The 56,679-nt window shown below is 70.3% G+C and carries 48 protein-coding genes (2 of these 48 only partly in view); 32 read left to right on the forward strand and 16 right to left on the reverse strand.

From position 1 onward, the window contains the following. The 8 genes from CHC02_RS14930 to CHC02_RS14965 form a co-directional block, all read left to right on the forward strand. Positions 1-384, forward strand: the 3' end of a protein-coding gene (locus tag CHC02_RS14930) for an acyl-CoA dehydrogenase family protein (protein ID WP_244160935.1). It extends 831 nt beyond the left edge of the window; 384 of the gene's 1,215 nt are visible here — the last part of the coding sequence; the start codon falls outside the window, past its left edge; it ends in the stop codon at positions 382-384. A 14-nt stretch (positions 385-398) separates the two neighbouring features. Then, positions 399-905, forward strand: coding sequence for a flavin reductase family protein (locus tag CHC02_RS14935; protein ID WP_089392244.1), 507 nt, complete (start codon positions 399-401; stop codon positions 903-905). A gap of 99 nt (positions 906-1,004) precedes the next feature. Next, positions 1,005-3,656, forward strand: a complete 2,652-nt coding sequence (gene mdeB, locus CHC02_RS14940; protein WP_089392245.1) for an alpha-ketoglutarate dehydrogenase — start codon at positions 1,005-1,007, stop codon at positions 3,654-3,656. A 12-nt stretch (positions 3,657-3,668) separates the two neighbouring features. After that, complete coding sequence (aceF, locus tag CHC02_RS14945; RefSeq protein WP_089392246.1) at positions 3,669-4,949, forward strand: dihydrolipoyllysine-residue acetyltransferase; 1,281 nt, start codon at positions 3,669-3,671, stop codon at positions 4,947-4,949. Between the two features lie 23 nt (positions 4,950-4,972). Further along, a complete protein-coding gene (locus CHC02_RS14950; protein WP_089392247.1) occupies positions 4,973-5,566 on the forward strand; it encodes a VOC family protein in 594 nt (197 codons plus the stop codon). Between the two features lie 10 nt (positions 5,567-5,576). Next, positions 5,577-6,461, forward strand: a complete 885-nt coding sequence (locus tag CHC02_RS14955; RefSeq protein WP_089392248.1) for a fumarylacetoacetate hydrolase family protein — start codon at positions 5,577-5,579, stop codon at positions 6,459-6,461. Further along, positions 6,451-6,828: a nuclear transport factor 2 family protein gene (locus tag CHC02_RS14960; RefSeq protein WP_089392249.1), complete on the forward strand. Its 378-nt coding sequence runs from the start codon at positions 6,451-6,453 to the stop codon at positions 6,826-6,828. The genes CHC02_RS14955 and CHC02_RS14960 overlap by 11 nt, the downstream gene beginning before the upstream one ends. Before the next feature lie 93 nt (positions 6,829-6,921). Next, entirely contained in the window at positions 6,922-8,283 is a 1,362-nt protein-coding gene (locus CHC02_RS14965; protein WP_089392250.1) for an outer membrane beta-barrel protein, read from the forward strand. Between the two features lie 59 nt (positions 8,284-8,342). Here the strand turns inward: CHC02_RS14965 and CHC02_RS14970 are convergent, their stop codons facing one another. Both CHC02_RS14970 and CHC02_RS14975 read right to left on the reverse strand, forming a co-directional pair. Further along, positions 8,343-9,221, reverse strand: coding sequence for an alpha/beta hydrolase (locus CHC02_RS14970; RefSeq protein ID WP_089392251.1), 879 nt, complete (start codon positions 9,219-9,221; stop codon positions 8,343-8,345). A gap of 59 nt (positions 9,222-9,280) precedes the next feature. Continuing rightward, a complete protein-coding gene (locus CHC02_RS14975; protein ID WP_089392252.1) occupies positions 9,281-9,856 on the reverse strand; it encodes a nuclear transport factor 2 family protein in 576 nt (191 codons plus the stop codon). Between the two features lie 108 nt (positions 9,857-9,964). Between CHC02_RS14975 and CHC02_RS14980 the strand changes: the two genes are divergently transcribed. Beyond that, complete coding sequence (locus tag CHC02_RS14980) at positions 9,965-10,855, forward strand: LysR substrate-binding domain-containing protein (protein WP_089392253.1); 891 nt, start codon at positions 9,965-9,967, stop codon at positions 10,853-10,855. 12 nt (positions 10,856-10,867) lie between these two features. Here the strand turns inward: CHC02_RS14980 and CHC02_RS14985 are convergent, their stop codons facing one another. Next, the gene (locus CHC02_RS14985) at positions 10,868-11,572 is read right to left on the reverse strand and encodes a GntR family transcriptional regulator (RefSeq protein ID WP_244160934.1); all 705 of its coding nucleotides are present in this window, start codon (positions 11,570-11,572) and stop codon (positions 10,868-10,870) included. Between the two features lie 172 nt (positions 11,573-11,744). On the opposite strand from CHC02_RS14985, the gene CHC02_RS14990 reads away from it, so the two are divergent. The 7 genes from CHC02_RS14990 to CHC02_RS15020 all read left to right on the forward strand — a co-directional run bounded on the left by CHC02_RS14990 (position 11,745) and on the right by CHC02_RS15020 (position 20,258). Further along, positions 11,745-12,578: a fumarylacetoacetate hydrolase family protein gene (locus CHC02_RS14990; protein ID WP_089392254.1), complete on the forward strand. Its 834-nt coding sequence runs from the start codon at positions 11,745-11,747 to the stop codon at positions 12,576-12,578. Positions 12,579-12,654: 76 nt separating this feature from the next. Further along, the gene (locus tag CHC02_RS14995; RefSeq protein ID WP_089392255.1) at positions 12,655-13,575 is read left to right on the forward strand and encodes a VOC family protein; all 921 of its coding nucleotides are present in this window, start codon (positions 12,655-12,657) and stop codon (positions 13,573-13,575) included. 105 nt (positions 13,576-13,680) lie between these two features. Beyond that, a complete protein-coding gene (gene mhpA / locus CHC02_RS15000) occupies positions 13,681-15,312 on the forward strand; it encodes a bifunctional 3-(3-hydroxy-phenyl)propionate/3-hydroxycinnamic acid hydroxylase MhpA (protein ID WP_089392256.1) in 1,632 nt (543 codons plus the stop codon). Positions 15,313-15,377: 65 nt separating this feature from the next. Next, the gene (locus tag CHC02_RS15005) at positions 15,378-16,730 is read left to right on the forward strand and encodes an outer membrane beta-barrel protein (RefSeq protein WP_089392257.1); all 1,353 of its coding nucleotides are present in this window, start codon (positions 15,378-15,380) and stop codon (positions 16,728-16,730) included. A gap of 30 nt (positions 16,731-16,760) precedes the next feature. Further along, entirely contained in the window at positions 16,761-18,011 is a 1,251-nt protein-coding gene (locus CHC02_RS15010; RefSeq protein ID WP_089392258.1) for an MFS transporter, read from the forward strand. Positions 18,012-18,259: 248 nt separating this feature from the next. Then, positions 18,260-19,219 (forward strand): quinone oxidoreductase family protein, encoded by a 960-nt coding sequence (locus CHC02_RS15015; protein WP_089392259.1) that lies wholly within the window; start codon positions 18,260-18,262, stop codon positions 19,217-19,219. A 178-nt stretch (positions 19,220-19,397) separates the two neighbouring features. Next, entirely contained in the window at positions 19,398-20,258 is an 861-nt protein-coding gene (locus CHC02_RS15020) for an SDR family NAD(P)-dependent oxidoreductase (RefSeq protein ID WP_089392260.1), read from the forward strand. A gap of 37 nt (positions 20,259-20,295) precedes the next feature. Here the strand turns inward: CHC02_RS15020 and CHC02_RS15025 are convergent, their stop codons facing one another. Beyond that, positions 20,296-20,892, reverse strand: coding sequence for a TetR/AcrR family transcriptional regulator (locus CHC02_RS15025; protein ID WP_089392261.1), 597 nt, complete (start codon positions 20,890-20,892; stop codon positions 20,296-20,298). A gap of 169 nt (positions 20,893-21,061) precedes the next feature. Here CHC02_RS15025 and CHC02_RS15030 point away from each other — a divergent pair, with 169 nt between their 5' ends. From CHC02_RS15030 to CHC02_RS15050, 5 genes are all read left to right on the forward strand, one after another. Then, a complete protein-coding gene (locus CHC02_RS15030; protein ID WP_089392262.1) occupies positions 21,062-22,546 on the forward strand; it encodes a flavin-containing monooxygenase in 1,485 nt (494 codons plus the stop codon). A gap of 82 nt (positions 22,547-22,628) precedes the next feature. Then, positions 22,629-24,074 (forward strand): aldehyde dehydrogenase family protein, encoded by a 1,446-nt coding sequence (locus CHC02_RS15035; RefSeq protein ID WP_089392327.1) that lies wholly within the window; start codon positions 22,629-22,631, stop codon positions 24,072-24,074. Positions 24,075-24,176: 102 nt separating this feature from the next. Beyond that, complete coding sequence (locus tag CHC02_RS15040; RefSeq protein WP_089392263.1) at positions 24,177-25,988, forward strand: DUF1302 domain-containing protein; 1,812 nt, start codon at positions 24,177-24,179, stop codon at positions 25,986-25,988. A 13-nt stretch (positions 25,989-26,001) separates the two neighbouring features. Then, positions 26,002-27,375, forward strand: coding sequence for a DUF1329 domain-containing protein (locus tag CHC02_RS15045; RefSeq protein WP_089392264.1), 1,374 nt, complete (start codon positions 26,002-26,004; stop codon positions 27,373-27,375). Positions 27,376-27,517: 142 nt separating this feature from the next. Next, positions 27,518-27,742: a hypothetical protein gene (locus CHC02_RS15050; RefSeq protein WP_089392265.1), complete on the forward strand. Its 225-nt coding sequence runs from the start codon at positions 27,518-27,520 to the stop codon at positions 27,740-27,742. Positions 27,743-28,399: 657 nt separating this feature from the next. Here CHC02_RS15050 and CHC02_RS15055 read toward each other — a convergent pair. From CHC02_RS15055 to CHC02_RS15065, 3 genes are all read right to left on the reverse strand, one after another. Next, on the reverse strand, positions 28,400-29,602 hold the full coding sequence (locus CHC02_RS15055) for an NAD(P)/FAD-dependent oxidoreductase (RefSeq protein ID WP_089392266.1): 1,203 nt from the start codon (positions 29,600-29,602) through the stop codon (positions 28,400-28,402). Positions 29,603-29,814: 212 nt separating this feature from the next. Beyond that, positions 29,815-30,207, reverse strand: a complete 393-nt coding sequence (locus tag CHC02_RS15060) for a response regulator transcription factor (RefSeq protein WP_089392267.1) — start codon at positions 30,205-30,207, stop codon at positions 29,815-29,817. Positions 30,208-30,409: 202 nt separating this feature from the next. Beyond that, the gene (locus CHC02_RS15065; protein ID WP_244160933.1) at positions 30,410-31,432 is read right to left on the reverse strand and encodes a GlxA family transcriptional regulator; all 1,023 of its coding nucleotides are present in this window, start codon (positions 31,430-31,432) and stop codon (positions 30,410-30,412) included. Positions 31,433-31,672: 240 nt separating this feature from the next. On the opposite strand from CHC02_RS15065, the gene CHC02_RS15070 reads away from it, so the two are divergent. Continuing rightward, positions 31,673-32,347: a response regulator transcription factor gene (locus CHC02_RS15070; RefSeq protein WP_089392268.1), complete on the forward strand. Its 675-nt coding sequence runs from the start codon at positions 31,673-31,675 to the stop codon at positions 32,345-32,347. 22 nt (positions 32,348-32,369) lie between these two features. After that, on the forward strand, positions 32,370-37,496 hold the full coding sequence (locus tag CHC02_RS15075; protein WP_089392269.1) for a trifunctional serine/threonine-protein kinase/ATP-binding protein/sensor histidine kinase: 5,127 nt from the start codon (positions 32,370-32,372) through the stop codon (positions 37,494-37,496). Here CHC02_RS15075 and CHC02_RS15080 read toward each other — a convergent pair. Both CHC02_RS15080 and CHC02_RS15085 read right to left on the reverse strand, forming a co-directional pair. Continuing rightward, on the reverse strand, positions 37,482-38,231 hold the full coding sequence (locus tag CHC02_RS15080) for an SDR family NAD(P)-dependent oxidoreductase (RefSeq protein ID WP_089392270.1): 750 nt from the start codon (positions 38,229-38,231) through the stop codon (positions 37,482-37,484). The two genes, CHC02_RS15075 and CHC02_RS15080, sit on opposite strands and share 15 nt — an antisense overlap. After that, on the reverse strand, positions 38,231-38,641 hold the full coding sequence (locus CHC02_RS15085) for a MerR family transcriptional regulator (RefSeq protein ID WP_089392271.1): 411 nt from the start codon (positions 38,639-38,641) through the stop codon (positions 38,231-38,233). The genes CHC02_RS15080 and CHC02_RS15085 overlap by 1 nt, the downstream gene beginning before the upstream one ends. Before the next feature lie 222 nt (positions 38,642-38,863). On the opposite strand from CHC02_RS15085, the gene CHC02_RS15090 reads away from it, so the two are divergent. The 5 genes from CHC02_RS15090 (at position 38,864) to nahK (ending at position 47,166) form a co-directional block, all read left to right on the forward strand. Continuing rightward, positions 38,864-39,088, forward strand: coding sequence for a hypothetical protein (locus tag CHC02_RS15090; protein ID WP_089392272.1), 225 nt, complete (start codon positions 38,864-38,866; stop codon positions 39,086-39,088). 70 nt (positions 39,089-39,158) lie between these two features. After that, on the forward strand, positions 39,159-41,447 hold the full coding sequence (gene pqqF / locus CHC02_RS15095) for a pyrroloquinoline quinone biosynthesis protein PqqF (protein ID WP_089392273.1): 2,289 nt from the start codon (positions 39,159-39,161) through the stop codon (positions 41,445-41,447). Between the two features lie 288 nt (positions 41,448-41,735). Further along, positions 41,736-42,932, forward strand: a complete 1,197-nt coding sequence (locus tag CHC02_RS15100; RefSeq protein ID WP_089392274.1) for a porin — start codon at positions 41,736-41,738, stop codon at positions 42,930-42,932. A gap of 513 nt (positions 42,933-43,445) precedes the next feature. Continuing rightward, the gene (gene nosP, locus CHC02_RS15105; protein WP_089392275.1) at positions 43,446-44,609 is read left to right on the forward strand and encodes a nitric oxide-sensing protein NosP; all 1,164 of its coding nucleotides are present in this window, start codon (positions 43,446-43,448) and stop codon (positions 44,607-44,609) included. Continuing rightward, positions 44,539-47,166, forward strand: coding sequence for a hybrid sensor histidine kinase/response regulator NahK/ErcS' (gene nahK / locus CHC02_RS15110; protein WP_089392276.1), 2,628 nt, complete (start codon positions 44,539-44,541; stop codon positions 47,164-47,166). The genes nosP and nahK overlap by 71 nt, the downstream gene beginning before the upstream one ends. Before the next feature lie 675 nt (positions 47,167-47,841). Here nahK and CHC02_RS15115 read toward each other — a convergent pair. From CHC02_RS15115 to CHC02_RS15145, 7 genes are all read right to left on the reverse strand, one after another. Then, a complete protein-coding gene (locus CHC02_RS15115; protein ID WP_089392277.1) occupies positions 47,842-48,702 on the reverse strand; it encodes a DMT family transporter in 861 nt (286 codons plus the stop codon). A gap of 9 nt (positions 48,703-48,711) precedes the next feature. Further along, positions 48,712-49,377: a response regulator AgmR gene (gene agmR, locus CHC02_RS15120; protein WP_058070436.1), complete on the reverse strand. Its 666-nt coding sequence runs from the start codon at positions 49,375-49,377 to the stop codon at positions 48,712-48,714. 52 nt (positions 49,378-49,429) lie between these two features. Next, positions 49,430-49,966 (reverse strand): PQQ-dependent catabolism-associated CXXCW motif protein, encoded by a 537-nt coding sequence (locus CHC02_RS15125; protein WP_089392278.1) that lies wholly within the window; start codon positions 49,964-49,966, stop codon positions 49,430-49,432. Positions 49,967-50,070: 104 nt separating this feature from the next. Further along, entirely contained in the window at positions 50,071-50,889 is an 819-nt protein-coding gene (locus CHC02_RS15130; protein WP_089392279.1) for an ABC transporter permease, read from the reverse strand. Then, complete coding sequence (locus CHC02_RS15135; RefSeq protein ID WP_089392280.1) at positions 50,886-51,617, reverse strand: ABC transporter ATP-binding protein; 732 nt, start codon at positions 51,615-51,617, stop codon at positions 50,886-50,888. Before CHC02_RS15135 ends, CHC02_RS15130 begins: the two co-directional genes overlap by 4 nt. Then, a complete protein-coding gene (locus CHC02_RS15140) occupies positions 51,614-52,585 on the reverse strand; it encodes a YVTN family beta-propeller repeat protein (RefSeq protein ID WP_089392329.1) in 972 nt (323 codons plus the stop codon). The genes CHC02_RS15135 and CHC02_RS15140 overlap by 4 nt, the downstream gene beginning before the upstream one ends. A 43-nt stretch (positions 52,586-52,628) precedes the next feature. Then, complete coding sequence (locus tag CHC02_RS15145; RefSeq protein ID WP_089392281.1) at positions 52,629-53,831, reverse strand: ABC transporter substrate-binding protein; 1,203 nt, start codon at positions 53,829-53,831, stop codon at positions 52,629-52,631. A 158-nt stretch (positions 53,832-53,989) separates the two neighbouring features. Between CHC02_RS15145 and CHC02_RS30220 the strand changes: the two genes are divergently transcribed. From CHC02_RS30220 to CHC02_RS15160, 4 genes are all read left to right on the forward strand, one after another. Beyond that, positions 53,990-54,130, forward strand: coding sequence for a hypothetical protein (locus tag CHC02_RS30220; RefSeq protein ID WP_167364804.1), 141 nt, complete (start codon positions 53,990-53,992; stop codon positions 54,128-54,130). 9 nt (positions 54,131-54,139) lie between these two features. Next, positions 54,140-55,390 (forward strand): sensor histidine kinase, encoded by a 1,251-nt coding sequence (locus tag CHC02_RS15150; protein WP_089392282.1) that lies wholly within the window; start codon positions 54,140-54,142, stop codon positions 55,388-55,390. Positions 55,391-55,403: 13 nt separating this feature from the next. Further along, entirely contained in the window at positions 55,404-56,060 is a 657-nt protein-coding gene (locus CHC02_RS15155; RefSeq protein ID WP_089392283.1) for a response regulator transcription factor, read from the forward strand. A gap of 371 nt (positions 56,061-56,431) precedes the next feature. Then, positions 56,432-56,679 carry the 5' portion of a HigA family addiction module antitoxin gene (locus tag CHC02_RS15160; RefSeq protein ID WP_089392284.1) on the forward strand. Its footprint extends 40 nt past the window's final position, so 248 of the gene's 288 nt are visible here — the first part of the coding sequence; it begins with the start codon at positions 56,432-56,434; the stop codon falls past the right edge of the window.

Genomic DNA, 56,679 nt, shown 5'->3' on the forward strand with positions numbered 1-56,679 from the left:
TCGTTCGAGAAGCAGACCGACTCGGTGCTGTTCCAGGCCCAGGTTGCCGAGGCCGCGCTGAAGATCGACAGCGCCGAGCTGCGCGCCTTCCGCGCCGCCGACGAGATCGACGCCGCGGCGCGCCAGGGCCGCAGGCTCGACGCCACCACCCGCGCGCGCATCCGCGCCGACGTCGGCCTGGTCAACAGCCACATCACCCAGGCCATCGACATCCTGCTGACCGCCCACGGCGCCGGCAGCTTCGCCGAGACCAGCCCGATGCAGCGCTGGTGGCGCGACTCCAACACCGCCGCGCGGCACGCCGTGGCCCTGCCGGCCATCGGCCTGGAGCTGTACGGCAAGGCCCTGCTGGGGCTGGAAAACACCGTCACCCCGCTGATCTGACCGGAGGCGCCGCCATGGACCCCAAACTCCTGCGTTCGGTGATGGGCCAGTTCGCCACCGGCGTCACCGTGGTGACCTACGTCGCCGACGGCGAGCCGGCGGGCATGACCGCCAACGCCTTCATGTCGGTGTCGCTGGAGCCGCCGCTGATCCTCGTCTCGGTGCGCAATTCCTCGCGCTTCAACCAGTGGGTGAAGGAGGGCGTGCGCTACGGCGTGAACTTCCTCGCCGAGACCCAGCGGCCGCTGAGCGCGCACTTCGGCGGGCGCCCGGAGGAGGGCCTGGCGCTGCCGTTCTGCCACCACCAGGACACCCCGCTGCTGGAAGGCAGCCTGGTGCAGCTGGTGGCGCGCACGGTGGACGTGCACCCGGCCGGCGACCACCAGCTGTACATCGGCGAGGTCGAGCACCTGCGCATCGGCGAACAGCGCAAGCCGCTGCTGTTCTACAGCGGCCGCTACCACCAGGTGCATGCCCGCTCGCCGGGCGCCGAGTGGAACGGCTGCCACGAAGGCTGGTGAGCCTCCCGACACCCTGACTGACCGCGCGAACGCACCGGCGCCCCGGCAACGGGGCGCCCGGGGCGGTTCGCGCCCGCCAACCCGATCGAGCAATACGCCATGACAGTCAAGATTCCCGAATTGCCCAGCGAGCAGGACAGCGATCGCCAGGAAACCCACGAATGGCTCGACGCCCTGGAGGCCGTGGCGCGCAGCGCCGGCGGCGAGCGCGTCGACTTCCTCCTGCAGCGCCTGGCCGAGCACGCCAGCCACCTGGGCGTGCGCCCCTCGGCGCACCCCTATTCGCTGTACCAGAACAGCATTCCCCTGGAACGGCAGCCGGCCTTCCCCGGCGACCTGGCCATGGAAGAGCGCATCACCTCGATCATCCGCTGGAACGCCCTGGCCATGGTGGCGCGGGCCAACAAGGCCTATGGCGAGCTGGGCGGCCACATCGCCAGCTACGCCTCGGCGGCGGAAATCTTCGAGGTCGGCTTCAACCACTTCTTCCGTGCCGACAGCGAGGCCGGCAAGGGCGACCTGGTGTACTTCCAGCCGCACTCGGCGCCCGGCGTCTACGCCCGCGCCTTCCTCGAAGGGCGCCTGGGCGAGGAACAGCTGCAACGCTACCGCCAGGAAGTGGACGGCGGCGGCCTGTGCTCCTACCCGCACCCCTGGCTGATGCCGGACTTCTGGCAGTTCCCCACCGGCTCCATGGGCATCGGCCCGATCAGCGCCATCTACCAGGCGCGCTTCCTCCGCTACCTGGAGCACCGCGGCATCGCCGACACCAGCCAGCGCCACGTCTGGGGCGTGTTCGGCGACGGCGAGATGGACGAGCCCGAGTCCCTCGCCGCGCTGTCCCTGGCCGCCCGCGAGAAGCTCGACAACCTGACCTTCGTGATCAACTGCAACCTGCAGCGCCTGGACGGCCCGGTGCGCGGCAACGGGCAGATCATCCAGGAGCTGGAGGCGCTGTTCAGCGGCGCCGGCTGGAACGTCATCAAGGTCATCTGGGGCTCGGACTGGGACGCGCTGTTCGCCCGCGACCGCAACCACGTGCTGCTGCGCCGCTTCGCCCACACCGTCGACGGCCAGTACCAGACCCTCGGCGCCAACGACGGCAGCTACAACCGCGCGCACTTCTTCGACCTGGACCCCGAGCTGCAGGCGCTGGTCTCGCACATGAGCCCCGAGGAGATCGACGGCCTGCGCCGCGGCGGCCACGACTTCCGCAAGCTGCACGCCGCCTTCGCCGCGGCCAGGGCGCACGACGGCCGGCCGACGGTGATCCTGGCCAAGACCAAGAAGGGCTTCGGCATGGGCCAGGCCGGCGAGTCGCGCAACACCTCGCACCAGCAGAAGAAGCTGGACATCGACGCGCTCAGGGCCTTCCGCGACCGCTTCGCCCTGCCGCTGGACGACGCCGCCCTGGAGGAAATGCGCTTCTACAAGCCGGCCGAGGACAGCGCCGAGCTGCGCTACCTGCGCGAGCGCCGCGAGGCCCTGGGCGGCTACCTGCCGCGCCGCGTCGGCCGCGCCGAGCCGCTGGCATTGCCGCCGCTGGACAGCTACGCGCAATTCGCCCTGCAGCCGGACGAGCGTGAAAGCTCCACCACCACCGCGGTGGTGCGGCTGTTCTCCAACCTGCTCAAGGACAAGCAGCTGGGCCCGCGCATCGTGCCCATCGTCGCCGACGAGGCGCGCACCTTCGGCATGGCCAACCTGTTCCGGCAGATCGGCATCTACTCGCCGGCCGGCCAGCTCTACGAGCCGGAAGACGCCGGGGCGATGCTCTACTACAAGGAAGCCCGCGACGGCCAGTTGCTGGAAGAGGGCATCACCGAGGCCGGGGCGATCTCCTCCTGGGTCGCGGCGGCCACCTCCTACAGCGTCAACGGCGTGCCCATGCTGCCGTTCTACATCTACTACTCGATGTTCGGCTTCCAGCGCGTCGGCGACCTCATCTGGGCCGCCGCCGACCAGCGCGCCCGCGGCTTCCTCATCGGCGCCACCGCCGGGCGCACCACCCTGGCCGGCGAGGGCCTGCAGCACCAGGACGGCACCAGCCAGCTGGTCGCCGCTACCGTGCCCAACTGCCGCGCCTACGACCCGGCCTTCGCCAGCGAGGCGGCGGTGATCATCGACCACGGCGGCCGGCGCATGCTCGAAGAACAGCACGACGAGTTCTACTACCTGACGGTGACCAACGAGAACTACGTGCAGGCCCCGCTGGACGCCGCCCAGCACGCCGACGTGATCAAGGGCATGCGCCTGTTCGGCACCCGCGGGGAGGGCAAGCCCGCGGTGCGCCTGCTCGGCTCCGGGGCCATCCTGCGCGAGGTCATCGCCGCCGCCGAGCTGCTCGCCGGGGACTGGGGCGTGGCCAGCGAGATCTGGAGCGTCACCAGCTTCTCCGAACTGGCCCGCGAGGCCCGCGAGGTCGAGCGCCAGCAACTGTTCGGCGGCGCCGCCGAGGCCCGCAGCCACCTGCAAGCCTGCCTGCCCGGCAGCGCCCCGGTGGTGGCCGCCAGCGACTACGTGCGCGGCTACGCGCAACTGATCGCGCCCTACCTGCAGGCCCCGTACACCGCGCTGGGCACCGACGGCTTCGGCCGCAGCGACACCCGCCCGGCGCTGCGCCGTTTCTTCGAGGTGGACCGCCAGCACATCGCCCTGGCGGCGCTGGCCGGCATCGACCGCGACAAGCATGCCCAGGCCCGCGAACGCTACGCCATCGACGGCGCCGCCGTCGCGCCCTGGAACCATTGAGGAGTGAACGCCATGCAACAACTGATGGTTCCGGACATCGGCGACTTCAAGGACCTGCCGGTGGTGGAGGTGCTGATCAAGGCCGGCGACGTGGTCGCCGTGGAACAGCCGCTGATCGTCCTCGAATCCGACAAGGCGGTGATGGACGTGCCCAGCACCCTGTCGTGCACCATTCGCGAGGTGCTGATCAAGCCCGGCGACAAGGTCTCCCAGGGCAGCGTGATCGCCCATATCGAAGCGGCCGGGGAGGGCGCGGCCGCACCTGCTGCTGCCGAGCCTGCGCCGGTCGTGGCGAAAGCCGAACCGCTGGCCGCCGCTCCCGCGCCCGTTGCGCAGCCCGTGCCGGCCGCCAGCGCCCCGGCGCCCAGCGTCGAGGAAGTGCGCAAGCCGCAGCTGGCCCTGGCCGGCCCGGCGGTGCGCAAGCTGGCCCGCGAGCTGGCCGTGGACCTCGACCAGGTGCCGGCCAGCGGCCCCAACGGCCGGGTGCTGCGCGAGGACGTGCTGGCCTTCGTCAAGGCCCAGCGCGAACAGCCGGCGGCCAGCGGCAAGGCCGGCGGCGGGCTCGACCTGCTGCCCTGGCCGCAGGTGGACTTCGCCCAGTTCGGCCATGTCGAGCGCCGCGCGCTGTCGCGCATCAAGCGCATCTCGGCGGCCAACCTGCACCGCAACTGGGTGAGCATCCCCCACGTCACCAACCACAGCCAGGCCGACGTCACCGAACTGGAGGCGCTGCGCGTGCAGCTCAACGCCGAGGCGCGCGAAGGCCAGGCCAAGGTCACCCTGCTGGCCTTCCTGATCAAGGCCTGCGTGGCGGCGCTGCAGCGCTTCCCGCAGTTCAACGTGAGCCTGGAGGGCGACGAGGTGGTGCAGAAGCACTACTTCCACATCGGCTTCGCCGCCGACACCCCCAATGGCCTGGTGGTGCCGGTGATCCGCGATGCCGACCGCAAGGGCATCGCCGCGCTGGCCGCGGAAATGGCCGAGCTGTCGCAACTGGCCCGCGCCGGCAAGCTGGCGCCGGCGCAGATGCAGGGCGGCTGCTTCTCCATCTCGTCCCTGGGCGGCATCGGCGGCGGCCACTTCACCCCGATCATCAACGCGCCCGAGGTGGCGATCCTCGGCGTCGGCCGCGCCGAGCTGCAACCGCGCTGGGACGGCAACGCCTTCCAGCCGCGCCTGCAGCTGCCGCTGTCGCTGTCCTGGGACCACCGCGCGGTGGACGGTGCCGAGGCCGGGCGCTTCCTCGCCCACCTGGCGACGCTGCTCGGCGACTTCCGCCGGGTACTGGTCTGACGACAACAAGAAGGAGAACCGAAATGAGCGTTTCCCCGAACCGGACCCCCGTCATCGCCGCCGGCGAGCGCGTGGTCCCGATGAAGATGGCGCACCTGGTGTTCCGCTGCGCCGACCGCAAGGCCATGGTCGACTGGTACCGCAAGCTGTTCCAGGCCGAGCTGGTGTTCGAGGACGAGATCCTCACCTTCATCACCTACGACGACGAGCACCACCGCCTGGCGTTCTTCAACATGCCGCACCTGCCGCCCAAGTCCGACGAGGTTACCGGCGTGCACCACATCGCCTACAGCTACGGGCACATCGACGACCTGCTGCGCACCTACCTGCGCCTGAAGGAGGAGGGCATCCGGCCGTATTGGTGCATCAACCACGGCCCGACCACCTCGCTGTACTTCCGCGACCCGGAGGGCAACGACATCGAGCTGCAGGTGGACAACTTCAGCGACGCCGCCGATGCCGCGGCCTTCTTCCACAGCGAAACCTTCGCCAACGACCCCATCGGCCTGGAGTTCGACCCCGACGCCATGGTCGAGCTGTGGCTCGGCGGCGCCAGCGAGGCCGAGCTGTGCCGCCTGGGCACCGCCGGCACCGGCACCCGCACCGTACTGGGATGAGGAAACGAACATGAAACTCTGCACCTTCAAGACCCCCGGCGGCCTGGTCGGCGTCGGCCTGGTGACCGCCGGCGGCGTCATCCGCGTCGCCGACCACCTGTCCGCCGCGCCGCGCGACATGATCGGGCTGATCGGCGAATGGCAACATTGGCAGGAGCCGCTGCGGCGCCTGGCGCAGGTCCAGCCGGCGGACTTCGCCCTCGACGAGGTGACCCTGCTGGCGCCGGTGCCGCGCCCGGGCAAGATCCTCGGCATCGGCCTGAACTACGCCGACCACGTCGCCGAGTCGGGCATGGCCACGCCGGCGGACCAGCTGTGGTTCGCCATGATGAACACCTCGGCCAACGGCCCCTGCGCGCCCATCGACCTGCCGCTGGTGTCGGAGCAGCTGGACTACGAGGCCGAGATGGTCTTCGTGATCGGCAAGCGCTGCCGCCACGTCAGCCGCGAGCAGGCGCCGCAGGTGATCTTCGGCTACTGCGCGGGCAACGACGTGAGCGTGCGCGATTGGCAGCTGCGCACCTCGCAGTTCGTCCTCGGCAAGTCCTTCGACGGCCACGCGCCCTTCGGCCCCTGGCTGGTCACCCCGGACGAGGTGGGCAACCCCCACGAGCTGGGCATCCGCTGCTTCGTCAACGACGAGAAGCGCCAGGACTCCAACACCCGCGAGCTGATCTTCGACTGCTACCAGCAGGTGGAGCACCTGTCGAAGGTGATGACCCTGGAGCCGGGCGACGTGATCTACACCGGCACCCCCGGCGGCATCGGCGGCGGCTTCAAGCCGCCGCGCTGGCTGCGCGAAGGCGACCGGGTGCGGGTGGAGATCGACCGCCTGGGCGCCATCGAGAATGTCGTTCGCGCCGAGCGCGTGGCGGGAGACGGCCATGGACGTTGAAGCCATCCAGCAGGAAATCCTCCGTCTTGAAAGCGAGCGCTGCCGCGCCCTGGTGCAGCGCGACCTGCAGGCCCTGGCGGCGCTGATGGACGACGGCCTGGTGCACGTGCACGCCACCGGCAAGGTGGACGACAAGGCGCAGTACCTGGAGATGGTCGCCCGCCACATCGACTTCCTCAGCGTCGAGCGCAGCGCGATGAGCGTGCGCGTGCACGGCGACACGGCCATCGCCAGCGGCCGCCTGGAGCAGGCCATCGTCCTGCGCGAGAGCGGCGAGGAGCGGCTGATGAAGGCCTACGCCACCCAGGTGTGGCTGCGCGGGGAGGGCGGCTGGCGGCAGTGTGCCTTCCAGGCCACCAACACCTGACCCCTGCAAGTCCGCGGGCCGGCGACGGCCCGCGCCGGCAGGGACGCCGGACCTCACGCCAACGACAGAAAACAACAACAAGAGTCCATATTCATGAACAACATCCGGGTGAAAGCGCTGGGTGCGGTGCTGGCCGCCTTCGCGATAATCGACTGCCACGCCGAGCCGGCCGGCGAGCCCGCCGAAGGCACGCTGTTCCGCAGCCTGTTCGGCGACGGCCTGCAGCGCGACTACGGCATCACCACCTCCTTCCTGCTCGACATCGGCTACTCCCGCAACAACCGCTCCACCCACGACGAGCGCCGCGACGGCCTCAGCAACCTCCCCGTCACCGGTTTTTCCGACGAGGGCTTCGAACTGGGCAGCCTGCACCTGTTCGTCGACAGGCCGCTCAAGGCCAACTTCATCCCGCGCATCACCCCCTTGCCCGGGCCCAAGCCCGACACCGCGGACTTCGGCTTCACCTTCGAGACCCTCTATGGGCGCAACGCGCAGTTCTCCCGGGCCTTCGGCTGGGACATGCACTGGGACGTCAACTCGCCCGGCGACGACGACACCGAGAAGGCCCGGCGCGACAGGCAGAACTTCGTCTCCACGCCCAACCTGGCCGCCACGGCGTACCTGCCCTACGGGCCGGGCTTCACCCTGATGGCGGGTATCTTCGGCCCGGCCTTCGGCTACGAGATCCCGCCGAACATCCGCCTCGCCCGCAACCCCTTCGCCAGCCGCACCTACGCCTTCGTCAGCAACCTGGTGACGGTCAGCGGGGTGATGCTGGGCTCCCGCCTGCTCGACGGCCCGCAGGGGCTGCTGGGGGTGGAACTGGGCGTGGCCCAGGGCTGGAGCAACCTGCGCGACAACAACGACGACAAGGCGCTGTTCGGCGCGCTGCGCTGGCGCACGCCCGACATGCAGACCTGGGTCGACTACGAGTTCATGCTGGGCAACCAGCAGAACGACAGCGTCAAGGACGTGCAGGCGCCGACCTCGCGGCTGATCTCCCCGGACGGCCAGCTCCGGCAGCAGCATTCGCTGAACGGCTGGCACCGCTTCGACGAGCGCTGGTCGATGGGCGCGGAGCTGGTCTACGGCCGCCAGGACGGCGACGGCAAGCCGTCGACCGTGGACATCATCACCGGGCCGGGCTTCGATGGCGCCCATTGGTGGGGCGTCAACGCGGTGGTCACCTACCAGATCGGGCCCGACCTGTCGTTCTCGGTGCGCGGCGAGCATTTCAGCGATCCGGACGGCTTCACGCTGTTCCCCACCACCACCGCCCGCGGGGACTTCAACGCCATCACCAGCGGCTTCCGCTACGAAGTCAGCAAGAACCTCTCGCTGCGCCCGGAGCTGCGCTATGACTGGTTCGACGCCCACGAGCACGATCGCCCGTTCGGCAACGGCCGGGATCGCGACCAGTTGACGGCGATGGTGGAAGCGCTCCTGTACTTCTGACGATCAATGAAAAAGCCCTGGCAGCCCAGGCTGCCAGGGCTTTTCTGCCGGCCCGGAACCTATGCGCGGGCGGCGCAGCGTTTGGCGAATGCCAGTTGCTGCAACTGGAAGGCCTCGCCCGAGCGGTGGAAATCGATGCAGTGGCCGGCGTCCCTGAACAGTGCCGCATCCATCTCCGGGCAGTTGACGAAGGCATCCGCGAAGCGCTGGATGGTCGCCTCGTCCACCGGCCACAGCTGTTCGAACTCGGGCTGCCGATAGTGCACCGGCACCTTGACCTGCGCAGCCAGCCGGCCGACCTGCTTCGGCCAGTGCATGCCGATGTCGATCAGCTCGCTGCGCGGGGCGGGGGCGCTCGCCCCGTAGCTGGCCTGCGGCATGACGCCTTGCTCGTAGGTGCCCGGCGGGCCGAAGAAGAACCCGTCCATCGCCTCCGGCGGCACGCTGACCAGGGCCTGTTCCGCGGGCACCTGGTTCCACTTGTCCTTGGAGGCCGGCACCGGGTCGAGCCCGACGCCGGAGATGGCGATGCCCAGCAGAGGCCAGGAGGGCTGGCGCGCGGCGATGGCGATGGTGATGGCTCCGCCGATCGAATGGCCGACCAGGACGATGCCGCAGGCCTTGTGCGAATAGCTGTGCCACAGGCCATGGATGGCCGAGTCGAGAATCTCCGCGTTGTCCATGATGCTTGGCGCGTTGGCGGCGTAGTCCGCGCTCAGGCCATAGCCCGGGCGGTCGATGGCGAAGATCGGCAGCTGTTGCGCCTGCGCCCGGTCCAGCAGCGAATGGCCCGCCACGTCGAAGTAGCGGGAGGAATAGGTGCCGCCGTGGATGGCGATGATCAGCGGGTGCCGATCCGGGCTTTCGGCTTCCGGTATCCGCCCGCGGCCGGACAGCGTGACGCCCAGCCCGCGGAAGACATAGTCCTGCTTGCACATGGTTTTTCGCTCCTCTTCTTGTTGTTGTGGTTTTCCGATCGTTTGGCCTCGGCCGAAGGCTAGGCGGCGAGCCAGGCCTGGGCCGTTTGCCGCATGGCACGCTCCAGCTCGCTGCCGCGAGTGGCGAAGGTCCGGCCCAGGGGAAAGCCGCTCTTCTCCAGCAGGTAGGCCAGGGGCGCGTACTCGCGCGGATAGCGCTCCAGCACCTGCGCCTCGACCGCCACGGGCCCGCGCGGGAAGCTGAAGCCGCCCATGTCGTAGATGCTCTGGCGCTTGAGCAGCCTCCACTGGCCGTCGCGTTTTTCCGCCAGGTCGTAGAAGCGGTTGTGCACGCTGCAGCCCAGGCCCAGGCGCACGTTCTCGGCGACTATCACCGCGTTGGTCTCGACGATGGCGCGCTCGCCGTTCATCTCCACCACCGGCGTGCCGATCAGGTGCTTGGTGCGCAGGTCGGAGGCGCCCATGCGCCGCGAGCCTTCGATGAAGTCGGAGAAGGGGCCTTCGAACCAGGTGACCTCGATCACCCCGTCGGGGTGGAACAGCCCGGCCAGGCGCTCCCACTGGCCGAGGTCGCGGTGGATCCAGCCGGTGATCAGGTCGGTGATCTGCAGGCGGTCTTCAAGGTAGCTATGCATGACGTGTTCTCTTGCTTGTGGGAAATCGCCTCAGCATCTTCCCGCACGGTAGCGAACTCAAATAGATTGATCTGAATGATCAATCACTAATCATGAAGGACCTGGCCCATGGACCTGCGTCACCTGCGCTACTTCCTCGCCGTCGCCGAGGAAGGCCATTTCGGCCGCGCCGCCCAGCGCCTGCACATCGTGCAGTCGGCGCTGAGCATGCAGATACGCGCCCTGGAAGAGGAACTCGGCGGCCCGCTGTTCGTGCGCACCAGCCGCCGGGTGGAACTGACCGAGGCCGGCCGGCTGCTGCGCGGCGAGGCCGAGCGCACCCTGGCCCAGGCCGAGCACGCGCAGCGCACGGTGCAGCGGGCGCTGCGCGGGGAGATGGGCACGGTGCGCATCGGCTTCGCCGGCAACGCCGTGTTCAGCGGCCGGCTGATGAGCGACGTGCGGGCCTTCCACGCCGCCTACCCGGAGGCCGAGGTGGTGCTGCGCGAACTGGCGCCGCACCTGCAGGTCGAGGCGATCCAGGCCGGCCAGCTGGACGTCGGCTATGCCCCCAGCCACGGCGGGCAGATCGTCGACGACTCGCTGTGCTTCGAGCGCATCGGCACCTGGCCGCTGCTGGTGGCCATGCCCGACAGCCATCCGCTGGTCGATGCCCAGCCGCTGCAGGTGTCGATGCTCGGCGCGGAGCCGCTGATCGTCTATGCCGCCCATGGCGCCGACGAGAACATGCTCGGCGGCCTGCGCCGGGCGCTGGGGCGCGAGCCCAAGGTGCACCGCACCAGCAGCACCCTCAGCGTGCTGGCGCTGGTGGCCGCCGGCATGGGCGTGGCGCTGGTGCCCGAGCCGCTGCTGCAGGTGCACATCCCGGGGGTGGCCTACCGCCGGCTCGACGGCATGGAGCCGCAGGCCGACCTGCTGCTGGTCAGCCGCAACGAGGAAACCGGCGGCGCCGTGCGCGCCTTCCTGGGGATCGCCCGCCAGGGGCTGGCCGGCGAGTGAGCCAGGGGCCGCTCAGCCCTTGAGCGCCTCATGGGCCAGCACGCTGCGGGTAGTGGTCTCGTAGTGCTGCGCCAGCAGCGCGCAGGCCTTGTCCACGTCGCGCGCCAGGGCGGCGTCGAGCAGCTCGCGGTGTTCGCCGGGGACGTCGCGGCTGGCGCTGTCGTTGTAGTGCACCGAGAGCATGCGGTAGCGCGCGGTCTGGTCGCGCAGCATGTGCGACAGGCGCAGCAGCCAGGGCGAGCGGCAACTGCCGATCAGCGCCTCGTGGAAGGCCACGTGGGCGTTTTCCCATTCCGGCTTCAGCAGCCGTTCCGGGCCTTCGACGATGGGCAGGCGGTCCAGGCGGTGGTGCGCGGCGATCAGGCGGCTTTCCCACTCCAGGTCGCCATGGCGGATGGAGTCGGCCAGGGCCTGGCATTCGATGAGCAGGCGGGTGTCGGTGATGTCGCGGATTTCGTCGGCGGAGATGCGCCCGACGCTGAAGCCCTTCTGGTCCTCGGCGCTGACGAAGCCGCTGGCGGCCAGGCGCGACAGCGCCTCGCGCAGGGGGATGACGCCGGCGTCGTAGTGCTCGGCCAGCTCCTTCAGGCGCAGGCGGCTGCCCGGCGCCAGGCGGCCGTTGATGATGTCTTCGCGGACCCGGGCCTCCAGTTGCGAGGCCATGGTGCGCTTCTCCGAGGCTTCGGGCTGTTCCGCCCAGCGTTCGGCTCGGTTCATGGGCTGTTCCACGGATGATGACGGATGAGGCAGATGATACACACGGGAGCCTTTTATCGATAATTCTGAAAAAATATATTTTATCGTTGACGGCATATTTTATCGGGATTAGCTTAGGGCCCATACCGCACTGCCTGGCGGTCGTCACGAACCACAACAAGAGGTCTGCTCCATGCGCTACGTTCGCTTCTCCCACCAAGGCCGCCCGGTACTGGGCGTTCGCACCGCCGAAGGCGTCCGGGTCCTCGGCGAGGAAACCCTGGAGTCGCTGCTCGAGCGCGGCGTCGACCTCGCCACCTACGGCGCCCGGGCCCAGGGCCCGCTGGTGCAGATCGGCGAGCAGGACTACCTGCCGCTGATGAAGAAGCCCGGCAAGATCGTCTGCGTCGGCCTGAACTACGCCGATCACACCAAGGAATCGCCCTACGCCCAGCCGGACTACCCGACGCTGTTCCCGCGCTTCAACAGCAGCCTCATCGGCCACAACCAGCCGCTGGTGCGCCCGCGCATCTCCGACACCCTGGACTACGAGGGCGAGATGGCCGTGGTGCTCAAGAGCGGCGGCCGGCACATTCCCAAGGCGCAGGCGCTGCAGCACGTGGCCGGCTACGCGCTGTTCAACGAGGGCTCGGTGCGCGAGTACCAGTTCAAGTCGCCGCAGTGGACCGTGGGCAAGAATTTCGACGACACCGGCGCCTTCGGCCCGGACCTGGTGACCGCCGACGAACTGCCGGCCGGCGGCAAGGGCCTGCTGCTGCAGACCCGCGTCAACGGCAAGGTGGTGCAATCGGCCAATACCGAGGACATGCTGTTCGACGTGGCCACCATCATCTCCACCCTCAGCGAGGCGGTGACCCTGGAAGCCGGCGACGTGATCGTCAGCGGCACCCCGGCCGGCGTCGGCTTCGGCATGGATCCCAAGGTCTACCTGAAGGCCGGCGACGTGGTGGAAGTGTCCATCGAAGACATCGGCACACTGGTCAACCCGGTGGTGGACGAAGCCTGACCCCGGGCGGTTCCCGGCCAGATCGAAGCCTCCCGCTCCGAGGCTTCGACGACAAGAACAACAATCGGAGGCGATCATGACTCCCACCATCCGTGGTGTGCATTCGATCGATCATTACGCGCTGTTCGTGCCCTCGCTGGATGACGCGCGCCAGTTCTTCGCCAGCTTCGGCCTGGAAGTCGGCGAAACCCCGGACGCCCTGGAACTGCGGGCCGCCGACGGCCACCGCTGGGCGCGGATGCTGCCGGGGCCGCGCAAGAGCCTGGCCTACCTGAGCTTCAACTGCTTCGCCGAGGACTACCCGGCCCTGCGCCAGCAGGCCGAGGCCGCCGGCGCGCGCTTCGAGGCCGGCGACGGCGAGGGCTTCTGGTTCCGCGACCCCGACGGCAACCTGCTGCAGGTGAAGGTCGGCGCCAAGCACATGCCCGACCACAAGCAGCTGGCGGCGCCGGCCCGGCCCGCCGTGCGCGGCGTCGGCACCCGCGACGCCGTGGCCCAGGTGCGCCCGCGGCGGCTTTCCCACGTGCTGCTGTTCAGCCCCGACGTGCCCCAGGCGGTCACCTTCTACGAGCGGGCCCTGGGGCTGCGCCTGTCCGACCACTCCCAGGACATCATCGCCTTCACCCACGCCCCCCACGGCTGCGACCACCACCTGGTGGCCTTCTGCAAGAGCGGCGCCAAGGGCTTCCACCACGCCGCCTGGGAAGTGGACGGCGTCGACGACGTCGGCAACGGCGCCGAGCAGATGGCCAACGCCGGCTACCGCGAGGGCTGGGGCACCGGGCGGCATTGCCTGGGCTCCAACTACTTCCACTACGTCCGCGACCCCTGGGGCTCGTTCTGCGAGTACTCGGCGGACATGGACTTCATCGACGCCGGCAGCCAGTGGCCGGCGGGCGACTTCCCGCCCGAGAACTCGCTGTACCTCTGGGGCCCGAGCGTCCCCGAGTATTTCGTCCGCAACACCGAGGCGGACAGCGCGCCGGCCAAAAGCTAGCGCACCCAGCGACGCAGGCCGCTCCTTCGTCCCAAGCACTTTCCTGCCGTCCGGGGAAGCGGGGAGCGGCTTGCCTAAAACCAACCCGGTTTCAGGTCAGCACAGATGAACGAAAACAAGATCCACGACGTGGCCATCGTCGGCTACGGGCCGGTCGGCCAGACCCTCGCCATCCTCCTCGGCCGCATGGGCTACAGCGTCGCCGTGTACGAGCGCTGGCAGTCCCTCTACCCGCTGCCGCGCGCGGTGTTCCACGACCACGAGATCCGCCGCGTGTTCCGCATGATGGGCCTGGAGGAGGAGCTGAAGGAAATCTCCCAGCCCTCGGCCTGCTACCAGTGGTTCAACGCCGACTGGAAGGTGCTGGTGGAGATCGACTGGTCCGCCGAGTCGATCAGCGACGGCCCCTTCGGCTACCTGTTCAACCAGCCGGGCCTGGAGGCCATCCTCGATCGCCGGGCCAAGGCCATCGCCAACGTCGAGGTCCACCAGGGCTGGGAAGTGCTTGGGCTGAGCCAGGACGAGCAGGGCTGCGAACTGCGCCTGCAGCGCACCCAGCGCGGCGACCCGGCGCAGGCCGCCGAGCAGCGCACGGTGCGCGCCCGCTACGTGATCGGCGCCGACGGCGCCAACAGCGTGGTGCGCCGCGAGTGCGGCATCGACTGGCTGGACCTGGGCTTCCAGGAAGACTGGCTGGTGGTCGACCTGCAGCCCAACCCCGGCGTCGAGCTGGACGTGCCGGACATCGGCCAGTGGTGCAACCCGGCGCGGCCGACCACCATGGTCCCCGGCGGCCCCGGCTACCGCCGCTGGGAATTCATGCGCCTGCCCCACGAGAGCATCGAGGACCTGCAGAGCACCGACAAGGTCTGGGAACTGCTGGCGCCCTGGGTCACCCCGGACACCGCCACCCTGGTGCGCCACGCCGTCTACCAGTTCCGCTCGCGCATCGCCGAAACCTGGCGCCACGGCCGCGTGCTGCTGGCCGGCGACGCCGCGCACCTGATGCCGCCGTTCATGGGCCAGGGCATGTGCTCGGGCATCCGCGACGCCTGGAACCTGTCCTGGCGCCTGGACCTGGTCTTCTGCGGCATCTGCTCGGAGCAACTGCTGGACAGCTACACCCTGGAGCGCAAGCCGCAGATCCGCGCGGTGATCGACGCCTCGGTGGCGATGGGCAAGGTGGTCTGCGTGGCCGACCCGCAGAAGGCCGCCGAACGCGACGCCGCCTTCCTCGCCGGCGAAGTGCCGCCGCTGCCGCCGTTCCCCGGCCTGGTCGACGGCGTGGTGCACAAGGACGAGCGCAACGGCCGCGCCCTGGGCCCGGCCGGCTGCCTGGGCGTGCACGGCGAAGTCGAATGGGACGGGCGCCGCCAGCGCTACGACGACGCCTTCGGCCGCGGCTTCCACCTGCTGAGCCTCGGCGACGACCCGCTGGCCGGGCTGGACGAGGCGCACAAGGCGCTGCTCGAACAGCTGGAAGTGAAGGCCGTGCGCCTGAGCGAGGACGGCGCGCCGGGCACCTGCCGCGACCTCTCCGGCAAGTACCACCAGTTCCTCCGCGCCGCCGGGCTGCAGGCCGTGCTGGTACGCCCGGACTTCTACATCTACGGCGGCATCGGCCACGCCAGCGAACTGCCGCAACTGCTCGACGCGCTGCGCCGCGACCTGGCGCTGCGGCAGGGCCCGGGCGGCGCGCTGCGGGAGGCGCGCCGGCCGCTCGCCGCCCAGCTGTAGGTTCCCCCCGTCCGCGGGGCAGCCCCCCGCGGACCCTTCTGAAAACAACAACAAGAGACAGATCGATGCACAACATCAAGGTGAAAACGCTTGGTGCGGTCCTGGCCGCCCTGGCGATCGTCGAATGCCATGCCGCCGAGGCGCCGGCGCCGGGGGAGGGCGCTCTGTTCAAGGGCCTCTTCGGCGACAGCCTGGAGCGCGACTACGGCATCACCGTTTCCAACCTGCTGGACATCGCCTACGTGCGCAACAACCGCTCCACCCACGACGAGCGCCGGGACGGCCTGAGCAACCTGCCGCTCACCGGCATGTCCGACGAGGGCCTGGAGTGGGGCAGCCTGCACCTGTTCGTCGACAAGGCGCTCAAGGGCACCTTCGTGCCACGCATCACCCCGCTGCCGGGGCCCAGGCCGCAGGACTTCGCCTTCGGTTTCACCTTCGAGGCCAACTACGGCCGCAACGCCCAGTTCGCCCGCACCTTCGGCTGGGACATGCACTGGAACCTGAACGAGGACGACGCCGCCAGGGCGCAGAAGGACAAGGACCGTTTCCTCGCCGTCCCCAACATCGCCGCCACCGCCTACGTGCCCTACGGCCCGGGCTTCAACTTCATGGCCGGGGTGTTCGGCCCGGCGCTGGGCTACGAGATACCGCCGAACATCCGCCAGGCGCGCAACCCCTTCGCCAGCAAGACCTACGCTTTCGTCAGCGAGCCGGGCACCGTCTCCGGGGTGCTGGTGGGCGCCCGCCTGCTCGATGGCGACCCCGGCATCCTCGGCCTGGAGCTGGGCGTGGTGCAGGGCTGGAACAACCTGCGCGACAACAACGACGGCAAGTCGGTCATGGGCGCCCTGCGCTGGCGCACGCCGGACATGAACACCTGGGTCGACTACGAATTCATCGTCGGCGACGAGCAGAACGACAGCACCTCCGACGTGCAGGCGCCGACCGCGCGGCTGATCGCCGACAGCGGCCAGCTCAAGCAGCAGCACTCGCTCAACGGCTGGCACAGGTTCGACGAACGCTGGTCCATGGGCGCCGAGGTGGTCTACGGCCACCAGGCCGGCGACGGCAAGCCGACCACCCTGGACATCGTCAGCGGCCCGGGTTTCGACGGCGCCCACTGGTGGGGCGCCAACGCGGTGCTGACCTACCAGTACCGCCCGGACCTGTCGTTCTCCGTGCGCGGCGAGCATTTCAGCGACCCGGACGGCTTCATCCTGTTCCCCACCAGCAGCGCCCGCGGCGACTACAACGCCCTCACCGGCGGGCTGCGCTGGGATGTGACCGGCAACCTCTCGCTGCGCCCGGAGGTCCGCTACGACTGGTTCGACGCCCGCGACCACGACCGCCCCTACGGCAACGGCCGCGACCGCTCGCAACTCTCCACCATGGTCGAAGCGCTGTTCTACTTCTGACCGCCCGCCACCGCCCCGAGTACCCATGCCATGCACAACAATGACAACACGTGGAATGCGCGCTACGAATACACCGCCGTCGCCATGCTCGCCCTGGGCTTCGGCCTGGTCGGCCTGGACCGCTTCATCATCCTGCCGCTGTTCCCGGTGATGATGAGCGAGCTGCAGCTGGACTACCAGGACCTGGGCAACATCTCGGCGGTCCTCGCCATCGCCTGGGGGATTTCCTCGATCTTCATGGGCCGGCTGTCCGACCGCATCGGCCGGCGCAAGGTGCTGATCCCCGCGGTGCTGCTGTTCTCCCTGCTGGCCGGGTTGTCCGGGCTGGCCAACGGCGTCGCCGCGCTGCTGCTGATCCGCGCGGTGATGGGCGTCTCCGAGGGCGCCTTCACGCCCACCGCCATCGCCGCCACGGCGGAGTCCTCGCAGCCGTCGCGGCGCGGGCTGAACATCGGCATCCAGCAGGCCTTCTTCCCGATCCTCGGCCTGGGCCTGGCGCCCATCCTCGCCACCCAGCTGCTGCTGGTGCTGCCGTCCTGGCGCTGGGTGTTCGTGGTGGTCTCGCTGCCCGGCTTCCTGCTCGCCTGGTGGATGTACCGCAGCCTGCGCGAGACCCGCGTGGCGGCGGCACCTGCCCAGGCGCAGGAACCGGAGCAGGGCCGCTGGCTGGATGCGCTGCGCTATCGCAACGTGCCGCTGAACATCCTCGGCATGTTCTGCATGCTCACCAGCCTGTTCGTGCTCAGCGTGATGATGCCCAACTACCTCACCGACTACCTGCACCTGGGCGTGCAGCAGATGGGCTTCGTCATGTCCGCCATCGGCCTGGGCGGCTTCGTCGGCCAGCTGGTGCTGCCGGGGCTGTCCGACCGCCTGGGGCGCAAGCCGGTGGTGCTGGGCAGCTTCGCCGCCACCGGCGCCTGCATCTGGCTGCTGATGCACACCGGGGCCGAGCCGCTGGTGCTGTTCGCCCTGCTGTTCCTCACCACCTTCTTCAACTTCAGCATGATCTGCATGACCGTCGGCCCGCTCACCGGCGAGTCGGTGCCGCTGCCCCTGGTATCCACCGCCACCGGCCTGGTGGTGGGCATAGGCGAGGTGTTCGGCGGCGGCGTGGCCCCGGCGCTGGCCGGCTACATCGCCCAGCACCACGGCATCCAGTACACCCTCTACCTGGCCCTGGGCGGCGTGGCGCTGGGCCTGCTGGTCGCCTGCCTGCTGCGCGAGACCGCGCCGCTGCGCCGCGGGCTGCCGGCCGGGCAGGGCGGGGAGGTGGCCTGAAGCGATAGTGCCGACAGGAGGTCGGCACGACGAGGCCGGGCCTGCCGTCCCGGCTTCGTTTTCGTCATGCGCCGGATGCGCATGCCGCCGCCGGCGCTACCCGCGCCCGGCGGCGTTCTTCCCTCGCGCCGGGCTCGGGCGGCGTCGGTCACGAGCCGGCGCCGCCCGGTCTTCGCCGGGCCCGCATGGCTGGCGCCACGGGGCTGGCCGGGCGAGAATCGCTGTTTTGTGCCTTGGAGAAACCCGCAATGAAAGCCGCCATCGTCCATTCCTTCGACCAGCCGCCGCGCTACGGCGAGATAGACGCGCCGCAGGCCGCCGCCGGCGAGGTGCTGGTGCGCGTGCGCGCCGCCGCGCTCAGCCAGCTGGTGCGCGCCCAGGCCAGCGGCAAGCACTACAGCAGCGGCAAGACCCTGCCGGTGGTGCCCGGCGCCGATGGCGTCGGCCTGCTGGAAGACGGCAGCCGCGTGTACTTCGCCTTCCCCCGCGCGCCCATCGGCGCCATGGCCGAGATGGTGGCGGTGGATGCGCGCCAGTGCGTGGCCATCCCCGAGGGCGTCGACGACATCACCGCGGCGGCCATCGCCAACCCCGGCATGTCGTCCTGGGCGGCGCTGCAGGAGCGCGCGCACTTCAAGCCCGGCGAAAGCGTGCTGGTCAACGGCGCCGCCGGCGTCTCCGGGCGCCTGGCCATCCAGGTGGCCAGGCACCTGGGCGCCTCCCGCGTGGTGGTCACCGCGCGCAACCCGGCGGTGGAAGCGGAACTGCGCGCCCTGGGCGCGGACGACTTCATCCGCCTCGACCAGCCGGCCGAGCGACTGACCGCCGCCTTTCGCGAGGAAATCCAGGGCCGCGGCATCGACGTGGTGCTCGACTACCTGTGGGGCCCGCCGGCGGCCTGCATCCTCGACGCCGTGGTCAGCCACGGCAGCGGCAAGGCCGCGCCGCGCCTGCGCTTCGTCAACATCGGCTCGCTCGCCGGGGCGAGCATCCCGATGAGCCCCGGCGCGCTGCGCAGCTCCGGCCTGGAGCTGCTCGGCAGCGGCCTGGGCAGCGTGTCCAACGAAGGCCTGGTGAAGGTGGTCGGCCAGCTGCTGCAGGCCATCGAACCGGCCGGGCTGAAGGTGGACGCCGAGGCGGTGCCGCTGAGCGAGGTCGAGTCGGCCTGGCAGCGCAACGCCGCCGAGCGCATCGTCTTCACCCTGTGATCCAGCGGCGGCCGCGCCGGGGCAGGGCGCGGCCGCCGTCATCCCTCCCATCGATGAGCGTGCCGGTGCGCTGCGGTGGTTTGACCTTGCGCCAGTTTTAAGGTAATCACCTTAGGCATGTGGCCCGCTCCGCCGCCCGCCGTGCCTTCCGGCGCGGCCGATAGGTGGGGTGTGCCGTATGGCGAACGATCCCGAGGAGGATGCCGCGTTGTCGAAACTGGCCAGCTACTACAAGAACAAGATCGCCGTGGTCACCGGTGCCGGCTCGGGCATCGGCCGGGCCATCGCCCAGCAGCTGGGCGCCCTGGGGGCCCGGGTGTACTGCACCGACGTCGATGGCGCGGCGGCGCAGCGGGTCGCCGCGGCGTTGCCCGATGCCGTGGGCGAGGCGCTGGACGTCACCGACGCCGAGGCGCTGGCGGCCTTCGCCGCGCGCGCGTATGCCCGGGAGGGCAGGGTGGACCTGCTGTTCAACAACGCCGGCGTCGGCCATGCCGGGCGGGTGGAGGACACCGAGCTGGCGGACTGGCGCTGGGTCTTCGAGGTCAACCTGATGGGCGTGGTGCACGGCATCCACGCCTTCCTGCCGCGCATGCTGGCGCAGCCCGGGCGCGGGCACATCGTCAACACCGCCTCCGGCGCCGGGCTGATCCCCATGCCGCGCACCGCGCCCTACTGCGCCTCCAAGCACGCGGTGGTCGGGCTGTCGCAGTCGCTGGCGGCGGAGCTGGCCGGGCGCAACGTCGACGTCACCATCCTCTGCCCCGGCACCATCGACACCGCGATCATCCGCAACACCCGCATGCGCGGGGCCGGCGCCGAGCAGCGGCAGTCGCGGGCCATCGACTACTACGCGCGGCGCGGCGTGTCGCCCGACCGGGTGGCGCTGGACGTGCTCACCGACGTCAGCAAGGGCCGGCTGTTCTGCGTCACCCCGCGCAGCGAGGTGGGCGTCGGCTGGCTGCTGCAGCGCCTGTCGCCGCGGCTGATGCAGCGGATCATGCGGGCGCGCATGGACAAGGTCGAGGCCGTGGACTGAGCGCCACGGCGGCGGGGCCGGCAGGCGGCCCCGCGGCTTATTCGGCCTGGCCGGCGGCGGCCGCGCGGGTGTCGCGCGAACGCACCAGGTAGGGCTCGAACAGCGCCGCCATCTGGTTGTAGCCCCAGTTCAGGTGCTTGCGGGTGACCCGCACGATGCCGTGCCGCGAGTGCAGGTATTCGATCCAGTAGGTGGAGACGATCCAGGCGTTTTCCAGCAGCGCCTCGATCTGTTCCTCGCGCAGGTTCATGCGGCCGCTGCCGATCATCGCCAGCAGCTTGGCGCGGCCGTGGGCCTGGACCTCGTCGGAGAGCGCCTGCAGGCGCTGGCGCAGGCTGGGGTCGAGGGCGAACAGGGTCATGCTGTCGCGGTAGAAGAAGCGCCATTCCCACATCAGCTGGAACCACAGGTGCAGGTCGTCCTGCTGCGAGGCCACGCGCACCTGTTCGGCGGCGAAGGCCTCGAACAGTTCGCTGACGATGTCGGCCTTCTTCTTGAAGTAGTAGTACAGGTTGCCCTCGTTGATGCCCGCCGCCTCGGCGATGGCCGCGGTGGTCACGGCGGCGACGCCGGTAGTGTTGAACAGCTTGCGGCACGTGACCAGGATGCGCTCCCGGGTGTTCTGGCGCTTCATGGGGTTCACCTGTTCGGCGGTTGACATTATAAGGTGTTCACCTTAGATTCGGATTTAAGGTGCTCACCTTAAAGGTGGCAACCGGTCTTTCGCATCTTAGCGACGCTTCAGCGCATAAAAAAGCATCCCCCGGCCGCGCCGGGGGTACGACAACAGCGTGGAGATCCAGATGTCGGTCGAGCATTTCGATGTGCTGGTGGTGGGCGCCGGGCTGTCCGGCATAGGCGCCGGCTACCACCTGAAGACGCGTTGCCCGGAGCGCAGCCTGGCGATTTTCGAGGCGCGCGAATCCATCGGCGGCACCTGGGACCTGTTCCGCTACCCGGGCGTGCGCTCGGACTCGGACATGTTCACCCTCGGCTACGCCTTCCGCCCCTGGAAGGCCGGCAAGGCCATCGCCGATGGCGCCAGCATCCTCGACTACATCCGCGACACCGCGCGGGCGTTCGGCATCGACCGGCACATCCGCTTCGGCCACCGCATCCTCTCGGTGGCCTGGTCGTCGCCGCGCGCGCTGTGGCAGCTGCAGGTGGAGGTTGGCGGCGAGCTGCGCGGCTTCACCTGCAACTTCCTCTACCTGTGCAGCGGCTACTACCGCTACGACGCCGGCTACCTGCCGGCCTTCCCCGGCATCGAGCGGTTCCAGGGGCGCCTGGTGCACCCCCAGCAATGGCCGCAGGACCTCGACTACAAGGGCAAGCACATCGTCGTGGTGGGCAGCGGTGCCACCGCCGTGACCCTGGTGCCGAACCTGGCCGGCGAGGCGGCCCACGTCACCATGCTGCAGCGCTCGCCGTCCTACGTGCTGTCGCTGCCGGACGCCGACGCGCTGGCCGATGCCCTGCGCAGGCTATTGCCGGAGAAGCTGGCGCACCGGCTGGTCCGCGCCAAGAACGTGCTGCTGAGCCTGTTCATGTACCGCCTCTGCCGGCACCGCCCGGCGCTGGCCAAGCGGCTGATCCGCGGCGGCATGCGCCGCCACCTGGGCGAGGACTTCCCCCTCGACCCGCATTTCGCGCCCAGCTACCAGCCCTGGGACCAGCGCCTGTGCCTGGTGCCCAACGGCGACCTGTTCCGCGCCCTGCGCCAGGGCAGCGCCTCCATCGTCACCGACCACATCCAGGGCTTCGGCGAGAACAGCGTGCGCCTGGCCTCGGGCCAGGAACTGGCGGCGGACATCCTGGTCGCCGCCACCGGCCTGGAGCTGGTGCCCTGCGGCGGCATCCGCTTCGAGGTCGACGGGCGCCCGGTCGCGGTCGGCGACACCTACAGCTACAAGGGCCTGATGATGTCCGGGCTGCCCAACGCGGCGGTCTGCGTGGGCTACACCCACGCGTCCTGGACGCTGCGCGCGGACCTCGCGTCCCTCCATGTCTGCCGCCTGCTGCGCTACATGCGGCGCAAGGGCTACAGCCACTGCGTGGCGCAGGTCGAGGACCCGGCCATGCAGCGCGAGCCGCTGCTGGACCTGCAGGCCGGCTACATCCTGCGCGCCGCGCACCTGTTCTCCAAGCAGGGCCCGGGCAAGCCCTGGCGGCAGAAGCAGAACTACCTGGGCGACCTGCTGGACCTGAAGTATGGCCGCCTGGAGCACCCCAGCCTGAAGTTCCACCGCGCCACGCCAGTCGGGCAGGCCCTGCACCCCGGCACCTGAGCGACGCCGCTGCAGCTTCCCGTGACGATGACGAGGGCCGGCGCCAGCGCCGGGCCCGGTACCAGACTGCGAAGGGATGACCATGGCCTTTATCGAACGTGAAACCACCGGCGCCGGCGATGCGGCGCAGATCGCCGAACTGCAGCGGCTGCTGGCCGCCCAGCGCCGCGCCTTCCTCGACGAGCCGATGCCCAGCCTGGCCCAGCGCCTGGCGCTGCTGGGCAACCTGGCGAACATGCTGCTGAGCCACCGCACGCGCATCCAGGAGGCCATCGCCAGCGACTTCGGCAGCCACCCGCGGCAGTTCAGCGACCTGGTGGAGTGCCTGGGCGTGGCGGCCCGCGCGCAGTACGCCGCGGAGCATCTTGTGGGCTGGATGAAGCCCCAGGCGCGGGCCCTGGACCCGGCCCTGTACGGCAGCGCCAACGCCTACGTGCAGCCGCAGCCCAAGGGCGTGGTCGGCAACATGGCGCCGTGGAACTTCCCCTTCGACATCGGCCTGGGCCCGGTGGTGGAGATGCTCGCCGCCGGCAACCGGGTGATCGTCAAGCCGTCCGACCTGGCGCCGGCCTGCAGCGAGCTGCTGCTGGAGATGCTGGCCGCTCACTTCGACCCCGAGCAGCTCGGCGCGGTGGCCGGCGGCCTGGACCTGGCCCGGGCCTTCGCCGAACAGCCCTGGGACCACCTGATGTACACCGGCAGCACCGAGGTCGGCCGCTCGGTGGCGGTGGCCGCGGCGCACAACCTGGTGCCCACCACCCTGGAGCTGGGCGGCAAGTGCCCGGCGATCATCGCCCCCGGCGGCCTGGACGAGGCGGCGGTGGAGCAGATCGTCGGCTGCAAGACCATCAAGAACGGGCAGATGTGCGTGACCGTGGACTACGTGCTGGTGCACGAGGACGAGCGCGAGCGCTTCGTCGAGATGGTCGGCGCCTTGCTGGACAGCCGCCTGCCGGGCTACGCCAGCCGCGCCGACACCACCGGCATCATCAACGCGCGCCACCTGCAGCGCCTGCTCGGCTACCTGGACGACGCCCGCGCCAGGGGCGCCAGCCTGGTGCAGTTCGGCGGCGAGGCGCAGCCCCAGGCGCGGCGCCTGCCCTTCACCCTGGCCCTGGACGTCGACGACGGCATGCAGCTGATGCAGCGGGAAATCTTCGGCCCCATCCTGCCGGTGCTGACCTACCGTGAGCTGGACCAGGCCATCGCCTACGTCAACGCCCACGAGCGGCCGCTGGGCATCTACGTGTTCTCGGCCCACCCGGCCAGCGCCCACCGGGTGCTCGGCCGCACCGTTTCCGGCGGCGTCTGCATCAACTGCGCGGCGCTGCAGGCCGCGGTGCCCAGCCTGCCGTTCGGCGGCATCGGCAAGAGCGGCAGCGGGCGCCACCACGGCCATGAGGGCTTCCTCGAATTCTCCAACCTGCGCTCGGTGGTCGAGCGCGGCAACGACGACCTGGTACGCGCCCTGTTCGCCCCCTACGGCGAGCTGGCCGACGCGCTGATCGCCGCCGCCACCGGCGGCTGAGCAACGGGCCGCCGACCCTTGCGGTCGCGCGGCGAATGCCGTCCCCGCCACGGCCCGTGGCCGGGGAGGGCGTGGATTGAGTCACCCATCAAGGAGCGCCACATGACAACAACAATAAGGTACGCCGGCTTCACCCCGAAACTGCTGGCGGTGCTGGTGGGCGTCGCGGCCAGCGTCGATGCCCGGGCGGTGAGCTTCAACATCGGCGAGATCCAGGGGCAGTTCGACTCCTCGCTGTCCATCGGCGCCAGCTGGAGCACCCAGAGTCCCAAGCAGGACCTGATCGGCGCGGCCAACGGCGGCCACGGCTTCACCCAGACCAACGACGACGGCCGGCTGAACTTCAAGCAGGGCGAGACCTTCTCGAAGATCTTCAAGGGCATCCACGACCTGGAGCTGAAGTACGACGACTTCGGCGTCTTCGCCCGCGGCAAGTACTGGTACGACTTCGAGCTCAAGGACGAAAGCCGGCAGTGGAAGGACATCGACGACCACGGCCGCAAGGAGGGCGCCAAGTCCTCAGGCTTCCAGCTGCTCGACGCCTTCGGCTACTACAACTACAACATCGCCGAGAAGCCCGGCAGCATCCGCCTGGGCAAGCAGGTGGTGAGCTGGGGCGAGAGCACCTTCATCCTCAACTCCATCAACAGCATCAACCCCATCGACGTCGCCGCCTTCCGCCGCCCCGGCGCCGAGATCAAGGAAGGCCTGATCCCGGTGAACATGGCCTTCATCTCCCAGGGCCTGACCGACCAGCTGTCGATGGAGGCCTTCTACCAGCTGGAGTGGGACCAGACCGTCATCGACAACTGCGGCACCTTCTTCTCCACCACCGACGTGGCCGCCGACGGCTGCCGGAGCAACTACAACATCCTCGACCCGGCCTCGGTCAACGCGCTCAACGCGCCGGCGACCAAGGCCGTGCTCAACTCCCTGGGCGTCACCGTCACCCCCGAGGGCCTGATGGTGCCGCGCGGCGCCGACCGCGACGCGCGCGACTCCGGGCAGTGGGGCCTGGCCCTGCGCTGGCTGGGCGACAACACCGAGTACGGCGCCTACTTCATGAACTACCACAGCCGCACGCCCATCGTCAGCATGCAGAACGCCGGCCGCACGGACATCGGCAATGCCCTGCGGGCGCTCTCGAGCCCGGCCACCGCGGCCCTGGCCCAGCCTATCCTGCTCGGCCGCGGCAGCTACTTCCTCGAATACCCCGAGGACATCCGCCTGTACGGCCTGAGCTTCTCCACCACGCTGCCCAGCGGCACCGCCTGGAGCGGCGAGATCAGCTACCGGCCGAACATGCCGCTGCAGACCAACACCACCGACCTCACCCCGCTGCTGGCCACCACCGTGGCCGGCGGCTTCGCCAGCGGCGGCGTGGCCGGCGCGCTGGGCGAGGCCGGGCAGGTCAGCCACGGCTACATCCGCAAGGAAGTCACCCAGGCGCAGACCACCTTCACCCAGTTCTTCGACCAGGTGATGGGCGCCGACCGCCTGACCCTGGTGGGCGAACTGGGCCTGACCTACGTCGGCGGCATGACCGACGACGTCGGCGAACGCTACGGCCGCGACGCCGTCTACGGGGTGCCGGAGAACCCGGCGGCGGCCAGCCGCTACGGCAGCCACGGCTTCTACACCTCGTCGTCCTGGGGCTACCGCGCGCGGGCCATCTGGGACTACCCGAACGTGATCGCCGGCATCAACCTCAAGCCCAACCTGGCCTGGTCCCACGACGTCGACGGCTATGGCCCGGTGTTCAACGAAGGCAGCAAGGCCGCCAGCATCGGCCTGGACGCCGACTACCAGAACACCTACACCGCCAGCCTTTCCTACACCAACTTCTTCGGCGGCGATTACAACACCATCACCGACCGCGACTTCGTCGCGCTCAGCTTCGGCGTGAACTTCTGAGGAGGGACCCTACATGAACAAGCCCAAGATCCCGCTGCACGCCATCGCCCTGGCCCTCGGCCTGCTGGCGGGCTACGCGCAGGCCGCGGCCACGCCGGACGAACTGGCCAGGCTCGGCGCCTCGCTCACCCCGCTGGGCGCCGAGAAGGCCGGCAACGCCGACGGCAGCATCCCGGCCTGGGACGGCGGCCTCAAGCCCGACGCCGCGCCGGTCACCGCCAACGGCTTCCTCGGCGACCCCTACGCCGGCGAGCAGCCGCTGTTCGTCATCACCGCGAAGAACCTGGACCAGTACCGCGCGCGCCTGTCCGAAGGGCAGCTGGCGATGTTCCAGCGCTACCCGGACAGCTACCGCATGCCGGTCTACGCCAGCCACCGCTCCAACGCGGTGCCCCAGGCCATCTACGCGGCGGCGCGGCTGAGCGCCGAGAAGACCCGCCTGATCCCCAGCGGCAACGGCCTGGAGGGCTTCGCCGAGAGCCGCTACTACGCCTTCCCCATCCCGCACGACGGCCTGGAGGTGGTGTGGAACCACATAACCCGCTACCGCGGCGGCAACCTGCGGCGCCTGTACGTGCAGGCCGCGCCCCAGGTCAACGGCAGCTACAGCCTGGTCAACTTCGAGGACGAGGTGGCCTTCCCCGACAAGATGCCCGACCTGCCGGCGGACACCGCCGCCAACGCGCTGCTGTACTTCAAGCAGCAGATCACCGCGCCGGCGCGCCTGGCCGGCAACGTGCTGCTGGTGCACGACTTCCTCGACCAGGTGAAGCAGCCGCGCATGGCCTGGCTCTACAACGCCGGCCAGCGCCGCGTGCGGCGCGCCCCGCAGGTGGCCTACGACGGCCCCGGCACCGCTGCCGACGGCCTGCGCACCTCGGACAACTTCGACATGTACAACGGTGCGCCGGACCGCTACGACTGGAAGCTGGTGGGCAAGAAGGAGCTGTACATCCCCTACAACAACTTCCGCCTGGCGGCGCCGACGGTGAAGTATGCCGACATCCTCGAGGCCGGCCACACCAACCCGCAGCTGGCGCGCTACGAACTGCACCGAGTGTGGGTGGTGGAAGCGACGCTGAAGAGCGGCGAGCGCAACATCTACGCCAAGCGCCGCTTCTACCTCGACGAGGACAGTTGGCAGATCGCGATGTCCGACCTCTACGACGGCCGCGGCCAGCTGTGGCGGGTGGGCCGCGCCATGCTGATGCCGTACTACCAGCGCGAGGTGCCGGCCTACGCCTTCGAGGAACTCAACGACCTGATCGCCGGGCGCTACATCGTCACCGGCCTGAGCAACGAGGAGAAGACCTTCGTGCAGTTCGACCTCAAGGCCTCGCCGGCCGACTTCACGCCCTCGGCATTGCGCAGCACCGGGGTGCGCTGAGGCCCTGCCACCGCCCTGCGCGCGCGGACGGGCGGCCCCTGGGCGCCGCGGCACGATAGCCGCGCCCGGCAAACTTCCGTCGTATTGCCCAGCGGCCGCCGGGAACCGAGAATGCGGCCTTCCGGGCAAGAGGTGAGCCGCCATGATCCTGCGCGGTATGGCACAGATGCACATCGACGACCTGCCCCCCCGGTTCCAGACGCTGGTCCGGGGGCTGGCGGGCGTGGAGCCGTTGGGGTTCGTCTGGGTGGTCTTCTACCAGGGGCGCATCTTCGGGGCCTACCCCTGCGCCGACCTCGCGTTGCGCAAGGTGACCGAGATCGAGCACTGCATCAGCGAGGACGAGGTGCCCAGCGCGCAGGGGTGAGCCGGGGGCAATCGCGGACGGAGTCTCCTACGATCGTGCTTCCTGGAACCGTAGGAGCAACTGTCTTGCAGGCCATGCCGAGGTTGCTCTTCGTAGGAGCGAGCTTGCTCGCGAACAGGTTCCGCTGCGGGGCTTATTCGCGAGCAAGCTCGCTCCTACGAGAAGCAGTGCCCGCCGGCAGGGTAGGAGCGGGCCCTGCCCGCGAATCGCGCGCAGGGCGCGCTCCTACAGGTGGGACAGCGGTGGCGGGGTAGGAGCAGCTGTCTATTGGGTTTGGGTGTAGCGCGCCGCTCCGAGTGCGTTGATGTCTCTCGTTTCGCCCCCTCGGGCGAGTCCCTTTTGTCAAACGGTGGAAGGCCACCCCCGCAAAAAGGAACCAAAAAGGCTTGCCCCGACATACGGGCCCGATGGAGCTGGGCTACCCTCGCGAACTCCCCCGCCACGGAGGCCCGCCCCGACAGCACGTCCCTGTGCTGATCGGGGCTCTAGCGACATCCATGTCGCATGACCTCCTGAGCGCGGGTTTCGCTCGGCCTTCTGAAGGGGCGTTCCGGTGCGCTCGGTTGTTTCTCTGGAAGTCCAAACGCCAGAGCAAAAGCGCTTTTGCTCTTCGTAGGAGCGAGCTTGCTCGCGAACCCTGGCTTCCCGCGTCCGCGATCAGGCCACCGGAATGAGCGGATCGGCCGCCGCCAGGGCGATGCTGCGGTCGGCCGCCGGCGGGTAGATCCACAGGGTGTTGATCTGCGTCTTCAGCTCCTTGGCCGGTTGCCCGACCAGCTTGACCTGGCGGTCCCAGCCCTCGGTGTACACCGCGCCCCAGGCGCCCAGGTCCAGGCAGGTCACGTACTTGGGCTGGCGGTAGGTGGTGGGCGGCACGCCCAACAGGTCGGCGGCGGCGTTGTTGCCGGCGTGGCGGCCCAGGGAGATGGCGTGCTGACAGGACATCACCGCGTGGTTGCCGAGGTCGTCGGTGGCGGCGTAGGCCACGTCGCCGGCGGCGAATATCCTGCCTTGGCCGCGTACCCGGAGGTTGCCGTCCACGTGCAGGCGGCCCTGGGCGTCGCGCTCGCCGCTCACCTGCCCGGTCAGCGGGCTGGCGCGGAAGCCCACGGTCCAGATGAGCGTGTGGCTGTCGATGCGGCGGCCGTCGGCGAGGGTCACGCCATTGGCGTCCACCGCCGCGACGCTGGCGCCGGGCAGCCATTCGATGCCCAGTTCCCTGGAGGCCTCGACGATGGACGGGCGGATGCCGTCGCCCAGGGCGGCGGCCACCTGCGCGCCGCGGTCGACGATGACCACGCGGATGTCCTGGTCCGCGCCCAGCGCCTGGCGCAGGCGCGCCGGCATCTCGGTGGCGGTCTCGATGCCGGTGAAGCCGCCGCCGGCGATCACCACGGTGTTGCGCGCCGGGCTGGCGGGCCGCTCGCCCAGGGCCTTGAGGTGTTCTTCCAGGCGTGCCGCGGACTCGATCTGGTCGACGTCGAAGGCGTGGCTGTCCAGGCCCGGCACCGGCGGCCGGGCGAGCTGGCTGCCGGTGGCCAGCACCAGGCGGTCGTAGCCCAGCTCGCCCTGGCGGCCGGCGGCGTCGCGGTAGCCGACGGTCTGCGCCTGCTCGTCGATGCGCTCGGCGGTGCCCTGGACGAAGCGTATGCCCACGGTGTCGAACAGGGCGTCCAGCGGGGCGAACATGCGGTCCACGCCGGGCTCGTAGAAGCGCGGGCGGATGCGCAGCTCCGCCTGGGGCGCCAGGAGGGTGACCTGCACGTCGTGACGGTCGTGCCTGTCCAGCAGGCGTGCCGCGCTCAAGGCGCTCCAGAGCCCACCGAAGCCTGCGCCAACGATCAGAATCTGCTGTTTCATGACTTGCTCCCGAATAGGTGAGGGGATGAATGACCTTGAAGTTTCGGCTTCAGGTCCGGCGTGACGAGCATCGTGCCGGCATTGGCTGCATCCGATCGTCCGCTGTGGAATTCATGCTATTCGGGGGGTATGCGGCGCACACTTCTACATGCGGTCGGCGAAATAGTGCGTTGGTCTTGCGGATATATACCCAGGTATCGGTCGGGCAGGTTTCAGTGGCGCTGGCGCAGGGCGGCCTCGATGCAGGCGAGCAGGCGCCCGGCCTCGAAGGGCTTGGGCAGCCAGGCGACCGCGGCGGGAACGCCGGCCGCGGTGCGGGGGACGGCCTCGGGGTAGGCGGTGATGAAGATGACGGGAATGCGCAGGCCCATGGCGGCGAGCCTTTCGTGCAGCTGCAGGCCGTCCATGCCGGGCATCTGCACGTCGGAAACCAGGCAGTGGGCCTGCTCGAACCCGCCGCAGGCGAGCAAGCCGAGGGCGCTGGAGTAGCTGCGCACGCGGTAGCCGCTGGCGCGCAGCAGGCTCTCCAGGGCCGTGCGCACGGATTCATCGTCGTCGACCACGGCGATCACGGCCGCCTGGCGACTCGGGGGTGCTTGCATCATCTGGGGGCGCTCGCGGCGGTGCCTGTCGAGCCTTCAAGATACGCCGCCGGATAATGCGCAGAAGTATACCTGGGTATAACCGGGCGAGACCCGGGTATGGGGTCTTTCAAACTTCAAGCGAACGAACTTTGGCAATTTCCTGGCTTGCCTTGATCAATCAAGGATAAATACATACCCAGGTACCTATGTAGAAAGGCCGCGCTCAGTGCTCGCGGGTGAAACGGCTGCGGTAGTCGCGCGGGGAGAGGGACAGGTTGCGCTGGAAGGTGACGCGCATCCGCTCCTCGTTGCCGAAGCCGCATTGCCGGGCGATCTGCTCGATGCTCTGCGTCGAGTGCTCCAGCAGGCGCCTGGCCGCCTCCAGGCGGAACAGCTCGATGGCCCTGGACGGGGTGCGGCCGGTCTTCTGCTTGTAGACCCGCGAGAAGTTGCGCGGGCTCATCCGCGCGCGCTCGGCCAGGCTTTCCACCGTCAGCCCGGGCTCGCCCAGGTGCTCGGCCAGCCACAGGTGCAGTTCGTCGAACAGCGGGCTGTCCGCGGCCTGTGACTGCAGCAGCGTGCTGTACTGCGCCTGGCCGCCGGGGCGCTTGAGGTACACCACCAGTTCGCGGGCCACCGCCATGGCCACCTCGCGGCCGCAGTCGGCCTCCACCAGGGCCAGCGCCAGGTCGATGCCGGCGCTCACGCCCGCCGAGGTCCAGATCGCTCCCTGCTGGATGAAGATGGCGTCGGCATCCACCTGCACCGCCGGGAAGCGCTGCCCGAGGGTGTCGCACAGGGCCCAGTGGGTGGCGGCGCGGCGGCCGTCGAGCAGGCCGGCCTTGGCCAGCAGGAAGGCGCCGCTGCACACCGCGGCGACGCGCCGGGCCCGCGGTGCGGCGGCGGCTATCCAGGCCGCCAGCTCGGCGTGGCTGTCCAGGGTCTGGCAGATGTCCGGGGCGCCGGGGACCACCAGGGTGTCCACCGCCAGGTTCTGCGGCGGGGCCAGGGCTACGCTGTCCACCGCCAGGCCCTCCACCGTGCGCACCAGGCCGCCGGCGAGGCTGGCGGTGCGCAGGCGGTAGCCGGGCAGGCCGCGTTCGGCCAGCGCCTTGCTGGCGGCCCAGAACACCGTCTGGGCGCCGCTGAGGTCGAGCAGGCCCATGTCCGGGTAGGCCACGAACAGCACGTCGCGCGGGCCGCCGGGTGTTTCGTTCATCATGCTGTCGCCAGGGGTTTCGCTCATCGCCACGCCGCCATGCCCGTTCCAGTTGCCTGGCGGAATACCGCCTGCGGCTGCGCTTTGCAAGCGCGGCGTCGGCGCTGGCCGATAACCTGGGATTTATGGCCTGGCGGGCGCGCGCGGCGGCGCGCTAGCCTTTTCCGGATGACAACCGTCCGGCCGCCGCGTTGCCGGGTGTGGCGGCATGGGCTAGATTTTTCGGGCTGCATGCCGTGCGCACCGCCGGCCGCCAGAGGAGACGAAATGAGTTCGTGGTCGCAATCGGGTTCGGCCCAGGGCGCCGCCGGCCACCAGGACCCCGTGGTCTACGTGGTGGACGACGACGAGTCGATGCGCCTGGCGCTGTCGGGCCTGCTGCGCTCCATCGGCCTGCGCGTGGAGGCCTTCGAATCCCCCCGGGACTTCCTCGCCTTCCCCCGCCACGACGTGCCCAGCTGCCTGGTGCTCGACGTGCGCCTGCGCGGCGAGAGCGGCCTGGCCTTCCAGGAGCAGGTGCAGAAGCACGGCCTGCGCATGCCCATCGTGTTCATGACCGGCCACGGCGACATCGCCATGACCGTCAAGGCCATGAAGGCGGGGGCGGTCGACTTCCTCGCCAAGCCGTTCCGCGACCAGGACATGCTCGACGCCGTGGCCAGCGCCCTGGCCAGGGACACCGAGCGGCTCGCCGCCGAGCGCTCCAGCGCCGGGCTGCGCGAGGCCTATGCCGCGCTCACCGCCCGCGAGCGGGAGGTGATGGGCTACGTGGTGGGCGGCCTGATGAACAAGCAGATCGCCGCCGAGCTGAACCTCAGCGAGGTGACGGTGAAGGTCCACCGCGGGCAGCTGATGCGCAAGCTGGCGGCGCGCTCGGTGGCGGACCTGGTGCGCAAGTCCGAGGCCCTGGGCATCGCGCCGCAGACGCGCCGGGCCCCCTGAGCGGGCGCGGCGTGGAGCGGGGATGAGCGACAGACAGCAGGCCCTGTGGGATGACGGCGAGCGCGTCTTCAGCCGTGGGCGGCACCCGCGTGACGAAGCGCTGAGCGTGCTGCTCGCGCGCCCGGCCGGCGAGCCGCCGCAGCCCGCCAGCCTGGAACGCCTGGCCCACGAGTTCGGTCTGAAGGACGAGCTGGATGGCGCCTGGGCGGTCTGCCCCCTGGCGCTGCTGCGCGAGGGCGGGCGCAGCCTGCTGGTGCTGGAGGACCCCGGCGGCGAGCCGCTGTCGGCCCGGCTGGGGGCGCCCATGGAGACCGGCCGCTTCCTGCAGCTGGCCGTGGGCATCAGCGCGGCCCTGGGCCGCCTGCACCAGCGCGGCCTGGTGCACAAGGACCTGAAGCCGCCGCACATCCTGGTCGACTGCGCCGATGGCCGCGTCCGCCTCACTGGCTTCGGCCTGGCCTCGTGGCTGCCGCGCGAGCGCCAGGCGCCCGAGCCGCCGGAGACCATCGCCGGCACCCTGGCCTACATGGCGCCCGAGCAGACCGGGCGGATGAACCGCTCGATCGACTCGCGCAGCGACCTCTACGCCCTGGGCATCACCCTCTACCAGATGCTCACCGGCGACCTGCCGTTCGCCGCCAGCGAGGCCATGGAGTGGGTGCACTGCCACATCGCGCGCCAGGCGGTGCCGCCCGCTGCGCGGGTGGCGGGCATTCCGCCGCCGCTGTCGCGGCTGGTCATGAAGCTGCTGGCCAAGACCGCCGAGGAACGCTACCAGAGCGCCGCGGGGCTGGAGCACGACCTGCGCCGCTGCCTGGCGAGCTGGCAGCGCCAGGGGCGCATCGACGACTTCCCGCTGGACGGGCACAGCGTGCCGGAGCGCCTGCTGGTCCCCGAGAAGCTCTACGGCCGCGACGCCGAGGTGGCCACCCTGGTCGCCGCCTTCGAGCGCATAGTCGGCGGTGACGCGCCGGGGCTGGTGCTGGTGTCCGGCTATTCCGGCATCGGCAAGTCCTCGGTGGTCAACGAGCTGCACAAGCTGCTGGTGCCGCCGCGCGGGCTGTTCGCCGCCGGCAAGTTCGACCAGTACAAGCGCAACATCCCGTACTCGACCCTGGTGCAGGCCTTCCAGGGCCTGGTGCGCATGCTCCTGGGCAAGAACGAGCGGGAACTGGCGCGCTGGCGCCAGGCCCTGCTGGCGGCGCTGGGCGCCAATGCGCGGGTCATGACCGAGCTGATCCCGGAGCTGAAGCTGGTCATCGGCGAGCCGCCGCCGCTGCCCCTGCTCGAACCGCAGCAGGCGCAGCGCCGCTTCCTGCTGGTGTTCAAGCGCTTCATCGGCGTGTTCGCCCGGCCGGAGCACCCGCTGGCGCTGTTCCTCGACGACCTGCAATGGCTGGATGCGGCCACCCTCGGCCTGCTGGAAGAGCTGCTGACCAGCGACGACCTGCGCCACCTGATGCTGGTCGGCGCCTACCGCAGCAACGAGGTGGACGAGGCCCACCCCTTGCGCGCCACGCTGCGCAAGGTCGGCAAGGCGCAGGTGCGCATCGACGAGATCGGCCTGGCGCCGCTCGGCCGCGCCCACGTCGAGCAGCTGATCGCCGAGGCGCTGCACGGCGAGCCGGCGCACGTCCGCCCGCTGGCGCAACTGGTGCACGGGAAGACCGCCGGCAATCCGTTCTTCGTCATCCAGTTCCTCCAGGCCCTGGCCGAGGAGGGCCTGCTGGCCTTCGACGCCGGCGCGCGGGGCTGGCGCTGGGACCTGGGGCGCATCCAGGCCATGGGCTACACCGACAACGTCGTCGACCTGATGCTCGACAAGCTGGGCCGCCTGCCGGCGCAGACCCGCGAGGTGCTGCAGCAGTTGGCCTGCCTGGGCAACCGCGCCGAGGCCGGGGCCCTGGGCCGCGTGCTGGCGCTGCCCCGCGGCCAGCTGCAGCGGGCCCTGTGGGCGGCCATCCGGCAGGAGCTGGTGGAGCGCGTGGACGGCGCCTACGCCTTCGCCCACGACCGCATCCACGAGGCGGCCTACCTGCTGATCCCGCAGGCCGAACGCGCCGCGGCGCACCTGCGGATCGGCCGCCTGCTGGCCGAGCAGACGCCGCCGCAGGCGCGCGAAGAGGCCATCTTCGAGATCGTCGGCCAGCTCAACCGCGGCGCCGCGCTGATCGCCGAACCGGCCGAACGGGAGCGGCTGGCCGGGTTCAACCTGCTCGCCGGGCAGCGGGCCAGGGCCTCGGCCGCCTATGCCTCGGCGCTGGCCTATTTCAGCCGGGGCCTGGAGCTGCTGGACGAGGCGTGCTGGCAGGCCCGGCACGAGCTGATGTTCGCCCTGGAATCCGGCCGCGCCGAGTGCGAGTTCGTCACCGGCCAGGTGGCCGTGGCCGAGCAGCGCCTGCGGGCGCTGTCCGGGCGCGCCGCGACCACCGTGCAGCGCGCCTGGGTGGCCTGCCTGCAGGTGGACGTCTACCTGATCCTCGACCGCCGCGACGACGCGGTGGCCGTGTGCCTGGATTTCCTCCGCCACGTGGGCATCGACTGGCCGGCCCACCCGGACGACGCGACGGTGCAGGCCGAGTACGAACGCATCCGCGCGCAGCTCGGCGCGCGGCCCATCGAGACGCTCATCGACCTGCCGCCGATGCGCGACCCGCTCGCCCTGGCCACCATCGAGGCGCTGACCACGCTGTTCTCGCCGGCCCTGCACACCGACGGCAACCTGGCCTGCCTGACCATCTGCAAGGCCATCAACCTCAGCCTGGAGCACGGCAACGGCGACGCCTCCTGCGTGGCCTACGCCAACATCCCGCGGGTCGCCGGGCGGCGTTTCGGCGACTACGACGCCGGCTTGCGCTTCGGCCGGCTCGGCTGCGAACTCGTCGAACGGCGCCGCCTGGAGCGCTACGAGGCGCGCACCCTGCTTTCCTTCTCGCTGTTCGCCGCGCGCTGGGTGCAGCCGGTGCGCGCCTGCGACGAGCAACTGCGCCGCGTGTTCGACAGCGCCAACCGCACCGGCGACCTGCCGTTCGGCGCCTTCGCCTGCAACAGCCTGGTGTCCAACCTGCTGTTCGGCGGCGAGCCGCTGCCCGAGCTGCAGGCCGAGGCGGAGCGCGGCCTGGGCTACGCCGGCAAGGTGGGTTTCGGCCTGGTCATCGACTTCCTCGACAACCAGCTCGCCCTGGTCCGCATGCTGCGGGGCCTGGCGCCGCGCTTCGGCCGCCTGGACCAGGGCGGCTTCAGCGAGGCGGACACCGAGGCGCGCCTGGCCGGCGCCTCGCGGGTGTACAGCTGCTGGTACTGGATCCGCAAGCTGCAGGCGCGCTACTTCGCCGGCGACCACGCGGCGGCGCTGGAGGCCTCCGCCCAGGCGCAGCCGCTGCTGTGGACTTCCCACGCGTTCATCGAGGAAGCCGAATACTGCTTCTTCGACGCGCTCGCCCACGCGGCGCTGTGCGACGCCGCTGCGCCGGGCGACCGCCACCTCGGCGCCGTGGCCGCGCACCGGGAGGAACTGCGGATGTGGGCGCACCTGTGCCCGGCCAACTTCAGCTGCCACGTCCTGCTGCTGGAGGCCGAGCTCGCCCGCCTGCAGGGCCGCGTGGCGGATGCCGAAGTGCATTACGAGCAGGCCATCCGCGCGGCCCAGGAAGGCGGCTTCATCCAGGTCGAGGCGCTGGCCAACGAGCTGGCGGCCGCCTGCTACGCCACGCGCGGGCTCGACAGGGTGGCCCGCGTCTACCTGCAGGGCGCCCGCGACTGCTACCTGCGCTGGGGCGCCGAGGGGAAGGTGCGGCAGCTGCAGGCGCGCCATCCCTTCCTCGGCGAGCCGGCGCCGGCGCCGGGCCCCACGGCCACCATGGCCACCCCGGTGGAGCAGCTGGACCTGGCCACCGTGCTCAAGGTGCTGCAGACCACCTCCGGCGAGATCGCGCTGGAAGGGCTGGTGGACCGGGTCATGCGCACGGCCATCGAACAGGCCGGCGCCGAACGCGGCGTGCTGGTGCTCCAGGGCGCCGGCGAGCCGCGCATCGTGGCCCAGGCGACGGTCGACGACGACGCGCCGGCGCTGCAACTGCGCGACGAGCCGGTGAGCGAGGCGCTGCTGCCCGAGGCGGTGCTCTACCAGGTGCTGCGCACCGGCCGGAGCCTGGTGCTGGACGACGCCCTGGCCGAGGCGGCGTACGCCAGCTCGGCCTACGTGCGCAGCCGCCAGGCGCGCTCCATCCTCTGCCTGCCGCTGATGAACCAGGGCCAGCTCACCGGCGCCCTGTACCTGGAGAACAACCTGACCGCCCGGGCCTTCAGCCCGGCGCGCACCGCGGTGCTCAAGCTGGTGGCCTCGCAGGCCGCCAGTTCCCTGGAGAACGCCCGGCTGTACCGCGACCTCGCCGAACGCGAGCGGCGCTACCGCGAGGTGCAGGCCGAACTGGCCCACGCCAACCGCGTGGCGACCATGGGCCAGCTCACCGCATCCATCGCCCACGAGGTCAACCAGCCGATCGCCGCCACCGTCACCAACGCCTACGCGGCGCAGCGCTGGCTGGCGGCGCAGCCGCCGGAGCTGGGCGAGGTGGGGCAGGTGCTCGAACGCATCGTCAAGGACGCCAACCGCGCCTCGGACGTGCTCAAGCGCATCCGCGGGCTGCTGCGCAAGGCGCCGTCGCAGAAGGCCGCGGTGGACATCAACGAGGCGATCCTGGAAATGGTCGAGTTCACCCGCGGCCAGGCCGCCAAGGGCGGTGTCTCCGTACGCACGCGGCTGGCCGACGGGCTGCCGCCGGTGCAGGGCGACCGGGTGGAGCTGCAGCAGGTGCTGCTCAACCTGATCATCAACGCCATCGAGGCCATGGGCGAGGTCGACGACGGGGTGCGCCGGCTGGACATCGAGACGGCGGCGGACGGCGAGGGCGGCGTGCGGGTGAGCGTCAGCGACACCGGGCCAGGCTTCGCCGCGCAGGACGCCGGGCAGGTCTTCGCGCCTTTCTACACCACCAAGCCCAGCGGCCTGGGCATGGGCCTGTCGATCTGCCGTTCGATCATCGAGGCCCATGGCGGGCAGCTGCAGGCCTTGGCCAACCCGCCGCGTGGCGCGCTGGTCCGCTTCGACCTGCGGGGCTGCCCGGGCGAGGCCCTAGAGCTGCGATAGGCCGCCGTCCACGCACAGGTCGACGCCGGTGATGAAGCTGCTGTCGTCCGAGGCGAGGAACAGCGCGGCGTTCGCCAGCTCCTCGGGGCGGCCGAGCCGGCCCAGGGGAATCAGGCCGGCCACCTGCCTTTCGAACGCGGCGAACTGCTCGTCGCCGATACCCATCTTGCCGATGATCGGCGTTAGCACCGGGCCCGGGCTCAGGCAGTTGACGCGGATGTTGCGCTGCCTGAGCTCCCCCGCCCAGCTGCGCGCGAAGGAGCGGACGGCGGCCTTGGTGGCGGCGTACACCACATGGGCGTCCAGGGCCTTGAGGTGGGCGATGGACGACACCAGCACGATGGAGCCGCCGTCGCGCAGCAGCGGCAGGGCCTTCTGGATGCTGTAGAAGACGCCTTTGACGTTGATGTCGAACTGCTCGTCGAATTGCGCCTCGTCCACCTGTTCGCCCGCGGCGGGGCGGATGACGCCGGCATTGGCGACCAGCACGTCGAGCCGCCCGTACAGCTGGCCGATGCGCTGGTACAGCGCGTCGATATCGGCCAGCCGGCTGGCGTCGGCGCAGATGCCCAGGGCGTTCCCGCCGATCTGCCCGACGGCCTCGTCCAGCACCTGGCGGCGGCGCCCGGTGATGACCACCGTCGCGCCCTCCCGGGCGAACCGCTGCGCGGTGGCCAGGCCGATGCCGCTGTTGCCGCCCGTCACGAGCGCGATCTTGTCGTTCAGCTTTCCCATCATTCCTCCAACGTCGTTGCCGAGTGAGTTTGCGTGGGGGATTGCCATGCAGGATCGGCCGGCAGCGGCAGGTAGCGCCCGATCTTCTCCGCCAGCTTCGCGCGGCGATCGGCGAGCCGGGCCTGGAGCGCGTCCAGCGCCTGGAGCTTCTCCACGTGCCGCTGCAGGCAGGCGAGGAAGCCTTCGCTGTCTTCCTCCTCTTCCAGGTAGTGCAACAGGCCGTGGATCTGCCGGGTGCTGAAGCCGCACTCGATCAGTTCGCGTATCCAGCGCACGCGCTGCACCATGGCCGGGGCGTAGTCGCGATAACCGTTTTCCAGCCGCGACGACGCGATCAGCGCCCGGGCTTCGTAATGACGAAGCGCGCGGGTGCTCGCGCCGCTACGCAGTGCCAGTTCGCCAATCCGCATGTTCACCTCCACCGGCGGAACTCTAGGGGCTTGACGCTAGCGTCAAGGTCAAGCGCCCGGGCTTGCCCGGCGCGTGACTTCGGACGGCGATTATAGGAACGCGGCCCGGCGGCAAGAAATGCACCTGGGTACAGGCCTGGCATACCTGGGTATGACGGCCGGCGGGGGGCGCAGGCCGGCTCGTCTATGCTGGAATTTTCGACTGCCTTGCGAGGGTGCGTCATGGGCCTGAACGATGCGAGCCAGCGGCTGCGGCGCGAATTACTGAACATGGCCTTCCGCCACGAGGGGCTGGCGACCGACCTGGGGCGGGCCGCCGAGCAGCTGCCGGCGTCCCAGGCGGTGCACCTGGTGCGCATGGCGGCGTTCCTGCAGGGTGATGCCGAACGGCTGATCGCCATGGCCGAGCAGGTGCGCACGGGCGTCATCAGCGCCAGCGGCCGCTGACCCCTCCAAAGCACTATTCCCTTCCTCCGGCGTGCGGGTAAGGTGGCGGCAGAACACCACTGGATTGCCCATGAACCGCAACGCCACGCCCCCGCAGGCCCGCCAGGTCGTCCTGGCCAACGGCCTGGGGCTGACCCTGGTGCACGATCCGCAGGCCACCCGCGCCGCCGCCCTGGCGCGGGTGGCGGCCGGCAGCCATGACGAGCCGCGGGCGCACCCGGGGCTTGCGCATTTCCTCGAACACCTGCTGTTCCTCGGCGGCGCGCGCTTCGCCGCGGGCGAGCGGCTGATGCCCTGGGTTCAGGCGCGGGGCGGGCGGCTGAACGCCAGCACCTGGGCGCGCACTACCGACTACTTCTTCGAAGTGCCCGCCGCGGAGCTGGACGGCGGGCTGGCGCGCCTGCTCGACATGCTGGCCCGGCCGCGGTTGGAAGTTGGCGCGCAGCTCGGCGAGCGCGAGGTGCTGGAGGCGGAATACATCGCCCGCGCCAGCGATGCCGGCACGCTGATCGACGCGGCCCTGGCCGCCGGGGTGGCCGAGGGGCATCCGCTGCGCCGCTTCGTGGCCGGCCGGCGCGCCAGCCTGGCGGTGGAGGAGGCGGGTTTCCAGGGCGCGCTGGGGGACTTCCATGGCGGCTTCTACCGGCCTGGCAATGTGCAGCTGTGGCTGCAGGGGCCGCAGTCCCTCGACGAATTGCAGGCCCTGGCCGCCCGGCACTGCGGGGATTGGCGGCCCGGCCCGGTGCCGCCCCGCGACCTGCCGCCGGCCCTGGCGCCGCTGGCCGGCGACAGGCTGCACCTGCGCCTGCCCGGTGCGCCGCGCCTGGTGCTGGGCTTCGCCATGGGCGAGCTGGATTCTGTTGCTGAGCAGACCTTCGACGCCCTGGCCGGCCTGCTGGCCGACGAGGCGGATGGCGGGTTGTTGGCCTGGCTGGGTGAGCGTGGACTGTGCGATGTGGCGAGCTTGCGGGTGGCCTACCGCGCGCCGGGGCAGGCGCTGCTGGCGGCGACCTTCGAACTGGCGCAGGCGCGGGATGCCGCATTGGTCGAGGCGGCCTTCCTCGACTGGCTGCGGGCGTTGCGCGAGGGTGGCGGTGCTGCGTTGGTGGCGGACGAAGCACGGCAACTGCCTCCCCTGGAACAACTGCAGCGGCGGGCCCGGGGTCTGCCGGCGCCGGTCTCGCCGCAATGGCTGGCGGCGCTGGACGCTTCGCGCCTGGTCCGCCTGCTGGTCGCGGCGGATGCGCCGGGCCAGCCCGCCCGCGTAGCCGGCTTCGACCTGCACCTGGGGCGCAGCCCGGTCGAGCCCGTGGCCTTCGCTCCTCAGCCCTGGCGCTTCGCGGCGCCACCGGCGGCCAGCACGGCGGCGACGGGCTCGATTCATTTGCGTTGGCGCTTCCCGAGCGCGCCAGCCCATAGCCACTTCCTCGCCTTGCGCCACGGCCTGCGCCCGCTGGCCGGGCTGGCGCGGCGCAATGGCGTGAGTCTGCGCCTGGACGAGGAGGGCGCCGACTGGGCCCTGGACCTGCAAGGCCCGGCCGATCGCCTGGAAAGCTGCCTGGACAGCGCCCTGGCGCTGCTGGCCGAGCCCCCCGCGGTAGCGCTGGCCCAGGGGGATCGCCTGCTGTTGCGCGAGCGGCAGCAGAAGGCCGCCGAACTGCCGATCCGCCGCCTGCTCGACGCCTTGCCGGTCCAGTTGGCGGGGGAGGGTACGGCTTTGCCGGACTGGTCCTCGGCGCGCTGGGATGTGCTGGCGCGCAACGCCGAACCTCCCCGGCCAAGTCGGGTGCCCGGCCTGCTGGCGACGGAGCTGCTGCTGCCGCCAGCGCTGGTTCCGGGCCGCCATCGCTGCGACATGGCGGGCGAAGGCGAGTCGGCGCTGCTGCTGTTCTACCCGCTGCCAGGGCGGGATGCGCCGCAAGAGGCCGCCTGGCGCCTGCTGGCGCGCGAGCTGGAAGGCGGCTTCTACCAGCGCCTGCGCGTCGAGCTGAACCTGGGCTATGCGCTGTTCTGCGGTTTCCGCCAGGTCGCCGGCTGGCGCGGGCTGCTGTTCGCCGTGCAGTCGCCGCACGCCCGGCCGGACGCGCTGTTCGGCCACCTGCGCACCTTCCTGGAGGACGCCGCCATCTCCCTGGGCGAACTGCACGAGGCCCGCCTGCGCGACCTCGCCCACAGCCTGGCGAATGAGCCGGCCAGCGAGAACGCGGCCTGGCGCGACCAGCTCGCCGGCGTCGCCGCCGACCACGCGCAACGCGTGGCCGAGGCGGCCCGGCGCATGACCCGCGCCGACCTCCTGGCCGCCCACGCCGCCTTGCTGGGCGAGCAGGGCGGCAGCTGGCTGCTGACCAACCGCGCCTGACCCCCTCCAACCCTCCTTCCACCGCTGCCCGGGCATACCGCCCCGGGCACGTACGCCTGCGACTTTGGTCCTGCGTCGCAAGGCCCGCTGCCAAGGTGCCGCTACCCCCGCGACCAAGGCGCCGAGCCTTGTGGTGGCCTGGTGCCATGGCCTTGCGCAGCGCTCCGGCAAGCCCCACGCAAGCAGCGGCGAAGCGCGCCCAAAGCAGCGTATGGCGCCGCGCAAGCCGTTTCGATAATCGCCTCCGCCACGACCCCGAACGGTCATCCATCCCCTGCGGAGCGCGTCATGAACAAGAACAACACCGCCATTCGCCGTTTCCTGCCCCTGGCCCTGGCCTCGCTGGGCAGCCTGGGCTGCCTGCCGGCCGTCGCCGACATCAAGCTGTACGACAAGGACGACACCACCTTCTCCACCGACGGCTACTTCAATGCCTTCTACGTCAACAGCGACGTGGACCGCGAGGGCGAGACCTACGACCGCCGCCAGTCGCGGGTGAAGATGGGCTTCCTGCCCAACTACATCGGTTTCAACTTCGGCAAGAAGATCGACGGCCTGACCCTCACCGGGCGTTCCTCGTTCTGGGTGACCATCAACGACAGCGAGCAGGACGGCACCGACACCGCCATCGACGTGCGGCAGTTCTACGGCAACGTGGCCGGCGACTGGGGCGAGGTGCTGATCGGCAAGGACTTCGGCCTGTTCTCGCGTTCCAACATCTTCCTCGACGAGCTGCTGGCCGGCTTCGGCAACGCCAGCGACACCCTCGGCCTGGTGGATGGCAAGGGCGTGTCCTTCGGCAACATCGGCACCGGCTACCCGTACCCGTTCCCCACCTCGCAGATCACCTACCGCAACAACAGCCTGGTGGACGGCCTGCGCGTGGCGGTGGGCATCATGGACCCGATCGACACCAACCAGATCGACAAGGACGCCAGCGACGGCCTGGACGACAAGGCCTACCAGGACAACCCGCGCTACGAGAGCGAGATCAGCTACCAGTTCGACCTGGCCGGCGCGCAGATCTACAGCTGGGTCAACGGCGCCTACCAGACCTCGAAGAACACCAACGACCAGGTCGACGACGTGACTTCCAAGGGCCTGGGCTACGGCATCCAGGCCAAGTTCGGCGGCGTGTCGCTGACCGGCTCGGGCTTCACCGCCAAGGGCATCAACCCCTTCTTCACCAACAACGCCGGCGAAGCGGCGCTGCGCGAGGTGGACAGCCGCGGCATGCTGCTGCAGGGCTCCTACAGCTGGGGCAAGAACCGCCTGGCGCTGTCCTACGGCAAGACCGAGGACGACGGCAACGGCCTGGGCAGCGCGGCCGACTACTCCACCCGCGGCATCGCCTACTTCCGCACCATCAACGACAACCTCAAGCTGGTGGCCGAGTACAACCAGTACGAGATCGACGGCCGCAAGGGCTCGCTGGTGAGCGAGGACACCGACACCTTCGCGGTTGGCGCGGTACTGAACTGGTAATTCCCGAGCTCCTTTGGCAGCAATTGGGCGGGGCGACGGTGACGTCGGCCCGCCGTTTTTTTTGCAGGCAGGGCGGGCGGGGTCCATCCACGGCCTTCTGCGCGCGGCGGGCCATCGCGGACGGAGTCCGCTCCTACGCCAGTGCTTCCTGGAATCGTAGGAGCAACTGTCTTGCCGGCTGCGCCGATGTGCTCTTCGTAGGAGCGAGCTTGCTCGCGAACAGGCTCCGCTGCGGGGCTTATTCGCGAGCAAGCTCGCTCCTACGAGAAGCAGTGCCCCCGGCAGGGTAGGAGCAGACTCCGTCCGCGATTCGGCGGATAACGCCGTAGGCGTTATGCGCCCTACGAAACTGAAGGGAGCGGGCCCTGCCCGCGAATCGCGCGCAGGGCGCGCTCCTGCGAACGACATGGAGCTACGCCTTTCGGAGGTCCCCGCCAGCACCCAAGTAGCATGGGGCCGCGCCGGGCGCCTTCGTAGAATGCTCGCGAGGTCAACCGGCGTTGAGGCAGGCGTATGCAGGAAGGGCAGGGGGAAGGCGTGGTCAGGGGCATGTCCAGTGCCCGCGACGCGGAGGCGGTGGCCCAGGACCTGGCGCGCCAGCTGATCCACCCGCACCTGGGCTTCGTGCTGTTCTTCTGTTCCGCCGAGCACGACCTGCCGGCCCTGGCCGCCGCCCTGGAGCAGTACTTCGGCGGCATCGAGCTGGTCGGCTGCACCACCGCCGGCGAGATCACCCCCCAGGGCTACGGCCGCGGCTGCGTCAGCGCGGTGGGCTTCGACGTGCGCAGCTTCGCCGTGGCCAGCGCGCTGATCGACGAGATGGAGCGCTTCAGCCTGATCGACGCGCAGCAGCTGGTGGAGGCCCTGGTGGCCGACTGCCGCAGCAGCGAGCTGGCGCCGATCAAGGACCACAGCTTCGCCCTGACCCTGCTCGACGGCCTGTCCAGCCGCGAGGAGGTGGTGCTGGCGGCGCTCAGCGCGGCGCTCGGCGCCATCCCGCACTTCGGCGGCTCGGCCGGCGACGACAACCACCTCACCCACACCCACGTCTACTACCAGGGCCAGTTCCACACCGGCGCGGCGGTGGTGCTGCTGTTCAACACCTGGCTCGACTTCGAGGTGTTCACCACCCACCACGTGGTGCCGCGCGGCGAGAAGCTGGTGGTGACCCGCGCCGACAGCGCCAGCCGCCGGGTGCTGGAGCTCAATGCCGAGCCGGCGGCCCTGGAGTACGCCCGGCTGGTCGGCGTGGAGCCCCAGGCGCTGAGCTTCGAGCTGTTCTCCCGCCACCCGCTGGCGGTGCGCATCAAGGACCAGTACTACGTGCGCTCCATCCAGCAGGTGCACGACGACTTCAGCCTGACCTTCTACTGCGCGGTGGAGAACGGCATCGTCCTCACCGCCATGAGCACCGGGCCCCTGCTGCCCAACCTGCGGGCGCAGTTCGCGCGCCTGCACGAACGCCTCGGCCCGCCGCTGCTGACCATCGGCTGCGACTGCTTCCTGCGCCGCCTGGAGCTGGAAGTGGCGGGCGACACCGCAGCCACCGCCGAGTTTCTCCGCCACCAGCAGGTGATCGGCTTCAACACCTACGGAGAGCAATTCAATGGCATGCACATCAACCAGACCTTCACCGGTGTCGCCATTGGCCGTCCCCGTGGCGGCGCAGCCGGCTGAGCTGCAGGCGCGCATCGAGGCGCTCGAGCGCGACAAGCTCAAGCTGCAGCGCATCAACACCGCGCTGATCGAGCGCATCGAGTCCAGCGCCTCGCGCGGCGACGGCGCCTACGGGGCCTTCCAGCACTCGGTGGTGCTGGCCGAGCAGGTGCGCGAACGCACCGACGCCCTGAGCCAGGCCATGGCCGAGCTGAAGTCCAGCAACCAGCTGCTCAGCGATGCCCGCCTGCGCGCCGAGACCGCCCACCAGCACCTGCTGGACGCCATCGAGAGCATCTCCGACGCCTTCGTGCTGTTCGACCCGCAGCAGCGCATCGTGCTGTTCAACGAACGCTTCCGCGCGCTCTGGGCGCCCACCCGCGCGCGCCTGGGCGCCGGCACCCGGCTGAGCGAAGTGCGCCGCCTGGCGCAGAGCAGCGGGCTGATAGTCGAGGAGCAGCGCAGCAGCGACGACGAACACACCCTCTACCGCCTGCGCAACGACCGCTGGGTGCGCATGAGCGAGCGGCCGACCCGCGACGGCGGCCTGGTGGTGCTCTACACCGACATCACCGAGATCAAGCTCAGCGAGACCGCGCGCCGCGAACAGGCGGTGGCGCAGAAGTCGCACCTGCTGCAGCGCGCCGTGGACAACCTGTCCCAGGGCGTGGCCATGGTCGGCGCCGAGGGCACGCTGGAGCTGTGGAACCGGCGCTTCCTGGAACTCTGCGGGCTGGCGCCGATCGGCGCGCACCGGCCCTTCGCCGACGTCATGGGCGAGAGCGGCCTGCCGCTGCTCACCCCGCGCAGCCGCGACGCTTCCGGCGCGCCCCTGGCGGCCCTGGAGCAGCGCCTGTTCGACGGCCGCATGCTGGAGATCCGCACCCATGCGCTGCCCACCGGCGGCTTCGTCAACACCTTCACCGACATCACCGAGCGCTACCGCCACGCCGAGGCGCTGCGCGAGAGCGAACGCTGGATCCGCCTGATCACCGACCAGGTGCCGGCGCTGATCGCCTACCTCAGCGCCGACCTCAACTACGAATTCACCAACAAGGTCTACGAGCAGTGGTACCGCTGGCCCAGCGGCTCGATGCTCGGGCGCAACCTGCGCGACGTGCACGGCGCCGAGCACTGCCAGCGCCTGGAGCCCTACTTCGAGCGGGCGCTGTCGGGCGAGAGCGTGACCTTCGAGATCGCCGAGACCAACCTCGCCGGGCAGGAGCGCTACATGCAGCGTTCCTACGTGCCCAACCGCCAGGCCGACGGCCAGGTCGCCGGGCTCTTCGTGCTGATCCGCGACATCACCGAGCGCCGCCGCACCGCCGAGGCCCTGCACCAGGCCTACCAGAACCTGGAGCAGCGGGTGCGCGAGCGCACCGCCGAGCTGACCAGCCTGAACGACCAGCTCAAGCGCGAGATCGACGAGCGCAGCCAGGTCGAGGCGCGCCTGCGCGAGGCCAAGCGCGAGGCCGAGCAGGCCAACCTGTCGAAGACCAAGTTCCTCGCCGCCGTCAGCCACGACCTGCTGCAGCCGCTGAACGCCGCGCGGCTGTTCACCAGCGCCCTGCAGGAACGCGGCGGCGACGGCCTGGTGCGCAACATCAGCCACTCGCTGGAGGACGTGGAGAACCTGCTGGGCACCCTGGTGGACATCTCCAAGCTCGACGCCGGGGTGATCAAGCCGGACATCGCGCCCTTCGAGGTCAGCGAGCTGCTCGGCAACCTCGCCGCCGAATACCGCCAGGTGGCCGCCAGCGAGGGCCTGCGCCTGGACTACGTGGCCTGCGGCGCCCAGGTGCGCAGCGACATGCAACTGCTGGCGCGGATCCTGCGCAACCTGCTGTCCAACGCCATCCGCTACACCCCCAGCGGGCGCGTGCTGCTGGGCTGCCGACGGCGCCGGCAGAGCCTGTGGATCGAGGTCTGGGACACCGGCATGGGCATCCCCGCCGACAAGCTCGGCGAGATCTTCCAGGAGTTCAAGCGCGGCGACACCCAGCGCTCCAACCAGGACCGCGGCCTGGGCCTGGGGCTGGCCATCGTCGAGAAGATCGCGCGCATGCTCGGCCACCGCATCCAGGTCGGCTCGGTGCCCGGCAAGGGCTCGCGCTTCGCCGTCGAGGTGCCCCTGGCCCGCCGCGTGGCCCGCACCCGGCCGGAGCCGGCGCAGCAGGCCGAGCACCTGGTGGAGCGCCTGCGCGGCTCGCGGGTGTGGGTGCTGGACAACGACGCGGCCATCTGCGCCGGCATGCGCACGCTGCTGGAGGCCTGGGGCTGCCGGGTGGTCACGGCGCTGTCGGAAGAGGACCTGGCGCGCCAGGTGGACAACTTCCACGCCGAGTCCGACCTGCTGATCGTCGACTACCACCTGGACGACGGCTGCAACGGCGTGGACGCGGTGGCCTCGATCAACGCCCGCCGCGGCACGCCGCTGCCGGCGCTGATGATCACCGCCAACTACAGCAACGAACTCAAGCAGCAGGTGCGCGAGCTGGGCCATACGCTGATGCACAAGCCGGTCAGGCCGATGAAGCTGAAGACGGCGTTGTGCCATTTGATGGACAGGGCGGGGTGAGGCTGGCGTTGTACCTGTAGGAGTGCGCCCTGCGCGCGAAAATCGCGGGCAGGGCCCGCTCCTACATGGGAATGGTGGGTGGGGCGGGTAGGGCGGATAACCGTTCGCGGTTATCCGCCGTTGGTTGGGCCGTGGTGGTGAAGGTTCGACTTCGGCGCAGGGGTTGGGTCCGCAACCCTCTCCCCAGCCCTCTCCCTGAAGGGAGAGGGGGCAGTCCGTGCAGCCGATGGTTTTCGTGCCATCCGGCAACACCGGCGTGGCCGGCGAGCGCCGAAATCACACTTCACGCCGAACGGTCCCCTCTCCCTTCAGGGAGAGGGTTAGGGAGAGGGAGCGAGGGTGGGTTTGGCAGTGGAGTAGCAGGTCTGTAGTGGTCGCGTAATAACGGATCAGGTTCGACTTTGGCGCAGGGGTTGGGTCCGCAACCCTCTCCCCAGCCCTCGGCTGCGCGCCCCGCCCTGAAGGGAGAGGGGGCTATCCGTGCCGCCGGTGGTTTTCGTGCCACCCGGCAACACCGGCGTGGCCGGCGAGCGCCGAAATCACACTTCACGCCGAACGGTCCCCTCTCCCTTCAGGGAGAGGGTTAGGGAGAGGGAACGGAGGTTGGTTCAGCAGCGGAGTCACCGGGAAGCCGGTTCGCGAGCAAGCTCGCTCCTACGAAAAGCCAACCAGTGCTCAGGCCCGCTGCACAGTCGGCGCGCGAACCTTGGCGCGCAGGATCAGCGCAATCCCGCCCAGCACCGCACAAGACACCAGCAACAACCGCACCCCGATATGCTCCCCCAGCACCAGCGCCCCGGACAACGCCGCCAGCACCGGCACGCTCAACTGCACCGACGCCGCCTGGATCGCCGACAAGCCCGGCAGCGCCGCATACCAGATGGCATAGCCAATCCCCGAGGCCAGCGCCCCGGACAGCACCGCGTAGACGACCCCAGGCACATCCGCGCGCAACTGGCCATGGAACACCAGGGCGAGCGCGGCCGCGAAGGCTATTGCGCGGACGAAGTTGCCGGTGGTCACCGCCAGCGGATCGCCCGCGTTGCGCCCCAGCAGCGAGTACAGGCCCCAGGCCACGCCCGACAACAGCATCAGCAGGGCGCCGGCCAGCGGCGGCGCGCCGGCGCCGGGCAGCAGTTGCACCAGCAGGCCGCCCAGGGCCAGGCCGAAGCCCAGCAGGGCCTGGCCGGCCAGGCGTTCGCCGTGCAGCAGGCCGACCACCAGCATGGTCACCTGCACCGCGCCGAACAGCAGCAGCGCGCCGGTTCCGGCGTCCAGTTGCACGTAGGCATAGGAGAAGGCCGCGGCGTAGGTGAACAGCGCCGCCGCCGCCCGCCAGTTGCCGCGGGCCTGGCCGGCCCGGCCGCGCAGGCGCAGCAGCAGGCCGAGCATCAGCGCGCCGGAGAGGATGCGCACCCCGGTGAAGCTCACCGCATCGAGCTGGGTGGCCTTGAGCGCCAGGCGGCAGAGCAGCGAGTTGCCGGCGAACGCCAGCATGGCCAGGGCGGTCAGCAACAGGGTGCGCGAAGCGGGCATGGGCGCTCCCTAGCGGCGCAGGTAGGCGGCGAAGTCGATGTCGCCGGCGCTGAGGATGGCCTGCACCCGGTTGTGCACCTTGAGCTTGCGCAGGATCGCCGAGACGTGGGCCTTCACCGTGGTCTCGGCGATCTCCAGGTTGTAGGCGATCTGCTTGTTCGATTCGCCCTTGGTCATGCGCTCCAGCACCAGCAGCTGCTTGCGCGTCAGCGCCTGCAGCAGCTCCGGCGGAATGCCGTGCTCCTCGTGGCCGCTGCGCCGCGGCGAGGCCTTCTGGGTGCGGATGATGTCCGAGGGCAGGTAGACGTTGCCGTTGAGGATCTGCTCGATGGCCTCGGTCATCTGCGCCCGCGGCGAGGACTTGGTGATGAAGCCCACCGCGCCGTAGGTGATGGCCTGCAGCACCACCTGCTTGTCCTGCTCGGCGGAGACGATCACCACCGGGATGGTCGGCGCCTCGTTGCGCAGGTTCATCAGGCCGCTCAGGCCGTGCATGCCGGGCATGTTCAGGTCGAGCAGGATCAGGTCCAGGTCGTCGTGCTCCTGGGTCAGGCCCAGGGCGCTGTCCAGGTCGGCGGTCTCCATCACTTCGCTGCCGGGGAAGCCGTCGGCGATGACGTTGTGGATGGCCTCGCGGAACAGCGGGTGATCGTCGGCGATCAGGATCTTGTACATGGCCTACACCTCGTTGTTGTCGTTATGGCGGCGGCTAGCCGTTGGGTTGCGCTCAGGGGAAGGGCCGTGGCTGGGCGTCCTGCAGGGGCAGGCCGGCCTGTTCCCAGGCGTCCACCCCGTCACGGTACCAGTAGAGGTTGGAATAGCCCAGCGCGTGGGCGCGCCTGACCGCGTTCCAGCTCGCCCAGCAGTCCGAGCGGCAGTAGAACACCAGCGGGCGCGTCGGGTCGCCCTCGCTGAGTTGCCGCAGGTTCTCGCGGAAGTAGGCCAGCCAGGGCGCGCTCAGCACGCCGTCGCCGGTGTTGGCCAGCCACAGGCTGCCGGGCAGGTTGCGGTGCGCTTCGTTGGCCACGAACTGGCCGTTGAGCCAGGTGCGGCGGTACACGTCCACCAGGCGCGTGCGCGGCTCGCGCGCCAGCAGCGCGCGCAGGGCGGCGGTGTCCAGGGTGGTGGCGTGGTCGGCGCTGGCCGGGGTCGGGCTGCGGTACTGGCTGGTGCGGTAGCCGTCGCTGGAGAACAGCGCTTCGTCCGCATGGGCCAGGGGCAGGCCCAGCAGCGCGCAGAGCAGGGCAGGGGCTAGGCGAGGCATGGTGGCATCTCGATATTTATTCTTCTGCCCGCCATTACATGCCAGGGGCGCTGCTTTGGAAATTCGACGTCCGGAGGGTTGATCCAGTACCAAAGTAGGAGATTTCACCCCTTGCGCAGCGCCGCGTGCTGCGGGTTGAAGGTCAGCACCGCCAGGCCCGCGAACAGCAGCGTCAGCCCCAGGCACACCGCCAGCGCCAGCGGGTTGAAGCGCTGGTACAGGGCGAAGCGCACCAGCTCCACGGCGTGGCTGAAGGGGTTGAGCGCACACAGCCAGTACAGGCCCACGCTGGCCTCGCGCATCTTCCATAGCGGGTAGAGCGCCGAGGACAGGAAGAACAGCGGGAAGATCACGAAGTTCATCACCCCGGCGAAGTTCTCCAGTTGGCGGATGGCGTTGGACAGCAGCAGGCCCAGGGCGCTCAGCAGCAGGGCCGCCAGCAGCAGCGCCGGCAGCGCCGCCAGCAGCCCCCAGGCCGGCGGCTGCACGCCGTAGAGCCAGGCGATGGCGAGGAAGGCGTACACCTGCAGCAGCGACACCAGCGCCGTGGCCAGCAGCTTGCCGGCCAGCAGGAAGGCGCGCGGCAGCGGGCTGGTGAGCAGCACGCGCATGCTGCCCATCTCGCGGTCGTAGACCATCGACAGCGAGCCCTGCATGCCGTTGAACAGCAGGATCATGCAGCACAGCCCGGGGACTATGTACGTCTCGTAGGTGACGTAGGTGTCGTAGGGCTCGATGATCGAGATGCCCAGCGCGGCGCGAAAGCCCGCGGCGAACACCAGCAGCCACAGCAGCGGGCGCACCAGGGCGCTGAGGAAGCGCGAGCGCTGCAGCACGAAGCGCAGCCACTCGCGCACCACGATGCCGCGCAGGCACTGCCAGTAGGCGGCCGGGCCGAAGCCGATGGCGTCGCAGGCTCTCATGCGCAGGCCTCCAGGCGGGTGAGGCGGGCGAAGGCGCGGGGCAGGTCGCCGCCGTCGGCGGCGCTGACCTGGGCCGCTTCGCCCTGGGCCACCAGGCGGCCGCGGTCGAGCACCAGCAGGCGGTCGTCGCCGCGCACCTCGTCCAGCAGGTGGGTGGTCCACAGCACCGCCAGGCCCTCGTCGCGGCACAGCTGGCGCACGTGTTCGTTGAGCGCCTGGCGCGCCGCCGGGTCCAGCCCCACGCTGGCCTCGTCGAGCAGCAGCAGGCGCGGGCGGTGCAGCAGCGCGCGGGCGATCTCCACGCGGCGGCGGTGGCCGCCGTTCAAGGTGCGCACCTTGTCGCGGCGGCGCTCCCGCAGTTGCTGGCGGGCCAGTTCCTGCTCGATGCGCTCGGCCGCCAGGGCCCGCGGCAGGCCGTGCAGGGCGGCGTGGTAGCGCAGGTTCTGCTCCACGCTCAGGTCCAGGTCCAGGGTGCTCTGCTGGAACACCACGCCCAGCTGGCGCAGGGCCAGGCGCGGCTGGCGGGCCAGGCTGCAGCCGCATACCTCGATCTCGCCCTGCTGCAGGTCGTACAGGCGCGTGAGCAGGGCGACCAGCGTCGACTTGCCGGCGCCGTTGGGCCCCAGCAGGGCGGTGAAGCGCCCGGCCGGCAGGGCGAAGTCGATGCCTTCCAGCGCCTGGCGCGCGCCATAGGCGAAGTCCACGCCGGCCACCCGCAGGGCGTTCATGGCGTCACCACCACGCCCCAGGGGTAGCGCCCGACCTTGATCGAACGGGTCACCTTGAGGTCCTTCACGTCGATCACCGAGACGTCGCCGCTGACGCCGTTGGTGGCCAGCAGCAGGCTCTCGTCCGGGTTGAACGCCAGGTGCCAGACGCGGCGGCCCACCAGCAGGTAGTCGAGCACCTCGAAGGTCTTGGCATCCACCACCGCCACGTGGTTGGCCGGGCCCAGGGCGACGAAGGCGTACCTGCCGTCGCTGGTCAGCTTCACGCCCACCGGCTGGATCTTGTCCGGGTGCACGCCCTTGATGGCGAAGCGCAGGCTCTTGAGGATCCTGCGGCTGGCCACGTCCACCACGCTGACGCTGCCGCCGATCTCCGCCGACACCCAGACCTGGCTGCCGTCCTTGTTGAACTCCGCGTGGCGTGGGCGCTGGTCCACCAGGGTGCTGTCCACCAGCTTCTGCGTGGCGGTGTCGATCCAGTGCAGCATGTTGGTGGTCTCGCTGGTGTTCACCGCCCACTTGCCGTCCGGGCTCACCGCCATGCCCTCGGGCTCCACGCCCACGTCGATCTGGCCGAGCACCTGGGCGGTCTGGGTGTCCACCACGGTCACCAGCGCGTCGTCCTCGTTGGAGACGTACAGCCAGCGGTCGTTGGGGTGCAGGGCGAACTGCTCGGGGTCGGCGCCGGAGGGCAGCTGCCTGATGATCTTGCCGCTGGCCAGGTCCATCACCTGCACGGTGTCGGAGTCGCTGGCGCAGATGTACAGCAGCTTGTTGTCGTGGGACAGCGCCAGGCCGCGCGGGCGCTTGCCGGTGTCCAGGGTGCCGGTGACGGTCATGCTGTCCAGGTCGATGACGCTGATGTTGTTGTCCTTCTCGTTGGACACGTAGGCCTTGGCGGCGAAGGCCGGCGACGCCAGGCTCAGCGCGGCGGCCAGCAGGGAAGGGGCCAGGGCGGCTGGGAACATGGCAGGTCGGAAAATGGCGGCTCGGAACATGGGGTGTCTCCAGTCAGGGCTTGGCGTCGGCGAGGTGGCAGCGGCTTTCCGGGGCATCCAGGCCGAGGCTGTCGAGTTCGCTTTCGGGGTGCAGGAAGCCTTCCTGCGGCGAGGTGCTGACCAGCGCGCGCGGCTGCACCAGGGGGATGGGCTGGCGCAGCTGGCCGTCCCAGGGGCGGTAGCTGAGCCGGTAGCCCTTGAAGCCGTCCAGCGGCAGGTCCGGCGACAGCGCCAGGGCGCGGATGGCCATGGGCTCGGCGCTGCGCAGGCGCGTCACGGCGCTGGCCACGCTGCGCACGGCGACCCAGGCGGCGAAATCGCGGTCGTTCATCCAGCGCCTGGCGTGTTCCTCGAAGCGCTTCTGCAGCTGCGCCGCGCCGAAGGTCTCCACCGTCTTGTGCCAGCCCGTGGCCACCAGGCCCTGGGTGCCGGCCACCGGGCGCGGCAGCCAGGTGTTGTAGGGCACGTACTCGCCGAAGTCGCCGTGCTCGTCGGCCACCAGCACCGCGTCGTAGTCGTCGGCCTGGGTGAACAGCGGCATGTCGGCCTGGGCGCTGCGGCGCTGGTCGTTGGCGAAGGTGAAGGCCTTCTCCTCGACGATCTTCGCCCCGAAGCGCCTGGCCGAGCGGCGCAGGGCGGCGGCGTAGGCCTGGTCCTCGGGGCGCTGGCCGACCACCAGCAACCAGCGCGTCCACTTGCGCAGCACCAGGAACTGGGTGAGGGCGTCGGTCAGCATCAGCCGGCTGGGCAGGGTGTGCAGCACGTTGGCCGGGCACTGGTCGGCGCGCAGCTCGTCGTCGGCGGCGCCGGCGTTGAACAGCAGGCTGTCCGGCAGCGCGGCGGCCAGCTGGCGCAGGCTGTCGGCCGGGGCGTTGACCACGAACAGGCGCAGGCCGTCGTCGTGCAGCTTGCGCGCCTCGGCCAGCAACTGCTGCGCATCGGCGCTGGTGGCCGTGACCAGGCTGTAGCGCTGCCTGAGGAAGCGCCCGGTGGTGTTGCTGTCGTCGATGGCCAGCTCGGCGCCGCGCAGGCCGGCGTCGGTGGGCTCGGGGATGACGTTCGACAGCAGCGGGCCGGGGTCGGGCGTGTAGCCGAGGTAGGCGATGCGCACCTGCAGCTCGGCCGGGGCCTCCTCGGCACGCACGTCCAGGCAGAGCAGGGCGGCGCAGGCGACCGCCAGCAGGTAGGCCACGCCGTGCAGGGCGAACTGGCGCATGGGCGACTCCATTGTTGTTGTGTCGCCAGCATAGGAACGCGTCAGGGGCCGGGAAATATGCAGAAAGTACCGCCGGGGCAGTACCAAGGTAGTAGATCGCCGCCCGCGGCCGCGCCCTAGCATGGCCCTACAACAACAAAGACAACGGGAGCCGAGCCATGCGTATCGCCGTCACCCTGGTACTGCCCATCCTGCTGATCCTCAGCCTGCTGGGCTTCGACTTCATGTACAGCCTGCACACCCGCCCCGGCGTGCCCACCGTCTGCATCGCCGGCCAGCCCTGCCGCGTGGGGCCGTGAGGCGCGGCCATGTCGGCGCTGTGGCGGATCAACCTGTTGGTCGGGCTGTTCTTCGCCCTGGTGGCCGCGCTGTGCGTGGCCGTGCTGCTGCACCAGGGCGACGAGGACGTGCGCCGCGAGCTGGACGCCGCCCGCGCGGTGGTGGAATACCTGCGCGAGGCGGCCCTGCGCGACCCGGCCAGCCTCGACCAGAGCCTGACCGGCGGCCTGCGCCACGTGCGCGTGCACTGGCTCGACCAGCCGCCGCCGGCGCCCCGCGGCTGGCTGGACGAATGGCTGGCGGCGCGCCTGTACCCGGACGTGTACCGCGCCGAGCCACTGCAGCTGGCCGACGGCCGCCGCGTGCAGCTGAGCGTGGACCCGCGCGACGAGATCGACGAGGTCCGCGACTCCCTGGTGCAGTTGCTGGCGCTGTTCGGCGTAGCCCTGGCGGTCAGCCTGCTGGCCATCCGCTGGGCGGTGCATGGTGGGCTGCGGGTGGTGGAGCAGTTGCAGGCCGCGTTCGGCGAGATCGCCCAGGGCCGCCTGCAGGTGCGCCTGCCCGGCCATTCGCTGCCGGAGGCGCAGCGCCTGGCCGGGCGCTTCAACGGCATGGCCGAGGCCCTGGAGCGCGCCTGCCAGGAAAACGCCGAGCTGACCCGCTCGCTGCTGGCCGTGCAGGAGCGCGAGCGCCAGGAACTGGCCCAGGCCCTGCACGACGACATCGGCCAGTACCTGGCCGGCATCCGCGCGCAACTCTTCCTGCTGCACAGCCTCCACGACCAACCCGCCGCGCAACCCACCCTGGAACGCATGGACCAGCACTGCCGCGGCCTCAACGACAGCTTCCGGGCTCTGATCCGCGACCTCTACCCGGTGGTGCTGGAACACCTGGCCCTGGACGAAGCGGTGCGCGCCTACGTCGAGGACTGGCAGGCCAGCCAGGGCATCGCCTGCACCCTGCACCTGGCCGAGCGCCTGCCGGCCCTCGACGACGCGGCCAAGGCGAACCTGTACCGCCTGCTGCAGGAAGCCCTGACCAACGTCGCCCGCCACGCCGGCGCCAGCCGCGTGTGGGTGCGCCTGCAAGCGCGCGGCGGCTACCTGTACCTGGGCGTGCGCGACGACGGCCGCGGCAGCGACGGCCCGCCACGCGCCGGCATCGGCCTGCGCTCCATGCGCGAGCGCGCCCGCTGCCTGGGCGGCGAGCTGCAACTGCGCAGCCAGCCCGGCCTGGGCCTGGCGCTGCGCCTGCGGGTGCCGCTGCCGGCAGCGGCATGAGAGGAGAAAAGCGATGAAGATCCTGCTGGTGGACGACCATTTCGTGGTGCGCGAAGGCATAGCCGCCCTGCTGCGCGGCCTGCTGCCGGAAGCGGAAGTGCTGGAGGCGGCCGACGGCGAGGAAGCGCTGCAGGCGGTGCAGCGGGAAATCCCCGCGCTGGTCATCCTCGACATCGGCCTGCCGGGCATCAGCGGCCTGGAAGTCACCCGCCGCCTGCGCCAGCGCCTGCCGCAACTGCGCGTGCTGTTCTTCAGCATGCACGACGAACTGCCCCTGGTCCGCCAGGCCCTGGACGCCGGCGCCGCCGGCTACGTGACCAAGGGCGCGGCCCCGGCAGTGCTGCTGGAAGCGGTGCGCCGGGTGCTGGCCGGCCAGCTCTACATCGAGCAACCCCTGGCCACCCGCCTGGCCTGCCAGCCCCGCGGCCTGGAGCAGGGCGACCCGCGCCTGCACGGCCTGACCCGCCGCGAATTCGAAATCTTCGTCATGCTCGCCCGCGGCCTGCCGGTACGCCAGGTGGCCGAACACCTGTGCGTAAGCGCCAAGACCGTGTCCAACCATGTGACGCTGCTGAAGCAGAAGCTGCAGGTCAGTTCCCACGCGGAGCTGGTGCACCTGGCAATCGACAGCGGGGTATTGCGCGTGAGCGGCGAGGCACTGGCCGGGTAGGGCGGCCCGTGCAGGGCAATGGCGTGGATGGGACCGTAGGGAATAACCGTTCGCGGTTATCCGCCGCCGGCCGTGCCACCGGGGCGTCCGGCATGGCCGGTGAATCCGATCGCGGACGGAGTGCTCCTACCCCGACACCGCTGTCCCACCTGTAGGAGCGCGCCCTGCGCGCGATTCGCGGGCAGGGCGCGCTCCTACGGCTGCATGGGCAACGCCACCGCAGGATGGCGTGGAGCGAAGCGATACCCATCTTCCCCCACGCATAACCAGCCCTGCGCCATTGGGTTTTCTATCTGCCTGTTGATCGGTGTGATGTATTGCATCACGCTTCGTCGACTATCTTGATTACCACTGAACAGGAGGGGGCGCCCATGGTCATGTTCAATCCACCACATCCTGGCGAAACCCTGCGCGAAGACGTGCTGCCGGCACTTGCCATCAGCGTCACCGAACTGGCCCGCCGCCTGGGCTTCGCACGTGAAACCCTGTCGCGCGTCCTGCACGGCCGCGCACCCATCAGCCCGGACCTGGCCGTGCGCCTGGAGCTGGCCGGCATAGGCACGGCGCGGACCTGGCTCGGCGTGCAGGCCGACTATGACATCTGGCAGGCCAGGCACCG

It is taken from the genome of Pseudomonas delhiensis (genome assembly GCF_900187975.1).
In the GTDB taxonomy this organism is placed as follows: domain Bacteria; phylum Pseudomonadota; class Gammaproteobacteria; order Pseudomonadales; family Pseudomonadaceae; genus Pseudomonas; species Pseudomonas delhiensis.

Excerpts from the sequence above, each read along its gene's own strand:
- CHC02_RS14935 (WP_089392244.1), top strand. The coding sequence starts at position 399 with ATGGACCCCAAACTCCTGCGTTCGGTGATGGGCCAGTTCGCCACCGGC.
- mdeB (WP_089392245.1), top strand. The coding sequence starts at position 1,005 with ATGACAGTCAAGATTCCCGAATTGCCCAGCGAGCAGGACAGCGATCGC.
- aceF (WP_089392246.1), top strand. The coding sequence starts at position 3,669 with ATGCAACAACTGATGGTTCCGGACATCGGCGACTTCAAGGACCTGCCG.
- CHC02_RS14950 (WP_089392247.1), top strand. The coding sequence starts at position 4,973 with ATGAGCGTTTCCCCGAACCGGACCCCCGTCATCGCCGCCGGCGAGCGC.
- CHC02_RS14955 (WP_089392248.1), top strand. The coding sequence starts at position 5,577 with ATGAAACTCTGCACCTTCAAGACCCCCGGCGGCCTGGTCGGCGTCGGC.
- CHC02_RS14960 (WP_089392249.1), top strand. The coding sequence starts at position 6,451 with ATGGACGTTGAAGCCATCCAGCAGGAAATCCTCCGTCTTGAAAGCGAG.
- CHC02_RS14965 (WP_089392250.1), top strand. The coding sequence starts at position 6,922 with ATGAACAACATCCGGGTGAAAGCGCTGGGTGCGGTGCTGGCCGCCTTC.
- CHC02_RS14970 (WP_089392251.1), bottom strand. The coding sequence starts at position 9,221 with ATGTGCAAGCAGGACTATGTCTTCCGCGGGCTGGGCGTCACGCTGTCC.
- CHC02_RS14975 (WP_089392252.1), bottom strand. The coding sequence starts at position 9,856 with ATGCATAGCTACCTTGAAGACCGCCTGCAGATCACCGACCTGATCACC.
- CHC02_RS14980 (WP_089392253.1), top strand. The coding sequence starts at position 9,965 with ATGGACCTGCGTCACCTGCGCTACTTCCTCGCCGTCGCCGAGGAAGGC.
- CHC02_RS14985 (WP_244160934.1), bottom strand. The coding sequence starts at position 11,572 with ATGAACCGAGCCGAACGCTGGGCGGAACAGCCCGAAGCCTCGGAGAAG.
- CHC02_RS14990 (WP_089392254.1), top strand. The coding sequence starts at position 11,745 with ATGCGCTACGTTCGCTTCTCCCACCAAGGCCGCCCGGTACTGGGCGTT.
- CHC02_RS14995 (WP_089392255.1), top strand. The coding sequence starts at position 12,655 with ATGACTCCCACCATCCGTGGTGTGCATTCGATCGATCATTACGCGCTG.
- mhpA (WP_089392256.1), top strand. The coding sequence starts at position 13,681 with ATGAACGAAAACAAGATCCACGACGTGGCCATCGTCGGCTACGGGCCG.
- CHC02_RS15005 (WP_089392257.1), top strand. The coding sequence starts at position 15,378 with ATGCACAACATCAAGGTGAAAACGCTTGGTGCGGTCCTGGCCGCCCTG.
- CHC02_RS15010 (WP_089392258.1), top strand. The coding sequence starts at position 16,761 with ATGCACAACAATGACAACACGTGGAATGCGCGCTACGAATACACCGCC.
- CHC02_RS15015 (WP_089392259.1), top strand. The coding sequence starts at position 18,260 with ATGAAAGCCGCCATCGTCCATTCCTTCGACCAGCCGCCGCGCTACGGC.
- CHC02_RS15020 (WP_089392260.1), top strand. The coding sequence starts at position 19,398 with ATGGCGAACGATCCCGAGGAGGATGCCGCGTTGTCGAAACTGGCCAGC.
- CHC02_RS15025 (WP_089392261.1), bottom strand. The coding sequence starts at position 20,892 with ATGAAGCGCCAGAACACCCGGGAGCGCATCCTGGTCACGTGCCGCAAG.
- CHC02_RS15030 (WP_089392262.1), top strand. The coding sequence starts at position 21,062 with ATGTCGGTCGAGCATTTCGATGTGCTGGTGGTGGGCGCCGGGCTGTCC.
- CHC02_RS15035 (WP_089392327.1), top strand. The coding sequence starts at position 22,629 with ATGGCCTTTATCGAACGTGAAACCACCGGCGCCGGCGATGCGGCGCAG.
- CHC02_RS15040 (WP_089392263.1), top strand. The coding sequence starts at position 24,177 with ATGACAACAACAATAAGGTACGCCGGCTTCACCCCGAAACTGCTGGCG.
- CHC02_RS15045 (WP_089392264.1), top strand. The coding sequence starts at position 26,002 with ATGAACAAGCCCAAGATCCCGCTGCACGCCATCGCCCTGGCCCTCGGC.
- CHC02_RS15050 (WP_089392265.1), top strand. The coding sequence starts at position 27,518 with ATGATCCTGCGCGGTATGGCACAGATGCACATCGACGACCTGCCCCCC.
- CHC02_RS15055 (WP_089392266.1), bottom strand. The coding sequence starts at position 29,602 with ATGAAACAGCAGATTCTGATCGTTGGCGCAGGCTTCGGTGGGCTCTGG.
- CHC02_RS15060 (WP_089392267.1), bottom strand. The coding sequence starts at position 30,207 with ATGATGCAAGCACCCCCGAGTCGCCAGGCGGCCGTGATCGCCGTGGTC.
- CHC02_RS15065 (WP_244160933.1), bottom strand. The coding sequence starts at position 31,432 with ATGAGCGAAACCCCTGGCGACAGCATGATGAACGAAACACCCGGCGGC.
- CHC02_RS15070 (WP_089392268.1), top strand. The coding sequence starts at position 31,673 with ATGAGTTCGTGGTCGCAATCGGGTTCGGCCCAGGGCGCCGCCGGCCAC.
- CHC02_RS15075 (WP_089392269.1), top strand. The coding sequence starts at position 32,370 with ATGAGCGACAGACAGCAGGCCCTGTGGGATGACGGCGAGCGCGTCTTC.
- CHC02_RS15080 (WP_089392270.1), bottom strand. The coding sequence starts at position 38,231 with ATGGGAAAGCTGAACGACAAGATCGCGCTCGTGACGGGCGGCAACAGC.
- CHC02_RS15085 (WP_089392271.1), bottom strand. The coding sequence starts at position 38,641 with ATGCGGATTGGCGAACTGGCACTGCGTAGCGGCGCGAGCACCCGCGCG.
- CHC02_RS15090 (WP_089392272.1), top strand. The coding sequence starts at position 38,864 with ATGGGCCTGAACGATGCGAGCCAGCGGCTGCGGCGCGAATTACTGAAC.
- pqqF (WP_089392273.1), top strand. The coding sequence starts at position 39,159 with ATGAACCGCAACGCCACGCCCCCGCAGGCCCGCCAGGTCGTCCTGGCC.
- CHC02_RS15100 (WP_089392274.1), top strand. The coding sequence starts at position 41,736 with ATGAACAAGAACAACACCGCCATTCGCCGTTTCCTGCCCCTGGCCCTG.
- nosP (WP_089392275.1), top strand. The coding sequence starts at position 43,446 with ATGCAGGAAGGGCAGGGGGAAGGCGTGGTCAGGGGCATGTCCAGTGCC.
- nahK (WP_089392276.1), top strand. The coding sequence starts at position 44,539 with ATGGCATGCACATCAACCAGACCTTCACCGGTGTCGCCATTGGCCGTC.
- CHC02_RS15115 (WP_089392277.1), bottom strand. The coding sequence starts at position 48,702 with ATGCCCGCTTCGCGCACCCTGTTGCTGACCGCCCTGGCCATGCTGGCG.
- agmR (WP_058070436.1), bottom strand. The coding sequence starts at position 49,377 with ATGTACAAGATCCTGATCGCCGACGATCACCCGCTGTTCCGCGAGGCC.
- CHC02_RS15125 (WP_089392278.1), bottom strand. The coding sequence starts at position 49,966 with ATGCCTCGCCTAGCCCCTGCCCTGCTCTGCGCGCTGCTGGGCCTGCCC.
- CHC02_RS15130 (WP_089392279.1), bottom strand. The coding sequence starts at position 50,889 with ATGAGAGCCTGCGACGCCATCGGCTTCGGCCCGGCCGCCTACTGGCAG.
- CHC02_RS15135 (WP_089392280.1), bottom strand. The coding sequence starts at position 51,617 with ATGAACGCCCTGCGGGTGGCCGGCGTGGACTTCGCCTATGGCGCGCGC.
- CHC02_RS15140 (WP_089392329.1), bottom strand. The coding sequence starts at position 52,585 with ATGTTCCCAGCCGCCCTGGCCCCTTCCCTGCTGGCCGCCGCGCTGAGC.
- CHC02_RS15145 (WP_089392281.1), bottom strand. The coding sequence starts at position 53,831 with ATGCGCCAGTTCGCCCTGCACGGCGTGGCCTACCTGCTGGCGGTCGCC.
- CHC02_RS30220 (WP_167364804.1), top strand. The coding sequence starts at position 53,990 with ATGCGTATCGCCGTCACCCTGGTACTGCCCATCCTGCTGATCCTCAGC.
- CHC02_RS15150 (WP_089392282.1), top strand. The coding sequence starts at position 54,140 with ATGTCGGCGCTGTGGCGGATCAACCTGTTGGTCGGGCTGTTCTTCGCC.
- CHC02_RS15155 (WP_089392283.1), top strand. The coding sequence starts at position 55,404 with ATGAAGATCCTGCTGGTGGACGACCATTTCGTGGTGCGCGAAGGCATA.